We start from the raw sequence: 57,671 nt of genomic DNA on the forward strand, positions 1-57,671 counted from the left end.
GGTGCTGTTGACAAACCCTCGACATTGAGTGCTGAATATGGTATAATATAAGTGTCGAAAGTGAGGTAGCAGCGATGTTAAAAAGAGCTGAAAGCAAGCAAATGAAAATGTCATTTGTGACACTTGAAGAACTAATGCCACAGGAGCATTTTTTGCGAGATTTGGATAGACTTGTAGATTTTGATTTCATCTATGACAAGGTAGCTGACCTGTATTCAAATACAGGAAGACCTTCGATTGATCCTGTTGTAATGATAAAAATGCTATTAATTGGATATATCTACGGTATCGATTCTGAGCGTAAGCTTGAACAGGAGATCACCGTAAATATTGCTTACCGCTGGTTCTTAGGAATTGACTTTGATGAACGTGTTCCGGATCACTCAACTATCTCACAGCTCCGTCGCAGAAAATTTGATGGTACAACAATTTTTAGAGATGTCTTTGATGAGATCGTTCGTAAGTGTTTCGAGGCAGGTCTTATTGACGGAAAGCTCCTTCTGACTGACTCTACACACATCAGAGCGAATGCACGTAATGACCTGCGTGAAGTCATTGAAGTACCTGATACTCCAAGTGAATATATACAGAAGCTTGATCGTGAGGCATATGAACTCGGTCTTATCAAAGAGCCTGTTGAATACGATACTACTAAAACTAAAGAGATCACCAAAAGCGTTACAGATCCTGAATGCGGACTGATGAAGCGTCCGGGAAAGCCTACAGGATTTCACTATCTGAATCATCAGACCTGCGATTCAAAGCATGGAATGATTACTGATGTTTTTGTTACTGCTGGAAATATCAAGGATTCTGTTCCTCACGTTAAACGAATCGAGTACCAAATTGAAAAATTCGGTTTCAATCCTGATGCAATCTGTGCGGATGGCGGATATGACAGTCGAGAAGTATATGAAGCAATGATAAAAAAAGATATTGCAGCATATATACCGCAACGAGAGAAACCTACTCCTAACTGTAATTATACTGAAGAATACTCGCCAAATAACTTCATATATGATACCGACAATGATTGTTATCTTTGTCCCGCAGGGAGAATACTAAAGTATTCATCTTATTGCAAAGGTAAAGGCGTAAAACGTTATGCTGCCAAAAAATCAGAGTGTCAAAACTGTCCACATAAGGAAAAATGTATAGGTAAGTCGAAAATTGGAAGACGGATTGAACGTCATCTTCATGAAGAAGCCAAAGAAAAACAAATGCAACATGCCGGAACGCCTGAGTACTATGAAGCTATGCGGCTGCGAAAAATATGGTGCGAGGGAAATTTCTCTCATCAAAAAGAACGACATAATTTAAGACGCACCCGAAAGAGGGGCATTGAACGAGTTACTGAGCAATGCCTCTTATCGGCATGCGCATTAAACTTAAAAAGGCTTGTAGAGATACTATTTTTACTTCAATATTCAGCTATTATTCCAGTCCGAAAGCTATTCGGACTGTTTTTATTGAAAAAATACCAGTTTGTCAACAGCACCGTTGAGATACTCCATCGGTGAGTTGATACCGTTAGAGTACGCTGTGCAGTTGATAACGTTCAAATCTTTCATCTACATCTTCCTTTCGCGTTTCGAGTTTTTACTTGTGATGTCAAGAGTTGTCCGGACGTCTTAACTGTGTTCAGTATACACCAGACCTTGACAGAAGTCAATAGATGTTGTATAATAACTCTATCAGTTTCGATTTATTATCTATTAATTGTAAACTTTTTGTGAACATTCAAATTTGAAGACGGAATATAGACGCTTTATATTTTAATAAGTCCGAACGACTTCAATGACGACTGCGAACACAAATTCTGAAAGGAGAAGCTATGTTTGAGATAGAAGCGCACTACCACGACCGCAAGATTTATTTGTCAGACGGAAGGGAATATCCACTCGGAGAAATACTTCTGCGCTATTTTTCAGCAAATATAAAGGATCTGGAAGATATTTATGATGTTTGTAAACGTGCAAAACCGCAGCTGAACATCGGTTCTGAGTATCAACCGTATGCGATCGGTGAGCGAGCACAAAAGGTTGAAGACGCTTATGAGCGTATCTTTGATATCGCAAAGAAGCTTCCGCCGTATGACAAGCAACACTTCCGCAGAGGTGTTCTGCAAAACCTGTTTGCATATTATGATGACCTGTTTGTGAATTATTATAGAGGGCAAAAATACAATGAAGACGATGACGATTATTATTTTATAGACAGGTCAGAAGGAGTAGACGACGGATATATCAGCGAAAATCTCAACGAACTGAAACGACTTCCCGACTATCATCTTGATGATGAGAAAGCATTGAATGATTCTGAGAAAAAGCAGTATGCGATAGAATTCATTGCACATATCAGAAGGATAGCTGATGAATTTAAAACATTTGTTGCAGACCTGCTGCGAGTAAAAAATGTTTTTATGCCATTCGCTGACGAACTCTGTGACCACAACAGCTATCCTTCAACCGAAAAGGTCATCGAAGTATTCCAGAAGTTTACCGCAACACATAATCTCAGCAATTCGTATATGAATCTGGAGTCCAGCGGCAGTATGTGCATGGGACATACGGTTATCGAAACGAAAAAAGGTCCCATACTTTGTGAGACCTATCGTTTCACATCGCTGGGAGCCTTTCTGTATTTTGAGCTGTTCAAGTGTATTGAGGAGAAGTTTATGCCTGTCAAGTGCCGCAACTGCGGACGCTGGTTCATCATGAAGCATACCACCTTCTCCCACTACTGCAAGCGACTCATAAGCAGTAATCCGCCCAAGTCCTGCCGTGACATCTCAATGCGTCACACCTTTAAGGACAAGCTCAAGAATGATCCTGTGTGGGAGATATACAATCGTGCATACAAGCAGCACTACGCTCGTTTTATGAAAAAGAAGATGAGCAAGTCAGAGTTTGCTGAGTGGGGAGAGTATGCCATTGAGCTGCGGCAGAAGGCTGCTGATGGCGAGCTGGAGATGGAAGAGTATCAGAGGTTAATGAGAATATAGCATGACATGGCTCTTGATTAAATCGCTCTGTTGTGGTATAATAACTACATTAAACGAAAGGAGGCGGTAACATGGCATATGAACTGCGGCTCTTTGATACTCCGCTAATGAGGTTCACAGCGACTGAGGATACAAGCACGCCCGAGATAGAAATACTCTGGGTGAACGAAGAAAAGAAGGCGTTACTGCCTCTTGACATGAATATTGACGGCGACAGCGTTTCGCGTTGGCTGAGGCACAGGACTATTCCGAAGAATCGTGCATACGTCCACAGCTTTCTCAGCAAGTGCGGACTCAACCTCAACCGTCCTATGAGCATACTCAGCGTATCAAAGGGACTGTCGCTGAATGACTGCTACTGGGTGGTTGAGGAAGGCTTTAAGGGCAGCTTTGCCGAGTACAACCTTTATGATAACAGATTCAGCAGAGTGCTGGGACTTATCGCCTTCACAGGCTATGGCAGCTCTGTGAGAACATCTCTGGCGTCCTGTCCTGAGTTCACAACTAACGGTATGCTGCCTAAGTGCTGGCGCAGAGAGAACGGAGTTATCAGACTTTACAAAGGCGGAACAAGCGGAGCTTCAAATACAGGCAATGAGCCATATTCGGAATTTTACGCTGCTCAGATAGCAGACGCTCTGGGTATCAACGCTATCTCCTATGGGCTTTCAAAATGGCAGGGTGAACTGTGTTCCACCTGCGAACTGTTCACAAGCAAGGACTACTCCTTTATGCCGATAGGCAGACTTGTCAGCAAGGGCAGTATGAAAGCTGTCCGTGAATATTACGAGTCGCTGGGCGAGGAGTTCATAAATGCGCTTGATGATATGCTTGTGCTTGACGCAATAATCTGCAACGTAGACCGGCATTTCGGGAACTTCGGATTTCTGGTGGATAACCGTACAAACAAGATAGCTGCTCCTGCACCGCTGTTCGACCATGGTAACTCACTTTTCAATCTTGCAGGCAGGGACGACCTCGCCTCAGGTAAAGCACTCTGCGATTATGCGGATACGCTTGTACCGTGCGTTTATGACGACTTCATCGGCACTGCGAAAAAGGTGCTAAGCAACAGGCACAGAGACAGACTTCGCAGTCTGCTCGACTTCCGCTTCAAGCGCCATTCAAGATATAATCTTGATAGTAAGCGACTGAAACTCATCGAGGAGCAGATACACAAACGTGCACAGGAATTGCTGAAGTAAACAAGCTGTTCAAATCGTCTAATAGTATAATAGCCGCAGGGATTACCCTGCGGCTTAGTTATTATCAAATATTCAAGAATTATCATACCTTGTACACTGAAAGTGTACAAGCTTGTTATTGTACATTTTTAGTGTACACATTTTTGTGATTGCAATTTCCGAGTCAGCATTGTATAATGATGGTAGAAATTCAAAAGGAGGTTACAGCTATGTATGAGCTGAACGATAAGAAAATCGGCGAGCATCTTAAAGCACTGATAGATGAAAGGGGCTATAAGACAACCGCTGATTTTTGCAGAGATTACCTTAAACTGAAATATTCAAATCAGGAAATAACAGATACTATTCTGCAAAATGAAAGAAATCGTTTTGGTGCAATTCTCAAAGGCGATAAGAAAATACAGACTCACGACCTTCCGATACTCTCGGAGCTTCTCTGCGTTCCCTGTGAGGAGATACTCTCGGCAGGAAAATGTTATGCTCCAACAAGAAATCATGTCACAAATTATGAAATTGCTCAGTCACACGACAGAAAAGTCTGGGACGAGTATATGAAGCGTGAGGACACCATTTTCCTCAATTGTGATGAATACTGTAAAACAGTTATCGACTACGCTCTCGAATTCAAGAACTATGCTTTTATGAAATATCTTCTTGATGAAGGCTTTATCTGGTTTGTTGATCCAAATGCAGACGTTTGTGATATGTATGGTTATAGAGCAGGAACATCTATAAAACCTAAAGAGCTTGCCAAGAACTATCCGGAGAACCGCCTCCCTACAGAAATACGATTTCAAGACAGACTCAGAACTCAAACTATTGCACTGGCAATAGAAAACGAAGATTACGATATTTTAGAATCACTGTGTGCAAGAGAAATACCCGAAATGCATCAACTGACATGGAATGGAATTAATCCTGCTTTTATTTACAAAAATGAAGATTTGATCGAAGCGATTGCAAATTCCGAAAACGAAAAAGTCATTGATTATTTCTCAGATGAATTTACTATCGGAATTTACAATAATAAAAATATCACTGTTGTTTTTCCATTCCTTAGTGATGTGATTGAAAAAATGCTTGAAATAGGAAATGAAAAAGCAGCAGCTGTTGCTTTAAAGAAAGCCATAGCTCATAATAAAGATACATTCAATAAAATCGATGATATGATAAAAATGGCTTGTAAACTGCATCATGATTCTCAGACTGAACAAATGGAGAGGCTCATAAAAGTATGCACCGAAACAGGCTGCAGCGTTAATGATGCAAATATGATAAAGCGTTTTAAAGAAAATGCCGATAATTATGCGTATATATATTCAACGTTTAATGTTGACGAATGCAATTATATATCCTTTCATTATCGTAATAATGGACAGTATCACGATATCATCACCAATATCTGCAAAGTAACAAGTAAAAAAGGCTCAGCTGAAATTAAATCACTTGTAAAAGAACTCAACAAGTGTTATAACAGGATCATTTCACTGGGAGGTGAAAAGTATGCCAAAATACTGCTATAATTACGATTCCGGCGATTACGAATACATAGACAAAGATGGTTACAGTTGGGACAGGGGCGAATACGTCTACAACTGGGACGACAGCGAATACCGCCGTGAAGAAGAGGAAGAAGAACGCCGCCGCTTGGATGATGACGAAGACGATTGGTAAAACATAAGCCGCAGGTATTACCCTGCGGCTTGCTTTTTATGTTGCAAAAACTGTTTCCGTATGGGTATTACATGGAATTAGTCTGCTATAGATTTACATACATAAAAATCAGTTAGTTTCAAAAATTCCCAACACTTCATCGGTAGCCTTTTCGCATTCTTCACATGAGAGATAAGTTATTCTTTCATTTTATCATATTCCTGTTAACGTCATTCGATTGTGACTACCTCTCCGGTCCAGTCGATAATTCCGCCGAACTCGTAAATATGTGTATATCCCATATCAGCCAGCTTCTGCGAAGCTTCCTTGCTGCGCCGACCGCTTCGGCAGTATATGAGAATTACCTGATCAAGGTCGGGTAATTCCTTTGGCTGTTCCGTACCGATAGACTCGTTGGGAATAAGTATCGCACCGGGGATATGACCGCTGTCATATTCGTCCTGACGCCGCACATCGACGATAATGTGTCCGTCCTCAGCCTGCATCATTTCCCTAGCCTTTTCCTGCGTTATCTGCTGATAGTTTGCCGCCGCAGAAGCCGTTGCTGTCTGGACTTCCGACTGAACACCTTCCGACGAACTTGTCCCATTACCGCAGGCTGACAGCAGCATAAATAATACGGCGAAAACAGCAAGAACTGCTCCCCGTGATTTTGAGTTTCCCATAACAGGTGCCTTCTTTCTTATAGTTCTTTAAGCTTCCCGTCCACAAAGTAATAAATATTCTCTTTCTTATACCCATATTTCGAGCCATTGACGCTGATATGCGGCTCAAAAGTGAAATAGTCCACCGATGAGAGCAGTGCAGTGTTGCCATTTTCAATGTAAATACGGTCGTTTTTGTCCTTTACGATCGAGTGACCGAGATTGCCGAGAAAGTCAAGGTTGATAAATCCGCGATTAGTTATTAGCTGATTGATATGGAAATACAGTTCCTCAAATGTGGTCTGCGGAGTCGCAAAGCTGAGCATTTCAGCGTGAAGTTCCTCCTCCATAAGCAGACCGTTCCGCCACTCATCGCTGCGGATACTGCTTATATCGTCAACTACTTTGCCGCCCTCGAGAATTATCGTTCTTGCGTAGTCGCCCCATATATTGTCGTTCTGCGGGCTGAGGTCGATAGTTATGATGTCGTCAGCAGCGATAGGTCTGTCGGAGGTCACATACTCCCTGCCCGAGACTGATACTGTGGTCTCGTCACCTGAGAATACAAATGCACCAATGTCCCAGTACCAGAACGAATCTGCTCCTAAGGCAAGCATTTTATCCTCGCAGAGGCGACGCACCTCGGGCAGCTTCATACCTGTGTGTATCTCTTTTTTTATGTATTCTATCGTGTCTTTCGCTATTTTCTGCACTTCGTAGTATTTCATATGATTGCCCTCTTTCTGTTCCGGGATAATTCCTGATAACTACATTCTATCATTTTATCTGCAATAATGCAATGGTCAGTTGAAGAAATAATTGCTGATCCGGTGTTATAAATGAAGAATCCCGGTAATCAGGCATAAAAATGCTCTGGTCACAGGGATACTGTTATTTTATTTCTTGTTCAAGGTCATCAAACAGGTCAGAATCGAAGAAATGCCTAAGAGAAATATCGAGCCCGTCGCAGATTTTCTTAATGGATACTACTCCGGGATTCTGACTTTTTTCATTCAGCATACTATACACAGTTGAAGGCGAAACACCTGAACTGTTTGCAAGTGCGTTTATTGCAATGCCATGCTCTTCACACAGCTCTATTATTCGTTTTGCGACAGCTTCTTTAGCATTCATTACAATCACTCCAGCGTTTGGGATATATCGTATATTTAATATTACCAAACATTGGAATTAAATGTATGGGATATATCGCAAATCTGGTTGAAATGTGTTATAATATACGATATATCCCATATTATGAAAGAGTGATTTTTATGACTTGTACGATCATATCAACAGGCGAGGAACTGAAGCTTGTCTGTAAAAATGAAAATGAACCTCCATATCCCGAGATAAAAGCAAAACTTCGAGAGAAGATATGGGAGCTTTACTGCAAGGGGTATGACAGGTTCTGGATTAACTGTGAGTATGGAGTGCCGCTGTGGTGCGGAGAAATAATAACGGCATTGGCTATGTACAACGACATCGAGCTGAACATCGCCATGCCATATGAGGAGCAATCTACAAACTGGGTTGAGGAGCACCGTGACCGTTTCTTCAGACTTCACGCCGATTCAGATAATGTTGAGATCATTTCACATCACTACACCGATAACTGCTACAATCTTGCAGATGAGTATATGATAGATGATTCTGATCTGCTGCTTGTAGTCGGAACACACACTGATTGTTACGGAGCTTCCTACGCGAAAAATAACGGCATAAAAGTCGAGCGGTTATTATTCACGCTGCCATACCAACTGTAATACAAATATGTGTCGATACAGCAATTATTCGCTATGATTTTGCGCGAAATGGTTGATTAATGACTATAAAAATGTGCAAACTGCTTGACTTTTGGCTCTGTTTATTGTATCATAGAGAGGACAGGAGGTGCAGTGTATATGTATATACCGCGTAAAATAGACAAGTTTCTCGCAGATTGGAAATCCGAACAAAACAGGAAGCCGCTTATAGTCAAAGGCTCGCGTCAGGTCGGCAAGACTGAGTCCATAAGGCACTTTGCCGCTGACAATTATGACAGCTTTATTGAAATAAATTTTGTTGAAGAACCGAAATACACGATGATCACTTCCGACGGATACAAAACCGACGATATTATAAAAAACATCTCGCTCATCGATCCGTCCAAGAAATTTATCGACGGCAAAACCCTCATATTTTTTGACGAAATACAGAGCTTTCCCGATATTGCCACAAGTCTCAAATTCTTCAAGCAGGACGGCCGTTTCGATGTTATATGCAGCGGCTCCATGCTCGGTATCAATTACCGAAAAATCGAGAGCAACAGCGTAGGCTACAAAAAAGACTATATAATGCGTTCGCTTGATTTTGAGGAATTTCTTTGGGCGAAAGGTTATGACGATTCATTCCGCGAAAACCTGTTCAGCCACATGATTGATCAGAAGCCGTTCAGTGAGCTGGAGCTCTCGGTTTGCCGCTCTTTATTCCTGGACTTCTGTGTGCTTGGCGGTATGCCTGCGGTGGTTTCGCAGTATATAGAAAACGGCACATTTGAAGGCTCCCTTGATACGCAGAGACAGCTTCTCGCAGATTACAAGGAGGATATTCGCAAATACGCAGAAGGCGTTGACCAGACTCGTATTCTTAATGTTTTCAATCGGATCGCTCCGCAGCTTGCAAAGAAGAACAAGAAGTTTCAGATATCAAAGGTCGCTTCGGGAGCACGTTTCCGCGATTACCGCGGCTGTATAGACTGGCTAGTAGATGCTGGCATCGTCAATCCATGTTACTGTCTAAACTTTCCTGAGTTGCCACTAAAGGGTAACTATGATGAGGATAAGTTCAAGCTATATTTTGCAGACAGCGGTCTGCTGGTGGCAATGCTCGACGACGAAGCACAGGACGATCTTCGTGCAAATAAAAACCTTGGTGTATATAAAGGCGCTCTCTATGAAAACATCGTTGGCGAAGCTCTTGTTAAAAGCGGCTGCGACCTCTATTACTATCGCCGTGAGGACTCAACACTTGAACAGGATTTCTTCATGCGTACTAAGGATTCGCTTGTGCCTGTTGAAGTCAAGGCAGAAAATGGTAGAGCGAAGTCTCTGAAAACGCTGATAAACTCCGATAAATATGCTGATATTAAATTCGGAGTTAAGCTGTTCAACGGTAACGTCGGCTATTCGGATAATGTATATTCATTTCCGTATTTCTGTGCATTCCTGCTTAAAGAGTTCCTTCAAACTAAATAATGATTATTAATAAATAGATAGTAAAAGTCCTCCCGACAGCTCACGCTTATGTGAGATCTTCAGGAGGGCTTCGTTATTTCGATTTAATATTATGTGTGATTATATGTTGAAGTATAATAATACTTACACATGAATTTTAGGATTCCATTTTTTTATTTTTTCACTTAATTCTATGATCATTTCTTTCACACCTAAAACATTGCTTACATCATTATCAAGTATATATGGTGAAACATTTTTTGCAAACTCAATTTTTTTAGAAGAAAAATTCTTGCATACCCTTTCGATATACTCAGGAAAAAGCTCATATTGTTTGCAATTTGTTTCGAGTTTTGAAGAATATGCCGAATTAATAGCACCATATGGAAGATAGTTTTCAATTTCCTTTCCTTTTGTTATCCAGCAGAGCATTCCTTTTTCTTCAAATTCTTTCTGTATTCGTTTTTTGGTATCGTTGATATGTCCCTGTTTTGATCTTTTGTCACTATCAATTACAATAGCGGCATTTCTATTAGTCGACAGAATGTTTATCAGATCTTCTGTTTCTTTAGTAGTATAATGTGAAAGCAATCTTCCGCCATAGTATAAAAATTGATAATCTGAACCCTCAATGAGTTCTTTATCTCCCCATATTTCTAACCATCTTTTGATATATATTCTGTCCGATGGACCTTCAACCCAGATTATTCCATTTGATTGAAATAGATCACTTGCTCTAACATCCAGATCTTCTAATACATGAGTTTTTGAAATAAAGCTGTCTATTGTATCTATAGTAGAAATACCGTTTTCTTTTTTGACATGAAGTATCTGTGTATCAGGTTTATTGGCAAATGTATTTATCGCAATATGTGAATGCGTTGTTAAGAATATATATGCATTGGGATGATCTTTTCCGTATTGAAACAGATAGTCAAAAAGGCGCCTTTGTAATGCTGGATGAAGATTATTTTCAAGCTCTTCAAAGGCAAAGAAGTGTATCTGCTCATCATTGTATTTATTTATTTCAGGGATAATGAGCAGATTCAAAAGAACAAGGATTATTGTTTTTAATCCACTGCCCATTTTAGAGAGGGCATATCTGTCATCTCCTTCGTATAAATAGACTTCCCAATTATCACTTCCAGCTGTTTTCTGTACTGTTATACCATCAAATTTTGAATCTGGATACATTACTTCATTTAAAGCTTCAAGCAAGTTTTTATGTATCAGTTTTTCAGGTAATTGTTCTTTGGTGAGTATTTGATTGATCAGGTTACAAGCTCCATTGCCGTTTTCATCTAAATGATAGTCTGAATTATATGGTTCCGGAACAATATCACGATCTGCATTGAGCCTTCTAAAAGAAATACTTTGAAGGAAATTGCTAATGGGAGGCTCCGAATCAATATAGCTCGTTTGGTAATTACCTTCTATTAAATTACATCTAAAAGTATTATTCATAGGCTCAATTCTATATGTTTTATAGCCTATATATTCTTTATACCCTGAGAACGGTTCATTTCTCACCTTTTGTCCGTTAATATCAATTAGAATAGAACAACGGTGTTTATGGAAAAAAGAAGGGGATGTTATTGATTCAAATACATCTATTATACTCGACTTTCCGCAGTTGTTTCGCCCAATTAGAAGTGTGATTTTTTCTGGCTTTAGTGATATATAATCTCCTTTAAACGATTTATAATCCTTAAAACGTATTTCCTTAATTGTAAACTTCATACATATCACCTCTATAAAACAATGTGATTTTCAAGAAGCTGTTTACTCTCTCTCCAATCAGGCAGCATTACCTGTAAAAGGGAGTAGAACTGCTTTGAATGATTAGGATGAATAAAATGGCAGAACTCATGATACACCACATATTCAATGCAGTTTTTGGGAGCTTCGATCAATCGTTTATTAAGCGTTATTATACCTTTATTCGGCAGACAGCTGCCCCAACGTGAAGTCATATTGCGAAGTTTCAACTGCGGATAATCCACTCCATACGGAATGAATTTCTGATGAACTTCGTGCATTATTTCGCTGAAGATAATATTGCACTGCTCATTCAGCCAGTTATTAAGTAGGTTCTTTTTTCTGTTATAATAGTCGGGACGTCTTACGTGAATGTAAACATATATACCGTCGGTATTTACATATTCCTCTGCATCTTTGATAATGCTTATCCGCATATTCTTTCCGAGAAGTGTAACATTTTCTCCGCTGACATACTTCATTTCAGCCTTAGGTATCTCATTGCTTTCAAAAGTATCAACAGCATTTCTGATATACCTGCACTTGCTGATAACAAAAGAATCTGCTATACTCTCGGCAACATTCTCAGGCACTGAAACAAAAATACTTCCGTTATGGCGTATTCTGAGATTTATGTTTTTGATATTCTTGCGCTCAAAAATATATTCAATATCTCCGCACTCAGTTTTTACTTTTCTTGTTTCTGTTAACAGTACTTTCATTAAAACCTCCTGAGTGCAATGGTTTTAACGTTATCAATGATCTTATCCATAATCTCAAAGCTGAGATCCCAGTTATTATTGTCGCTGTAATCGTAGAGAAGATCGTCCAGTGCATGAGATATTTTCTTGTGAATGTCAATGTTTGAGGTCCAGTCAACTTTGCTGTATTCCTTTATGATGTCTGTTATATCCGCCGACAGATCAGCTACTATATCTCTGTTCTCTGAAAGAGGTATTACTTCATCAAGTATCGCTGAAACAACTCCATAGAACGCCTGAGCATGAACATTGTCTTTAATTCTTTCAGGATATTTGAGTTCAGTTTTTCCGCTGCGGTATTCCTCCATGATCTTAGTCATCTTTTCAAGATACTCTGCCTCGCTTATTACTTGTTTTTTGTACAGTTCGAGAGCTTCTTTTATTTTCTTTGAGAAATTATCATAATAAGCAGGGTTTTCATCATATTTTTCGGATATGCTTTTAGTCATTCTTGAACGAATGGCATCTGCCTTTGATCTTGCTGAACCAAGTTCGTTCAGTTCCTTTTCAAGTCCGTCTGAATCCAGAATATCAACGGGAGCTGTAACGATTTTCAAGCCTGTTACAGAAAGGTTCTGATCAAGTAAATTCTGCATTATAGGCTCATATTCCTTATTATCGATAGCATCAGCATAGCGGAGTTTTACAGACTTTCTGATCTTAGAGAACATGATGAATTCGGATTTATACTTATTTATCTCCTCACGGGGAACAGCTTCATAAGCCTTCTCGGAATTGACTACAATAGCAAGAGCTTTTCCGAATTTACAGAGAAGATTGTAGAAGTCATTTCGTAAATCTTCATCTTCCAGCTTGTCCTCATATTCATTTACATCATTTTTGTTTCTGATGCTTATGAAGAGTTCACAGAGCTGAGAATATGCCTCACGAAGTTCTCCTACAACGGTCATAACGTCCACTATCGCTCCTGAAAGATCGGTTCCTTCATAGTTTTCAAGACCTGCACCACTGTACATATTCATAGCAGTATCGAGTTTCTGAATAAGACCACGATAGTCAACAATAAGACCATAATCCTTGCCGTCATAAAGCCTGTTTGTACGGGCAATAGCCTGAAGCAAGCCATGTTCTTTCAGTTCTTTGTCGATATAAAGTACTTGACATACTGGTGCGTCAAACCCTGTAAGCAGCTTACTGCAAACAATAAGGATATCAATGTCACCGTCACAGAATTTATTCTTGATAGTTTCTTCGTATGTATCAGCATCGCCATACTGTTTCATCATCTTGTTCCAGAAAGCTATGACTTTGTTATCTGTCTCGGACAGTATATCGTCTTCACCCTCACGCATATCGGGAGCTGATATAACAACAGCGCAGTTAAGACTTCCAAGCTGCTCAAATACTTCAAGATAACGAACAGCATCACGCTTGAAATTGGTTGCAAGCATCGCTTTCATACCCGTATTCTTTACGCTGTCTGTAAAGTGTTCCTCAATATCAAGAGCTATCCTGCGGATTCTTGCATCGGTAGAAGTCAGGCGCTTGATGCTGCTCCACTTCTGCTTCAGATCCTCACGCTCACGCTCGTTAAGACGGCGAGTAGTTTTCTCAAACCACAGGTCTATATTATCTTCATCAACTTTCTGATCCACAAAACGTCCCTCATAAATAAGCGGAACTATCGCTTTATCATCAACTGCATCCTTGATAGTATACTTGTGAATATAGTCGCCGCCACCGAAACGTCCAACAGTGGATTTCTCCTTTTTCATCAGCGGAGTACCTGTAAAGCCTATGTAACATCCGCAAGGGAATACTATCCTCATTTTAGTCGCAAGAGTACCATAGTTACTGCGGTGGCTTTCGTCTACAAGTACAAATATATTGCGGTCATTTATCTTGATTTTCTGATTTTCGGCAGTATTGAATTTATTGATTATCGTTGTTACAACATCAGCTTTATCGCTCTGTATCAGTTCAACAAGATGCTTTCCTGATGTGGCTTTTGCCGGTGAAAGTCTGGTGTGTGCAAATGTCTTGGCTATTTGGTTATCAAGGTCTTTACGGTCGGTAACTATGATAACTTTCGGGTGACAGCTTGTAAGTTCCATGAGGATATACTTTGCAAGCATTACCATTGTTAGGGACTTTCCGCTGCCCTGAGTGTGCCATATAACACCACTCTGACGGTTGCCGTTCTCATCGTCGGTGTTGATAGTCTTTATTATCTTTCGGATAGCGAAAAACTGCTGATGTCGGCATATTTTCTTTATGTTCGCATCAAAGACAATGAAGTATTTTGTAAGCTCCATAAGCCTGTGCCTGTCAAAGAGCGACACGATATCCCTGTCCTGTTGAGTGATACTGCGGTCGGTGATATGCTGTGAAAGCAGTCCGTCAAGCCACTCGGTATCTTCTTCTCGCCATACGTTCCAGAACTTCTTTGCAGTTCCTGTGGTCGCATATTTGAAGAAGTTTTTATTAGTCGCAGCAACTACCTGAGCGAACTTGAAAAGCTGCGGAGTGTATTCCTGTTTCTGATTGCGTATAGTCTGCTCAACTGCCTGTTCTACGGAGATTGTCGGTGCTTTGCACTCTATCACTGCAAATGGAATACCGTTGACAAAGAGAACAATATCAGGACGGGTATCATGCTGACGGTCTGCGCTGTGAACGGTAAACTCCTCGGTAACATGAAAGACGTTATTCGTAATATCGTCCCAGTCTATGTATTTCAGATTGAAATTCATAGTTCTGTCGTCGGGGAGAGTTTCGGGATAGCTTCGTCCGAGCATAATGTCATTGTATGCCTTTTCACTGGACACAACAAGATTATCAGCCAGCGGCTCGTCTATCTCATCAACTGCTCGCTGTATGTTCTCATTTGAAAATTTATACTCCTTACCGCCGAAAGTATAGCTGTTCAGTTTTTCAAGCTGCGAGAGGAGGATATCTTTGAGAATGACATTGTACAGTCCGCCACGCTGAGCCTCACACTCTTCGGGGGAAAGATAGGTATAATCCAGCTTCTGCAATAATTCGAGGGCAGGATTTTTGCTTATGTTGTCTTCGAGGTATGCGTCATGATTCATATAGTCACCACCTACTTTAACTAAGTAACGTTTATTCAATATTTCCTGAGAGTAAATCTTTCATCTCTTTAATGGTGCTTTCCAAATCCCTTTTCATTTTTTTAGGCGTTTTTTCATTAGCCAAAGAGCTCATTCGCTCCATTGCTTTTATAGCTCCGAACAATGCTGCATCAACATTTAATATCATCTGCTCCGTCTTCATTTTCTCTTTAGCAGCAACTGTATCAACTATTTTCTTTACATACTGCATTAATTCGCTACGAGAAGAATAATCTGCAGGTGCATAGTAGTTTATTCTTCCGTCATTAAAAAGCTGATATACCTTTTGACGCATATCTTTTTCCAGATCATAAACACCTATTGAAAAACCACCCTTGCTTTTAACAAGACGCATACACGGAATATCGGTTGCACTATCGCCTATATAAACGATATTTTCATAAGGTATGTACAGATTGCTCTCCGGCATAGAATCATTTACTGTTTCATCATATTCCTCGAATATACCTTTAGCGATTCTGAAAATGAACTGTGTCTTGTTGGTATAGTTTACCGCCTGTGCTGGCCATACGGCTACCCCATCAGAAGAATAGTAATAGGAAGAAGCATATATACGCTTAAATTTATCAGCGATCATACTTCCCTCGATAATCTCTTTAAGTCCGGATGAGATAATGTAATGCTCAAGAATGATACCTTGTTTTTCGGCATAATCGTTTATTCTGTCGAACCACTTATCTACGCCTTTATAGAGCTTTACATCTTTTCCAATTGCCTGAAAATACTCCTTTTTTATAGATTTATCCCTAAATGTTGAATGCTTGATAAGCTGATACATCCATGCGAGGTTATTGTCCATAAGATTATCATGAGCCAGTTTTCCAGTTTCCTCCCAGAATGAATTCTTATCAATATTAAACGAAGGGATAAGCGTAAAAGTCTGCATATCATCGGGAGAGAGTGTTTTGTCGAAATCGTAGCAGATTGCCATGCGAGGCTTTCTGTTTCTTATAGTTTCAATCTCTTTTTCTTTTACTTCCTGAGCCATAATTGTTTTATCTTCCATTACATACACCTAACCTTTCCTGTAAGCAATAATCGCTTACTGACTTATAATTACATGTTATCTTTCGTTTTCTTGTAGCCTTCGGGGTAATGCCTTTATTTATGTTTTCTATTCTTTTTGTTACGCTTGGGCTCGTTATTATTCCTCTTTTCATATTTAGTTTCACGCTCTTTAATAAGATTATAGACAATTTTCCTGTGATGTGCATTTGTCTCATCGATATAAGAATGTAATGATAATATATTCTTGTATGACTGTATAAGCATAAAGAAAAATATCAGAATAATAATTAGTGCTAAAAAAATTATAGCTATAATATAAGCTATTAATTCTATTTTGGAATTACCAGTATATGGAATCTTTGTTTTGACTATTTCACAAATCCAAGTTGCTAATATACCTGAAATAATTCCTATTGATAACTCTTTAATGGCAGAAGGATTGTACATTTTGTTGTATACTTCAACAAGCACATTGTCCTCAATTTTATTTTTGTTTTTTTCATAGTAATCTGAAATGGCTTTTTTACGCAAATAGACTTTTTCAATTCTGCTATCATCTTTTTCAATCGGATATTTTTTGATTATCTCTTTAATATCCTTTTTAACTTTTCTTGCTGTAAATTCATTCGTTTTTTCTTTAGCCATTTATACCCCAAGCTCCTTCAACATTTCATCCATCTTCGCCTGCACCTCAGCGATTTCCTTTTCTGTTGCGGCAATGTCAGCCTTGACAGCGTCGATATCAATGGGAGCTTCCTCCTCGAAAGTATCAACGTAACGGGGGATATTAAGGTTGTAGTCGTTCTCGACGATCTCACTCTTTTCAGCAACATAGCTGTATTTGTCCACGGCTTCACGCTTGCGGTAAGTCTCCACTATACGCTCGATATCACTGTCACGGAGAATGTTCTGGTTCTTGCCTTTCTCGAAATTTCCGTCGCCGCTTGCGTCAATAAACAGCACATCGGATTTACTGCGGTTCTTCTTGAAAACAAGAATGCAGGCAGGAATGCCCGTACCGTAGAACAGATTTGCAGGCAGACCGATAACAGCGTCAAGCAGGTTAAACTCTATTATTTCCTTTCTGATCTTGCCCTCGCTTGCACCTCTGAAAAGTACACCGTGAGGCAGTACAACCGCCATACGTCCGCCGTTTTCGTCAAGGCTGTGGAGCATATGCAGGACAAAGGCATAGTCGCCCTTTGAAGTGGGAGGAACTCCCCATGCGAATCGTCCGAAGGGGTCAAGTGAAGCGTTCATCTTCTCTTTTTTCTTGTCCTCGCCGCTGAGTCCCGAAAGGAAACCGCTGTCCCACTTATCGAGAGAGAAAGGCGGATTTGCCACAACACACTGGAACTTCATCAGCTTGTCTTCCTTGATATTCTGAGGGTTAGCCAGTGTATCGCCCTGCCAGATTACAGCATCGTCAACACCGTGGAGGAACATATTCATCTTACACAGCGCCCATGTCTGGTTATTGACTTCCTGACCGTAAACGGCTGCTTTGTGGGACTGCACTTTATTGTACGCTTTAAGGAGCAGACCGCCGCTTCCGCAGGTAGGATCGTAAATTCTCTCATTCTCCTGCGGCGAAACAAGTTCTGCAACGAGCTTTGAGACCTGACTTGGGGTAAAGAATTCTCCGCCTTTTTTGCCTGCATCGGAAGCAAAGTTTGCTATCATGTACTCATAAGCGTCGCCGATAATATCAGCGCTGTCCAACTGCGTAGGACGGAGGTCAAGCTCATGGAAATCCTCAAGCAGATTGCGGAGGATAGCGTTCTTGTCCTTAGTCTCGCCGAAATCAACAGTGGAGTTGAAGTCGATAGCACGGAACACATTGCGGAGCTTCTCGCTGTTGTTATTTTCGATCTCGGCAAGGGCAACATTTATCTTCTGACCGATCTCGTTATCGGTGCGGTTGTCGTAGAGATAATCGAAGGTAGAAGTCTCGGTCAGAGTGAAACGCTCGTTGCGCATAGCACGTTCAACACGTCTTTCGTCGCCCTTGTATTCCTCGATATACTTAGCTTTTGTCTCGTTGTAAACGTCATTCAGATACTTGACAAAGAGCATGGCGAGTATGTAATCCTTGTAACGGGAGCTGTCTATCTTGTTTCTGAAGCTGTCGCAGGCACTCCAGAGCACCTTTTCTATATCGTTTTTAGTAGTCATTATTATTTACCTCACTGTATTTATTTCGTTCTTACTATGCCTGTAAGCAATAATTGCATAAGGGCTTTTTTCTTTTGTTTTTCCTGTTCTGACTTACGCTGATGAAGGGTGATAAGGTTGTCGAGAGCCTTGAAAAAGCAGCTTATTTGCTTTTGTTCAGCTATATTTGGTACTTTTGTAGTCAGTTGAATAATCTTATTTACAGCTAATCCGGGCTGTGCAGATTGACCTGAATATTGTCCTAAATTCATCAAATCTAAGAGGTAGTACAAGAACAATGTATCGTTGTCATTATTTCCGTGAACAGCAACGGCGTGTTCCGTAAAATAGGCTTTTCCAGAGGAAAAGTTCATGTTTCCACATAACGCACCTTGCCTGCCGATTAAGGCAAAATCACCATCATGATTGTATGTGTTCGTGTAACCTCTAAACCCATTTCCACCATAGACAGCATAGCGCCCCGAATCTGTTATTTCAGACGCTTTTATACTCTTGCCACTTTGGAACTCATCGCACATATCACCCAACTTACGCTGTTCCCAAGGATCAGTAAATCCTTTAAACCTTAGTTCGGGATATTTACTGCCTTTTTTCGGAAACATCTTTTGCAGATAGGCTTTTTTCAGTTCTTTCAACTGCTCTATCTTCTTTTCCTGCAATTCTATCAGCTTGTCCTGCGTGGAGAGTATCTCCGCTATCTTTTGCTGTTCGGGGAGTGGGGGAAAAGATAGTTGATACATTGAAAGATTTTTATAATATAATCTGGTTCTTGTACCGCCTAATTTTTGTGACCTACAAAAATATCTGAAACGTGGCATTTCATTCAAACATGAAATAATATAGTAAAGATTTGCATTTGACTTAGCATTAAAGACAGGATATTCACTGCTTACCAAGACAGATTTCCCTGTTGTGTTAAGATTAAAATGAAAAATATCATCGTCGCTCATATGCCGGTAGGTTACATATCCGACAGGAACTATTTTATAACCTAAATTAGTCTGTGTAGCTTCTTTTTGATCGTAATAATCTGACTGCGGAATCAAGCCTTTGCGTGACGAGGAGTAAACAGGATATTTTTCAATATCATTCGATAATTCTCGATATTCTTGTAAGTGTTCACCTATATGTTCAACTTCCCACTCCACAGGCACAATACCGACTTTCGTTTTCTTGTAGCCTTCGGGGATAATGCCGCTGTTTATGGCGGCTATGCGCTCTTTTATCTCTTTATCCATACTTCTCACATCCTGTTTACCTTATTTATCAGCGCCTTGTAATAGGCTTCTTTCTGCCTTATCTGCCTTTCCAGCAGAACTATTTCCTGTCGGGAAATATTATAAAGCTCAACCACCTGCCGCTGACGTTCAAGGGACGGCAGTTTTATCTCAGTCTCACCGACCATAGTGGGCTTTATCTGTTTCAGCATACCCGTACAGCTCATGCGGAAAGCCTTTTTTATGCGGTCTTTGTTCAGATACCACGCGATATACTGCGGCAGAGCCTTCGTTATATCTACTCTCACCACAACAAAATGCGACGGTATGACCAGTCCCGTGTATTCCTCTGTGATATATGCCGCCGTGTACGGCTCGGAGGTCTTGACAACTATGTCCCCCACCTGCGTGAGGTAGTTCGGCGAGAGCTCCTCCGAAGCGTAAAACGGTATCGTTTCATCTGTATTTATAGTACCGTCGTCATTGACAGCTTTCAGATTCAGCTGACGGTATTCCCAGCTTTTATCGGTAGTTTTGGCTTCTTTCCGCGACAGAACAAGGCCTGTTTTCACGGCAGCCAGTTTAGTAAGTTTCATAAAGCCTCCTAAATATTTCGTTATGTACATTATGTAACTCTTTGAGGATAGTATAGCATATATGTCAGAAGATGTCAAGGTTTTTGGAGAGTAATTTTTGTTATGTGTAAAATGTTACTCGCTGTGAGGATGAAAAAATCCCCCTGAACCATAGTAGTTCAGGGGGACTGTTATTAACATCAGTTATCCGAATACACGGGCGCAAATGTTAATCGTATGTGCAGATCAACTCTGATGAGTTATAATTACTTCTTGTCAGCGATAGCAGCCTGAGCAGCAGCCAGACGAGCGATCGGAACACGGAAAGGTGAGCAAGATACATAGTCGAGGCCGATCTTGTGGCAGAACTCAACAGATGTAGGATCGCCGCCGTGCTCGCCGCAGATACCGCAGTGGAGCTTAGGATTCTGGGGCTTGCCGAGCTTGATAGCCATTTCCATGAGCTTACCAACGCCTGCCTGATCGAGCTTAGCAAAAGGATCGTTCTCGAAGATCTTCTTGTCGTAGTAAGCGCCGAGGAACTTACCTGCGTCGTCTCTTGAGAAGCCGTATGTCATCTGAGTAAGGTCGTTTGTACCGAAGCAGAAGAAGTCAGCGTTCTTAGCGATCTCGTCAGCTGTAAGAGCAGCTCTGGGGATCTCGATCATTGTACCAACTTCGTACTCAAGGTTTGCGCCAGCCTCAGCGATAACAGCGTCAGCAGTCTCAACAACGACCTTCTTAACGAACTTGAGCTCCTTAACGTCGCCTACGAGAGGGATCATGATCTCGGGCTTAACGTTCCAGTCGGGGTGGTTCTTCTTAACATTGATAGCAGCCTTGATAACAGCCCTTGTCTGCATCTTAGCGATCTCAGGATATGTTACAGCAAGACGGCATCCTCTGTGACCCATCATGGGGTTGAACTCGTGGAGTGAAGCGATGATGTTCTTGATGTCCTGAACTGACTTGCCCTGTGCCTTAGCGAGAGCCTCGATGTCAGCTTCCTCTGTAGGAACGAACTCGTGGAGAGGAGGATCAAGGAATCTGATTGTAACAGGGTTGCCCTCGAGAGCCTCATAGAGAGCCTCGAAATCGCCCTGCTGCATAGGCTCGATCTTAGCGAGAGCAGCTTCTCTTCCTTCAACTGTATCTGAGCAGATCATCTCACGGAAAGCAGCGATTCTGTCAGCCTCGAAGAACATGTGCTCTGTACGGCAGAGACCGATACCCTCAGCGCCGAGCTCTCTTGCCTTCTTAGCGTCAGCAGGAGTATCAGCGTTTGTACGAACCTTGAGAGTTCTGTACTTGTCAGCCCAAGCCATGATTCTTCCGAACTCGCCTGCGATCTGAGCGTCAACTGTAGGAATGATACCGTCGTAGATGTTACCTGTTGTACCATCGATAGAGATGTAGTCGCCCTCGTTGAATGTCTTTCCGCCGAGCTCGAACTTCTTGTTAGCTTCATCCATCTTGATGTCGCCGCAGCCTGATACGCAGCACTCACCCATACCACGGGCAACAACAGCAGCGTGTGAAGTCATACCGCCGCGAACTGTCAGGATACCCTGAGCAGCCTTCATACCTGTGATATCCTCAGGTGATGTCTCGAGACGAACGAGAACTACCTTCTCGCCCTTTTCAGCCCACGCTACAGCGTCGTCAGCTGTGAATACGATCTTACCGCAAGCAGCTCCGGGTGAAGCGCCGAGGCCCTTGCCGATAGGAGTAGCAGCCTTGAGAGCCTTTGTATCGAACTGGGGGTGGAGAAGTGTATCGAGGTTTCTGGGGTCGATCATTGCAACAGCTTCCTGCTCTGTCTTCATGCCCTCATCAACGAGGTCACAAGCGATCTTGAGAGCAGCCTGTGCAGTTCTCTTACCGTTTCTTGTCTGGAGCATATAGAGCTTCTTGTTCTCAACAGTGAACTCCATATCCTGCATATCGTGATAGTGATTTTCGAGAGTCTGGCAAACTTCCTGGAACTGCTTGAAAGCCTCAGGGAATGTCTCAGCCATCTGCTGGATAGGCATAGGAGTACGAACGCCTGCAACAACGTCCTCGCCCTGAGCGTTTGTAAGGAACTCGCCCATGAGCTTCTTCTCACCTGTAGCAGGGTCTCTTGTGAAGGCAACACCTGTACCGCAGTCGTCGCCCATGTTACCGAATGCCATTGACTGTACGTTAACAGCAGTACCCCATGAGAAAGGAATATCGTTATCACGTCTGTAAACGTTAGCTCTGGGGTTGTCCCATGAACGGAATACAGCCTTGATAGCTCCCATGAGCTGCTCCTTAGGATCGTCAGGGAAGTCTACACCGATCTTAGCCTTGTACTCAGCCTTGAACTGGCCGGCGAGAGTCTTGAGGTCCTCAGCTGTGAGCTCAACGTCCTGTGTAACGCCCTTTTCTTCCTTCATCTTGTCGATAAGCTCTTCAAAGTACTTCTTACCAACTTCCATAACTACGTCAGAATACATCTGGATGAATCTTCTGTAGCAGTCCCAAGCCCATCTGGGGTTGTTGGACTTTTCAGCGATCGTGTTAACAACTGTCTCATTGAGACCGAGGTTAAGGATTGTATCCATCATACCGGGCATTGAAGCTCTTGCACCAGAACGTACAGAAACGAGGAGAGGATTCTCCTTGTCGCCGAACTTCTTGCCGGTGATTCCTTCCATCTTTGTGATGTACTCATTGATCTCTGCCTGGATCTCATCAGAGATACCGCCGTCCTCATAATACTGAGTACAAGCCTCTGTTGTGATCGTGAAGCCCTGAGGAACAGGGAGACCGATGTTTGTCATCTCAGCCAGGTTTGCGCCCTTACCGCCGAGAAGCTCTCTCATGTTGGCATTACCCTCTGAGAAAAGGTAACAATACTTATTTGCCATTGGTGTATACCTCCATTTTTAACATTACCGGACAAGAACCCTGGGGGCATTATCCGAGTTATACCTATTATAACACATCTCAGAAAAAAATACCATATATGTGATGACAAAAATTACCCCTTTATTTTATTGCAGTTTGTACAAAATTTAACAAACCACTTTGTTTTCTGCGAAAAAGGCTTGCATTTATTGTTAAAGTATGTAAAAATAAATACATGGCAGCGGATGGTAAAAGCTGCAAAATGGTTTATGAAATAAGGAGTTTATTATGAAAAAGATCACAGCGACTATACTTTCATGTATACTTATCGGCTGTACGGCAGTTTCCTGCGGCAGTAAGAAAGAAGAAAACACAGCGAGCAAGGTGCTTCCTGCGGAAGCAGATGCCTGCATAAAGGATTTCGTAAACAATGTTTTCGAGGGCGACGGCAACGGTATGCTGAACTGTATGTACCCTCATGCACTCATATCGGGACTTAAAAGCAGCGGACTTACAAAGCAGCTGTATTCCGCATTGGAAATGGGCGTGGACGGTTCGCTTGATAAGTGTACCACCTCAGACGAGGTCAAGATCAGCGAGAAGGCTATGAAGGGCGCCGGTGTGTATTTCGACTCATACACCAATATGCTCAAGGTCAGCGCTCCTCCTTATACCGTGTCGGACGGCTATAAGCTGAAGATGAATGTTACTGTCAAGAGCGGCAGCCAGAAAGACAGCACCTCGGAGGATATAATCGTTGTTGATGTTGACGGTGAGGGCTGGAAGATAATACCCATGGATGAGGAAACTCTTGAGTCGGCTGCCGACGGCGGTATCGGCTGATAAAGGGGAGCTACAAACGTGAAAAAGCTTTTATCAGTGTTTATGGTATGCGGCTTGCTGGCGGCTTCGGCGGTCTCCTGTGCAGGAAAAGGCGAGACCTCGTCTGCTACGGTGGAAACTACAGCTGCCGCGACAACTGCGGGAACTGCAACAGAGACGGAAACAGAGCCTGCAACGGAACCGACAACAAAAGTGACCGTTGAATACTACGATGGGCTTATCTGCTCGGATAATATGACCGAAAAGGAAAAGGAGAGATCAAGCTTCCGCGAATTTACGCTGCTTGATGTTGACAAATGCTTCGAGATAGGCGAAAACGGACGCAATTCCTACTATTTCTATCCCGCTGATATAACGAAGATAACCAAGATCAAGGATTATTTCCGCGAGCTGACCATATACGACGAACAGCTTGACCAGCAGTTCCTTGCGCACATAACACTTCCGCCGAATTATGACAAAGACAAGGAATACCCGGTGGTATTCATCACTGATTCGGCGTATCATCTGAAAAAAGTTCCCGACCTCTGGAAAGTCATAGACGAGGGCGAAGCCGCTCCCGTTATATTCGTAACTCTCGGCTACGATTACGACACACGTGAGGAAGAAGAGCGTTTTGATAAGTTTATCCTGCAGGAGGAAAAGCTCCTTGACTTTATCACCGATGACCTTATGAAAACCATTTCTCTCAATTACAAGGTGGACGCTTCACGTTCTGTATTTTTCGGGCATTCATTTGGCGGGGTGTTTTCACATTATGCCCTTTGCAATTCGGATAAGTATGATTATCAGCCCTTCGGGAGCTATATAATAGGAAGTCCCTCATTCTACGCATATTTCTATCCCGATATGGAGTATTTTGACAACAGTTCCATTAAGGATCCGTATGCTTTTCAGCGGGAGTTCGATTATTTTGACCGCAATGAGACAATGGACAAGAATGTGCTGATATGTGCAGGCGGCAGAGAGAATTACTATGATTTCAAGGCACCTGATGACCTCCCCACTATCCCCGAGGAGGCAAAGCTTCTCCATGAAAGGCTCGTCTCTCACGGTGCAAATGCTGAATTGAAGATATATGAGGATTGCTACCACAATAATTACCTTGCAGATATGCTCAAGGATTACCTGAAACAGAATTTTCCGCCTGAGAACTGACACTATTACGCTATGGAGAATACAATGAAGAACAAAGCACTGACACTTATGTTGTGCGGACTTATGGCGGTTTCTGCTGCTTCCTGCGCGGGAAAAGGCGAGACCTCGTCTGCTACGGTGGAAACTACAGCTGCCGCGACAACTGCGGAAGCTGCAACAGAGACGGAAACAGAGCCTGCAACGAAACCGACAACAAAAGTGACCGTTGAATACTACGATGGGCTTATCTGCTCGGATAATATGACCGACAAGGAAAAGGAGAAATCGAGCTTCCGTGAGTTTACACTCCTTGATCCTGAGAAGTGTTTCAGCCTGAGCAAAAACGGTCGTAATTTCTACCCCCTGCCTGATTCTACGGAACTTAAAGTGAAGAAATTCACTGATGATATCCGAGAGATAAAAATATACGATGAACAGCTTGACACAGACTTTCTCGTCCATGTCATACTTCCACCTGACTATGATGAAAACAAGAAATATCCTGTATTTCTGATGACCGATCCTGCGTATTGGTTCAAATTAATACCCGATCTTCGCCAACTTATCAGCGACGGTGAAGCAGCTCCTCTGATATTCGTTACACTCGGCTATGATTATGACAGGAATGGCGGCGGTGATGAAGAGCGGCTTGATAAATTTATAATTCGCCAGAATAAATTCCTCGATTTTATTACTGACGACCTCATGCGGACTGTTGCTCTGAACTATAAGATCGACGAGTCACGCTCCGTATTTTTCGGACATTCCTGCGGAGGAACGTTCTCTCACTATGCCCTATGTAATTCGGACAAATATGAATATCAGCCATTTGCAAGGTACATAATGGGAAGCATGGCATTCTGGAATTATTATCATTCTTTCGATGAGCAGCTTTATGATCCGAGTGTTATTACAGATCCCTATGCGTATACACGGGAATTTGACTATTTTGACCGCAATGAGACTATGGATAAGAACGTATTAATATGTGCAGGCGGCAGAGAAAATCCTTCTTTCGAGGATAACTATAACGGCAATAAAAATATGACTGAGGAAGCAACGGCGCTTTATGAAAGACTTACCTCACATGGTACAGATGCAGAACTTAAAATATATGAGGATTGCTATCACAACAATTATGTGGAAGATATGCTGAAGGACTATCTGAAGCAGAATTTCCCGCCAGAGGATAAAACTCAAAATTGACATATAGGAGGAACGAATATGAATAAAGCAGTAATTCTTGCAGGCGGACAGGGCAAGCGCATGAAGGCGGAAATGCCCAAGCCTCTTTTCAAGGTGCTGGGCGAGCCTATGCTCCGCTGGGTGATATCTGCCTGTGAAGCAGCAGACCTTACGGATATATGCGTGGTCAAGGGCTTCAAGGGCGAGATGATAGATGAGTATCTGGGCGGCGCTTACAAGACCGTTCTTCAGGAGGAGAGACTTGGTACGGGTCATGCAGTGAAGCAGGCTGTGCCCGTCCTTGAGGAGGATACGGAGGGCAATACCCTCGTGCTCTGCGGAGATGCTCCCTTTATCGACGCCGAGACTATAAAGGAGTCGCTTATCATACACAAGCAGCAGAAAAACGCTGTTACGGTAATTACTGCGGAGCTGGAGAACCCCTTCGGCTACGGCAGGATAATCCGCTCGGCAGGCGGCATCAGCGGCATAGTTGAGCAGAAGGACGCTACCGAGGAGCAGCGCCGGATAAAGGAAGTAAATTCGGGCACATACTGGTTCAGGACTGCCGACCTCATAGAGCTTCTCGGCAAGCTCAGCAATGACAATGTGCAGAATGAGTACTACCTCACCGACACCATCGCCATCGCTCTTGCAGAAGGCAAGAACGCAGGCGCATACAAGTCCGAGAATGCGGATATCATCAGGGGCGCCAACGACAGAAAGGACCTCCTCGAGCTGAACACCTATGCAAGAATGGCTGTTATTGAGAAGCACCTTGCCAACGGCGTTGAGTTCACCTGCACAGACGGCGTTGTCATCGAGCGCGGCGTTGAGATAGGCGTGGGCACGGAGATACTTCCCAATACTATAATAAGAAAAAATACCACCATCGGCAAGAACTGCAAGATAGGTCCCAATACCGTGGTGGAGAACTGTAAGATAGGCGATGATGTAAACCTCCACACAGTGCAGGCTTACGAGTCGGAGATAGAGGCAGGTGTAAAGATAGGTCCCTACGTTCATATACGTCCCGACAGCGTTGTGAAGTCGGGCGCCAAGATAGGCGATTTCGTGGAGATAAAGAACTCCACTATCGGCGAAAAGACCGCCATTGCACATCTTGCCTACGTCGGCGACAGCGACATCGGAAAGCGCGTGAACATCGGCTGCGGGACTGTTACCGTAAACTACGACGGTATCGCCAAGAGCCGCTGCGTTATCGGTGACAACTGCTTCATCGGCTGCAACACCAATCTCATCGCTCCCGTAAAGCTGGGCAAGGCTGTATACACAGCCGCAGGAACCACCGTAACAAGGGACGTTCCCGACTATGCGCTGGCTATCGACAGAGGAGTCATGAAGATAAACGAGGGCTATACTCTCAGAAAGCTCAAGAGCAAGCTTGGAAAGTGAAAATTAAAGTAAAAAAGGCTGTCCTGAGACAGCCTTTTTTATATAGGTATAGAACCGGAACTGGCAAAATAATAACGACCTTCATTGACACCCTCTCAAAAGCCAATCAAGGTCGCTATCGAGTTGGCGGCTGCGCACCCTCTATACGCAGATGCCGTACGGCAGGCACAAATTCCGTAGTGCCATATATCCCTTTGCATTGTTATCACTACTGTTGTAACGTTTTAAGCGATCTGAAAAACTGCCTTAGGCGATTAAACATATTATAGGCATTAATGTTTAATAACAGTTGTGAATAAGTAAAATGTCTTTTGGAACTGGTTGATGTGGCTTTGATACGGCGGAGTTTAAAACCGTATCGAGCAAAACAGGATATAATTGCCGATTTTGTTACAGGACACATAATATATCTTGATGTAATTATGTGGTGGATGGAGACCGATTTTTCGGTCTCTGTTCTTCCAACAATTGTATTATAGCCCATAGGGGGAGAAAGTTCAATTGATTATATTGCCTGAAATTAGCACTATATTGCTAAATAAAATTCAATTATTTATATTAAGTGTTTATGAACAAAACTGAATATTTTATGCGTTCATACAATATTCATATATGCAGATTTTGATGTATTTTACGTCTTTCGGCAGCAGTTTTTTATCTCTGAAAACAACGCAGATGCGTTGTTTTCGGCACTTGCACAAATTGTGCTTCAAAAAACCGAGTTTTTAACAATCTGTAATATTCGGTCGCGATTATACAGATGAAATTTGTTGGTTAAATCATACACAATAATACCTCGGAAGAAAATTCATAAAAAATACGGAAAATCTTCATATATTTTTTTGTTTTAACGATTTTTGTGCTACAAAAAAGCTCCGAAGTCTGTCTCCGGAGCCTTATGTCATAATATTCCGTTGGCTGCATCCTCGATACGCCTGCGGTAGTAGGAAGCCTGCCACGGGAAGTCGAACTGTTTGAACAGTCTCAGGCAGCTCTCTGCGTTCTGAAGCGCTCCGTCCAGTCCCTCGTCGTCCCCCGCCTTGGCGAAGATATACACAACCGTAATGAATATCTCAAGGAGAGTGAGGTCCTTGGCACCCTGCGGCTTATAGCCGAATTTCAGCAGCTTCAGCGCCTGCTGGTAGTTCTTTGCGGCGCAGTCAGCCAGCGCAAGGGCAATGTAAAGATCAGCCTCTCTCTGCGGCGAGACCTTTATCGTATGCTTCTGGAGAAAGCTTATGTTCCTCGTGCGGAAGTCCTCAGCATCGCGCCAGTTGCCTATTTTGCTGACAGTGGAGAGAGTCTCGATGCAGTAGGCGAACCTCTCGTCGCCGCTGAGCTTCTTGTCTTCAAGCTTTTCAAGATAAAAGGCGGATGTCTTGTAGTCGTGTATCCTGCCATAGAGCGCTGCAAGCTGGATTATATCAAAGGGCGAGGGCTTTTTTGCGTTGTCGATGAAGGCGTCCGCATAGGCTTCGCACAGATCCTTGGTATATCCCTTTTCAATGTATAAAGCATACACGTCAACGTACTTTTTCATCTCGGCGCTGTGAGATGTCAGCAGCGAAAATCCTATTTTTTTACGTTCTGACGGTGATATCATATTATCAGCCCCCTGTCCTGTGGGTATTCGTAACATTGCAAAATGAGTAAAAACAGTAAATTATTCTTGCTTGTTTGCATATTCAATTCTAACACAAATTTATTACTTAGTCAACATTTGTCGGCAGCTAAAATATAAAACTGTTGATATGCACAAAAACCGTGCGGATTTTTTTCCTAATCAACATATTGAACTAATGCATCTTTTAAGCTTATTTCAATAATTTGTGATATAATAATAGTAGAGTGGAGTGGTGTACTCTCGGAGTGGCTGCTCCCGTGCTATGACATACCCTCTGCCGCAGGGGCAGAGCAGTTCCAAGGGGGAATTTATATGAGAGTTCTCGTAGTTGAAGACGAGATGCAGCTTGCGGATGCTCTTTCGGAGATCCTTAAAAGAAATATGTATAATGTTGACACCGCTTACAACGGTATAGACGGTCTTGATAATGCCATGACAGGTGTGTACGACTGTATCATCCTTGACATCATGCTTCCCGGCATGAACGGTCTGGAGGTGCTGAGGAAGCTGAGACAGGAGAGGATAAGCACTCCCGTCCTGCTGCTCACCGCGCGAAGCGAGATCGAGGACAAGATCAACGGTCTTGACGGCGGTGCGGACGACTACCTGACAAAGCCCTTCGTTACGGGAGAGCTGCTGGCGAGAGTCCGCGCCCTCACCAGAAGAAAGGGCGAGATCGTCGATGAGAACAGGCTGGATTACAACGGTCTTGAGCTCAACAAGAACACCTGCTCTGTGATGTGGCAGGGAAATGACGTAAAATTGTCACTGAAGGAGTATCAGATCATGGAGCTGCTTATCTCCAATCCCCATCAGATACTCCCCAAGGAGCGCATAATCGAAAAGATATGGGGATATGAGAGCGATGTTGAGTACAACAACATCGAGGTGTACATATCGTTCCTGAGAAAGAAGCTCTCTGTCATATCCGCTCCTGTTCAGATCAAAACCGCCCGAGGCATAGGCTATTCGCTTGAGTAAGGAGGAATGCTGCTATGTTCAGGAAAAATAACGATCAGATGTTCAGAAAAGCGCAGATGAAGCTGTTCACCATGATAGTGAGCATACTGCTTGCAGTGTTCATCGCGCTCATAAGCTCCATAAATGTTATCACCAAGGCTGTCATGAGAGGACAGTCAAAGGAAGTCCTCATGCAGATAGCTGCGGGCACGGAGTATAACGACAAGGAGCTGAAGTTCATGTTCACTCCGCCCGATAACGGCGAGCCTAAGAACGGCAAGCCCTCGGAGCCTGCAAAAAAGCCTTCGGAAGCGCCTGTGACTACCGCGCAGGCGACCACTGCCGTTATCACTACGGAGACCTCGGCGACTACTACAAAGGCGACAGAGACTACCACTTCGGCTGTGACCTCCGAGGAGGAGACCACGAATACCGAGAACTACGAGGAGAACGAGTACGAGCAGCAGGAGCAGCCTGAGGCTCAGCCAAGTCCCAATGATGATCAGGGCAATCAGAACGAGGTGCCCTTCAAACAGCCCGAAACTCAGCCAAGACAGCCCGAGACCCAGCCCAGAAGGTCCGAAAGTCAGGAGAGCCAGCAGGAATGGACGGCTCCCACTCTGCCCAATAACGACAACAACAATAACGGCGGTCAGGGCAGCTGGGGCGACTGGGGAAGCTGGGGCGGCGGTGACGGTCAGAACGGCGGCTGGGGCGGTGACGGCGGTCAGAATGGCTGGGGAAACGGTCAGTACGACCCCAACTGGAATCCCTATGACCCGTGGAACCCTTGGAACCCTTGGAATCCGTGGAGTCCTTGGAATCCGTGGAACCAGCAGCAGTGGGGACAGGCTCCCAAGGCATACAGCAATGAAAATGACGACTTCGACTATGAGAGCTACCACCGTGAGCACGGCGGCGAGGCTGAAAGATATGATGACAGCGAGCCCCGTCTCATGCAGACCGTTTACAGCGGCGAGGACGTTCTCGACGGTTTTACCGTGCTGGCAAACAGGGACGGCGGCGACGAGGTGACTTACGCTGACAAGAACGATAAGAGCAGAAAGGCTGCACCTAATCCCGAGGCCAACCCTATGGGCGCCTCAAAAGTAGAGCCTATCCCGAAGAGCCTCGGTTCCATAGACTTCTTCGTGCTCATGTCCGACAAGGACGGTCATTACCTTGCAAAGCTCTATAACGAGGACCTGAAAGCCGATGACGCTCAGGAGTGCATAACCGATATCCTTGACAAGAACACCGACACTGGTATGTACCACTCCTATCAGTACTATCAGGCTGACAAGTCCAACGGAAACCTCATAGTGCTGACAGACAAGAGCTATGAGATGGATATGCTCAGACAGCTCAAGCGCACCACTATCATCATCGGCTCCATCGCGCTGATAATACTGTCCATACTGGCGTATTTCCTCAGCAAAAAGAGCATCCAGCCTATCAAGATAGCCTTCAACAAGCAGAAGCAGTTCGTATCGGACGCAAGTCACGAGCTCAAGACTCCTCTTACGGTAATATCTGCAAATACGGACGTTCTTCAGGGCGAGATAGGCGAGAACAAGTGGCTCAACTACATAAAGTCTCAGACAGACCGCATGAACGTGCTGGTAAATGACCTGCTGAACCTTACAAGGCTCGAAAACAACACCGTTGAGCTGGAGTACAAGTACTTCAACATGAGCAAGGCGATAGTAAATACAGCCCTGCCATTTGAGTGTCAGGCGTTTGAGAGCAACAAGCAGTTCGAGGTGGATGTGGACGACAATATCATGCTCTGCGGAAGCGAAAAGCACGTTAAGCAGATGGCTGCCATATTCATCGACAATGCGCTGAAATACTCAAACGACGGCGGTACGGTAAGAGTTTCGCTGAAGAAGGTGGGCGGCAGAAAGGTGCTGTCCGTATTCAATACGGGCGAGGGCATCAAGGTGGAGGATCAGGACAAGATCTTTGAACGCTTCTTCCGCAGCGACGAGTCGAGAAACCGTGCAACAGGCGGCTACGGACTGGGTCTTGCCATAGCAAAGTCCATCATCGACAAGCACAAGTTCAAGCTGAATATCATCAATCAGCCCGGTGAGAGCGTATGCTTCGCCGTGACTATGGATTGACATTCATACAGCAGTTTTGCCCCTGAGTGCTGCAAAGCACCCAGGGGCATTTGTTTATCCGGATAAATCATAATTTAGCGCAAGCGCTAATAGTGATTAGTGCATAGTGGTTAGTGATTAGTTAATGTGTTCGCTGCGCTCACATTATTTAAAACGTCGCCGAAGGCGACACCACAACTATTCACTATTCACTAATCACTATTCACTCAAATCATAATTTTGCGAAGCAAAATTATGATTTGACATCATCTTCAAGGTATATTATAATAATAAGGTACCGTGTATGCGGTCCGATACAGAAATCATAATGGAGATATTGCTATGAAAACTTCCGTTGTTATTGTGTGCGCAGGAAATTCTACAAGAATGGGCGGCGTCAATAAGATACTCCTCCCGCTGGGAGACAGAAAGGTCATAGGCGTTACCATGCAGGCTTTCCAGTCCTGCGAAAGCGTTTGCGAAATAATCATCGTTGCCCGTGAAGACGATATCCCCGCCATTCAGGCTGAGGCGGAAGCCGCAGGCATAACCAAGCTTGCCGCCTGCACTACGGGAGGCGCTACCCGTCAGGAGAGCGTTATCAACGGCATCAGAAAAATATCCAAGGAGACCGAGCTTGTGGCTGTCCACGACGGCGCCCGTCCCCTTGTAAAGCCCGAGCATATCGAAAAGGTCATCAAGGACGCTTCCGTGTTCGGCGGCGCGACTCTGGGCGTTCCCGTAAAGGACACCATCAAGACCGTGGACGGAGGTCTCATTATCGATACTCCTCCGAGAAGCTCACTGTATATCACCCAGACTCCGCAGATTTTCAAGCGAAACCTCTATTTTGAGGGCATTGATTTCGCTCTGGAGCACGGTCTGGACTTCACCGATGACTGCCAGCTGGTAGAAGCTATCGGCGGCAAGGTCGCCATGACGGTGGGTGACTACACCAATATAAAGATAACTACCCCCGAGGATATAGACATCGCGGAGGTGCTCCTCAGACGCAGATAAGTCGGGAGCGAAAGGAGAATAGGATTTGTTTGCGAATTACCATACCCACACCGCCCGCTGCGGTCATGCAAGAGGCACGGACAGGGAGTTCGTGGAGAGCGCCATCGCTCACGGCATGAAGGTGCTGGGATTTGCCGACCACTGCCCGTGGGTGTTCGGCGACGGTTACAGGTCGGGCATAAGAATGACCGATAAAGAGGCAGAAGGCTATTTCAGGTCCCTTACCGACCTCAGGGATGAGTATGCCGATGATATTACCATATACATAGGCTTTGAAGCGGAGTACATACCCCAGCTCATCGAGGCGCAGGATAAGCTCCTTGCGGACTATCCGCTGGACTATATGATAATGGGTCAGCACTTCAATGACCCCGAGTACTGTCAGGTATATATGGGAGTCCCCACAGGTGACGAGACGGTGCTGAACAAGTATGTTGACCGCATAATCGAGGGCATGGAATCGGGCAGATACCGCTATCTTGCTCACCCCGACCTGCTGGACTTCACAGGCGGTCAGGAGATATACGAAAAGCACTTCACAAGGCTGTGCGAGTACCTGAAAACAAAGGATATACCCGTGGAGATAAATATGCTTGGCATGACAGGCGGCAGGCACTACCCTTCGGACAGGTTCTTCCGCATAGCTCAGCGTGTGGGGAATACCGCCATTATCGGCTGCGACGCCCATTTCCCCGAAGCTCTCCGTGACAGCGAGGCTATGGAAAAGTGCAGGGCATTCGCCGGAAAGTACGGGCTGACAGTCCTTGAGACCCTCCCGGGACTCGGTGCAAAGAAGTAAGATTTCAGAGTTGAAAGTTGAGATTGGAAGGATAATATGAGTATTTTTGATGTGTTCGACAGGATTTCCGCAAATTCTTCCTCGGCAAGAGGTAAAATAGAATATGTTATCGCAGGTCTGGGCAACCCCGGACTTGAATACGAAAACACACGCCATAACGCCGGCTTCATGGTCATGGACGAGCTGGCAAAGCAGCTGGGCGAGGACATAAGCCGCCTGCGCTTCAAGGGCAAGACCGCTGAGGTCACTGTTGAGGGCAAGCGCTGCCTGCTTCTCAAGCCCACCACATTCATGAACAACAGCGGTGAAGCCATAGTGCAGGCGCTGGAGTTCTACAAGATAGACGTTTCAAACCTCATCGTGGTCTGCGATGATATCTCCCTTGACTGCGGAAAGCTCCGCATACGCCGCAAGGGCAGCCACGGCGGTCACAACGGCCTCCGCAGCATATGCGAGCTCACAGGCAGGGACGACTTCCCACGCATAAAAATGGGCGTTGGCAAAAAGCCTCACCCCGACTATGACCTTGCAAAATGGGTGCTGGGAAAGTTCGGCAAGGAGGACTCGGAGAAAATGGCAGAGTCGGTGAAGAATGCCTGCGAGTGCATAAAGCTCATGGTGCAGGACAAGACCGATGAAGCCATGAATAAGTATAATTCCTGATAACGGAGATGTACAATGGATCTGTTTAAAGAACTTTTCGGCGAGCTTTCAGGCTTCAAAAGCCTCAGGGAAGCCGTCGATAAAAATATCTCACCCGTCTCTGTGACGGGCCTTTCCCATATACACAGGGCACAGCTCATACACGCCCTCAGCGGCAAAAAAATAAATCTTGTCATCACAGGCTCCGAGGCAGAGGCGAAAAAGCTCTGCGACGACATAAACATGATGGCAGGTGCGGAGGAGGCTGTGCTTTTCCCCTCAAAGGAGCTGGTCTTCACTCCCGTTGACAGCACCAACCACGAATACGAGCATATGCGCATAGCCGCCCTCATAAAGGCGGCTAAAAGCCGTTGTTCCGTAATATGCGCCAGCATCGAGGCTGTAATGCAGCCCGTTATCCCCGTGGGAGTCCTTATCGCTTCGGGTATCGAGCTCTCTCAGGGACAGGAGATAGACCTGAAGGAGACCGCCGTTACCCTCGCAAAGTGCGGCTATCAGCGCTGCGAAAAGGTAGAGGGCGCGTCACAGTTCTCCATAAGAGGCTCTATCCTCGATATCTTCCCCGTACAGGCGGACAAGCCCGTCCGTATAGAGCTCTGGGGCGACGAGATAGACTCCATATCGGAGTTCGAGACCGACACTCAGCGCCGCACGGAGCCCCTCGAAAAAATGGAGATATATCCCTCGGGAGAGGTGCTTTATGACAACGAGGAGCTAGCCGACAGGATAGAGGAGCTGTGCAAAAAGGTCCGCGGAAAGCACATGGAGCAGGTACGCGAGCACCTCGGCGCAGACGTTCACAGGCTGAGAGCAGGGGAGATACTCGCTCACAGCGTCAAGTACTACCCTCTGGTCTACGGAGAGCCCTCCACCGTGTTCGACTACATCGACGGAGCGGTGCTTTTCAGCGACTATTCCGACATTATGGATAATGCCGCAGGTGTGCTCACAAGGCACAACGAGGACGTAAAGATACTCATTGAGGACGGTCAGCTCTGCAAGGGGCTGGACGGCTATATCCTTGAGCTGGCGGATATACAGCACAGGGCTGAGAAGCGCGTCTGCCTCTATATGAGCAGCTTCATGCAGGGCGGCGAGCGTATAGACTACCGCAGGCTGGTCAGCTTCGAGGCTATGCAGACCGCTCCGTGGAGCGGTGAGATGAAACAGCTCATCGAGGACCTTGAGGACTACCACCGCCGCGGCTACCGCATGATACTTGCGGCAGGCAGCGATAAGACACTTCCCATCATACAGCAGGACCTCTGCGACAAGGGCATTCCCTGCGACCTGCTCTCACAGGGCATCGAGCCCGCGGCAGGCAGAGTGCTGCTCATGTCGGGCAGCTTCGGCGGCGGCTTTGAGTACCCCGAGAACAAGACCGTTCTCATCACTCAGGGACGCTCTATGGACGCGGTCCGCAGGAAGCGCCGCAAAAAGAAGAACAAGGCGGAGGAGATACGCTCACTTGCGGACATCACCGAGGGTGACCTCGTTGTACATTCGGGTCACGGTATCGGCAGGTTCATCGGTATAAGAAAGCTGGAAATGGACGGCGTTACCAAGGACTATATCACCATACAGTACGCAGGTACCGACAAGCTCTATATCCCCGTAACTCAGCTGGATATGGTGTCGAAGTACATCGGTCCCAGAGACGACAGCGGCGTAAAGCTCAACAAGCTCAGCTCGGGTGAGTGGCAGAAGACCAGAAGCAACGTAAAACGCGCAGTAAAGGATATGGCGCATGAGCTCATAGCACTCTATGCAAAGCGCGAAAAGAGCGTGGGCTTCGCGTTCTATCCCGATGACGAGATACAGCACGATTTCGAGGAGCGCTTCCCCTATGTGGAGACCGACGACCAGCTCCAGTCAATCGCCGAGATAAAGGCGGATATGGAACGCGCCCGTCCTATGGAGAGACTGCTCTGCGGAGACGTGGGCTTCGGCAAGACCGAGGTGGCACTGAGAGCCGCCATGAAGTGTGTTCTCTCGGGTAAGCAGTGCGCTATACTGGCACCTACTACGGTGCTTGCCTATCAGCACTATCAGACCGCACTTCGCAGATTTGAGCACTTCCCCGTGAATATAGAGCTGCTCAGCCGTTACCGCACTCCAAAGCAGCAGGAGGAGATAATCAAGAAGCTGAAGCAGGGACGCATAGACCTTATCATCGGCACTCACAAGATAATCCAGAAGTCCGTGGTATTCAAGGACTTGGGACTGGCTATAATAGACGAGGAGCAGCGCTTCGGCGTTGCCCACAAGGAAAAGTTCAAGGAGAGCTTTGCGGGCGTGGACGTGCTCATGCTGTCCGCTACACCTATTCCCCGTACACTGAATATGGCTATGAGCGGTATCAGGGATATGTCCGTCATCGAGGAGCCTCCTCAGGACAGATACCCCGTTCAGACCTATGTCATCGAGTACAACATGGGCACTATAATACAGGCTATCGTCAGGGAGCTCCGCCGCGGCGGTCAGGTGTACTATATCCATAACCGCGTGGAGACTATCCACGCCTGCGCTTCACGGCTCAAGGAGCTGCTTCCCGAGGCGCGTATCGCCGTTGCACACGGTCAGATGAACGAGGATGAAATGTCAGATATATGGGAGCAGCTGGTGGAGCATGAGGTGGATATCCTCGTCTGCACCACTATCATCGAAACAGGCGTTGACGTTCCCAATGTCAATACCCTTATCATTGAGGACTCCGACCGCTTCGGTCTCTCGCAGCTCTATCAGCTCCGCGGCCGTGTGGGACGCTCCAACCGCAGGGGCTATGCATACTTCACCTATCAGCGGGACAAGGTGCTGACGGAGATAGCTACAAAGCGACTCAACGCCATGAGGGAGTTCACACAGTTCGGAAGCGGCTTCAGGATAGCTCTCCGCGACCTTGAGATAAGAGGCGCGGGAAGCATACTGGGCGGCAGACAGCACGGTCATATGGAAGCCGTGGGCTACGATATGTATTTGCAGCTTCTCTCCGAAGCTATCGCCGAGGAAAAGGGCATTCAGCCCGAAAAGGTGCCCGAGTGCCTTGTGGATATACAGATAGACGCCCATATTCCCGAGAAGTACATATCCAGCCTAAATCAGCGTATAGATATGTACCGCAAGATAATGCTGGTCAACGAGGACAGCGACAAGTCCGACCTCATAGACGAGCTCATAGACCGCTACGGCGACCCGCCGAAATCGGTTGTGGGACTCATAGACGTTTCCCTGCTGAGAAATAAGGCGGCACACATGGGTATCACCGAGATATCCCAGAAGAACGGCGCTATGTACTTCTATACCGAGTACCTTGTGCCCGAGCAGATAGCCGCTCTCCAGCAGGCTTACAAGGGCAGGATAACCTTCAACGGCGTGGGCAAGTCCTATGTTTCCGTGAAGATATCCCCGAAAATACGTCCTTTCGACATGATGAGGGAGACCGTGGAGCTGCTGTATCAGAACAGGGAGAAGAAATAATACTTGTCGCAATATTTGGTCAAGTTTTTATGATAATCGCAATTTTTGTGTATTATGTATTAAAAAATGTGTAGGAATTTGTATGATATGTTACTTTACACGCTTTGGTTTTTGTGCTACAATGAGGGTGTAAAAACAGAACATTCACACCGTGACGTACAAAGGAGATACAGATATGGACTATAAAAGAATAATGGCAGGAGCCGCAGCTTTTGCACTTGCTGTGTGCGCTGTTGGCTGCGCCAAAAAGGATTCGGGCAAGAAGTCCGAGGATAAAGAGCCAACCACCGTGGGAACTACCGCAGAGATTACCACCGAGGAGGAAACTACCGAGGAGAAACAGCCCCCTACACCCGTAGAGGCTGACGACCCCAATGCCATCACATTTGATGACGGCGTTTTCGATTTCGCCGAGGTCAAGACCGATGACCCCGACTGCGCTTCGGGAGAGCTCTCCGTTGAGGAGCTCATGGGCAATAAGATGCTGAAATTTACCGATGACAATACAGTTCCCCTAAAGGGAAAGGTGCAGAAGATAGACATTCGTGTGCTTCCGCTCCTTGGCGCTGAGGGCGCCGCAAAGGTCCGCAGGATAGAGTTCGACCTTTACGCGCAGGCTACCGCAGATGGTCTCAAGACCAATGACGCCGAGAACGTAAGAGCTCCCGGCTGGATAGGCGGAGGCGGCGGTACTGTAACTGCTGCAAATGACAAGTGGTACGATTTTCAGGAGTTCGACGGCGGCGAGTATGACTTCGAGACCTCGGGACCCGTTCACGTCAAGTTCAAGTTCCTTCTGGCTGACAGCGGCCAGTGCTGGAGCGAGGAAATGGAGGACCCCAACTTCCTCATCATGCGCTGGGGCATCGCCAATGAGTCTGACCTCTATATCGACAACCTTGTGTTCTTCGACGAGGACGGAAACTCCATACCCGTTCAGTCAGGCGGCTCCAAGATAGAGGAGAAGCTGGAAGAAGCAGGGGACAAGATAAAGGACGAGGCTCAGAAGGCAAAGGAGGAGCTTCAGGCTGAGTACGAAAAGGCTGTCGAGGATATGAAGAACTCCGAGGACTATGAGGCGGCAAAGGCTAAGATCGACGAGATCAAGCAGAAGCTCGAGGACTTCAAGTCAGACGAGAATATGGCTGAGCTGGAGGAGAAGATCTCACAGGCTGAGGCAGAGATAAAGGAAAAGACCTCACAGGCTCAGGCTGCTATCGAGGAAGCCTCAAAAATGATCGAAGAAGCTAAGAATAACTAAAGAAGATCAAAAGGATACCAGTATAGAAATTTTGCCCCTGAACGTTTTATAGCGCTCAGGGGCATTTTTGTTTTATTCGGGTAAATCATAATTTAGCGGAGCTAAATTATGATTTGAGCCCTTAGCCGTTAGCTAATGTAGGGGACGCCGCCCTCGGCGTCCCGCGAGATATATTACACTCCCAACGGAACGCCGAGGGCGGCGTTCCCTACAAATATAAATTTTGATTTACATTTGCAGGACTCCAATGGGGCGTCTGATTTTTAGTCAAAGTAAAATATGTCCTCGAACTTCTTGTCGAGAGCTATGCACAGTATCAGCGCCAGCTTTGCTGTGGGGCTGAACTGTCCCGTCTCTATGGAGCTAATGGTGTTTCTCGACACGCCCACCATCTTTGCCAGCTCATCCTGTGAGAGCCGCTGCTCCTTGCGTATCTCTTTCAGGCGGTTGCGGAGTACAAGTGAATCGTCTATCATGCTTTCACCGCCTTATGGTTTTAAGCCGAAAAGCTCGCAGACAGCCATAAAGGCGAACATAGCGAATACTAAGCCGTTAAGGGCTGCCACGGCAATATCCGCAGAAGTCCTGCTTTTTATCGCCTTATGCAGGTTCATTGCAAAGATCATACAGAATTCCGTTGCGATCATTCCGTAGTTCACGCGGCTTGTAGCAAAAAGCGACAGCATAGTGTATATTACGATAAAGCATAAACTGAAGAGCATAGCGAAGCGTGAAGCACTTCTTGCTCTGTCTATCTCCGCGATATCGCGGTTTTTATTTTCTTGTCTGCTTTTAGCCAGTATTTCTTCCCTGTTCATAATGATCTCCTCCTATATCATGCAAAGTTTTGTTGCCAGTTTTTGATAAGTTTAATTGGTATGGCTCTATTATAGCATCGGCAAGTAACTTGTCGGAATTGCCTTATGGCATGGAGCCAAAGTTCTCCGGACAGCTACGAAAGCCGATACTGCAAATGCAGTGATTTATGCACCGTGTCCCGTAAAGTGGAGTATAAGCGAAACTGCGGTCACAAAGCCCATAAGTCCTGCGGCTATGCCTATTCTTGTTTCTTTTGTGCGTGAAGCCTTATAGCCCCAGAACGCTGTGAGAAAAGCTGCAAACAAACTGTAGTATCCATAGTTGCGTTCATCAAAGAATGCCATGTCGGCAAAGTAGAGGATGAATGCCATTGTTATGCCTATCTTTGCACCTAACTGAAGCCCTTTAGCCTTGATGTCAACTGCTACTGGATCATTACCTTTGTTTTCCTGTCTGCTTTTTGCGAGTATCTCTTCCTTGTTCATAATGATTTCCTCCTATATCATGCAAAGTTTTGTTGCCAGTTTTTGACAAGTTTACTTGTCATGTCTGTATTATAGCACCGCCAAGTATACTTGTCAAGGCTTTGCAAAGAAAACTTGTCAGATTTGTATGACTGCACAATTCCAACGTGCTGATACGGATGGTTTATAGTTGGATATAAACAAAAGGCGAACCATTCGGTTCGCCTTTAATTAAGCATTATGCATTATGAATTATGCATTGAATATCAGCCAAGTACTACCTTTATCTCGTTAACATCAGCAAGCTTGTCCGCGGGAACATAGTTGCCCTCCAGCTTTGTGCCGTTGAGGTAGAGCTCCTTGACACCGCTCTGAACGTGTGCGGAGTTGTCGATGTCGATGTTCAGCTTCTTGCCGCGGAAGTTCTTGTGTATCTTGAAGCCGTCCCACTTTGCAGGGATAGAAGGTGCGATGGCAAGACCGTTAAGGTCGGGCCTCATACCGCAGATACCCTCTACGCAGCCTACCATTACTGTGGAAGCTGTACCTGTGAGCCAGTGTACATGAGCGCGTCCCTCATAGGGTGAAGCCTTTGATTCGGTGAACTGTCCGTGTACATAGGGCTCCATAACTCTTATCTCAGCCTTGTCGTTCATTGCGGCAGGCGAGCTCTCGAGGAAGTACTCGAATGCGCGGTCGCCGTGACCGAGAAGTGACTCGGCAAGTATGAGCCAGCCCTGTGACTGCGAGAAGATACCGCCGTTTTCCTTTGTGTCAAGGTTGAATACCTGCATGAGTGCGCCCTCGAAGTGGTGGTACTTGTAGGGCGGATCAAGAAGCTTTGCGCCGTAGGGAGTGTTGAGTATGCTGTGGACGCTTTCCATAGCCTTGTCAGCCTGCTCTGCATTGGCAAACTGTGAGATAACGCTCCAGCTCTGGGGATTGAGCCACATATTTGCCTCGGGGTCCTTCTTTGCGCCGACGATAACGCCGTCCTCGCGGATACCGCGGATAAATCTGTCCTCGTCCCAGCACTTTTCGAGTGCTGCTGCAAGCTTTGCTCTTGCGCCGTCGATGTACTCAACGTATGCTGTATCGTTTCTGTCCTCAGCCATGCCGCGGATAACGTTCATAGCGTAGTAGAGCTGGAATGCAACGAATGTTGACTCGCCCTGTGCTCCCAGACGGAGACAGTCGTTCCAGTCTGCATGGAGACCTGCGGGCATATCGTGGCTTCCGAGGCGCTCCATTGAGAAGCGGATAGCGTTCTTCAGATGGTCGTAAACGGTAGCCTCTCCGCCGCCTTCCTCTGCGTAGGTGATGACCTCGTCAAGGAAGCCCTTGTTTCCGCTCTCGCCAAGGTACTTGACAATAGTGGGGAAGAGCCAGAGCGCGTCATCGGCACGGTAGGAGGGATGTCCTGTCTCCTTTGCGTAAACGCTGTGCTCGTCGTTCTCGTCGGGGCAGGTCTCGTGACCTGCGTTGTGGTCGAACTTTACAAGGGGAAGTCCGCCGCCGTTGCTTACCTGTGCGGACAGCATGAAGCGTATCTTCTCGGCAGCCATTTCGGGATCGAGGTGGATGATACCCTGAATGTCCTGTACCGTATCACGGTAGCCGTAGCCGTTTCTCAGACCGCAGTATATGAATGAAGCCGCTCTTGACCAGATGAATGTGATGAAGCACTGGTAAGCGTTCCATACGTTTATCATGTTGTTGAACTCGTCGGAGGGAGTCTCTACGCGGAAGTTCTCCAGCTGGCTGTGCCAGTGGTCTTTGAGCTGCTTTATCTCGGCATCTACCTTGCCTGCTTCCTTGTATTCCTCAAGGATAGCGGCAGCCTCTGAGTCGGTGCGCTGACCCAGTACGAAGATGAACTCCTTTGTCTCGCCTGCTGCAAGAGTGATATCGCTCTGGAGAGCACCGCAGGAGTTGGAGTTGAAGTTCATTACGTTGTTGCACTTGCCGTTTTCAACGGCGATGGGGTTCGAGAATGTTCTGTATGGACCGATGAAGTCGCTGAGGCTTCCGTTGCAGGCTGTGACGGGCTGTCCCACCATACCGAAGAAGCGCTCCTTGCCGTTGTAGCCGTTCTCATCGAAGCCTGTGTTCTCGTTCATGTGCTGGATTATCCTGTTTCCGCCCTCAAAGCTTGTGCGTGTGATAAAGAGGGTGTACTGGAGGTTTACCTGATCCTGCTCATAGTTGGGCTCGTTGGTGAACTCTATAAGTCCGAATACGGACAGCTTTCTCTCCTTGTCGGAGTTGTTTGTGATCTTTGCACGCCATACCTCATAGGTCTTGCCGAAGGGAACATAGTATGAAGTCTCTGATTTTATGCCCTCGTACTCGGCAGAAATGATGGTGTAGGCTGTACCGTGGCGGCATTCGCTCTTGTACTTGTCAAGGGGCTTGCCCACAGGCTGCCATGAAGCCGACCAGTAATCGGCGGTGTCGTTGTCTCTTATATAGATGTAACGTCCGGGGAGAGCCATATCGGAATTGAAGCGGAAGCGTGAAAGTCTTCCGTTAGCTCCTGATTTAACGAAGCTGTATCCTGCGGCGTTGTTTGAGATCATAGCGCCGTACTCGGGGTCTCCGAGATAGTTTGCCCACGGTGCGGGAGTTGCGGGGTTAGTGATGACATATTCTTTGTTTTCCAGATCAAAATGTCCGTACTGCATAATACCAATCTCCTTCTCAGCTGCCGTTGGACAGTGCTCTCCGCGGGCAGAAAATATCATTCTAATTAATGTCTGCTCAACAACTAAAAAATGGCTTTATATAGCTTGCAAAAGCCATTTTTTAGTTGCCAAAGTGCAGGAAAAACTTTTCCGCAATTTGTTTTGCCCGACAGGGCAAAATGAGCATGACATAAAGGAATGTGATGCGCAAATTCCAAATTTTATAAAGAATTTGCGCTCCCGAACGTCGTTCGGGGCAATAACCGCCATAAGGCGGTTATTGCGGACACATTAATTATAGCATTTAGCAGGGAGTTTGACAAGGGGGTAAAGATGAACATATCGTTAACAACTGACCAGAAATTGCGATTTATCGATACTTATAGTAATATCGGACAAGGATTGTGCGGAGAGTTTATAATAAACTGCTGTCAGACCGCCTGTATTTTGCAGTTTTTGCGTCGGGCAAGCCGAGGGAAGAAGTGCGTTGCAGCCGTGTGACATTGCTTCGCTCGTCACACTGTTTCTCAGGAAGGGCGCTGCCCTTCCCCATGCCGATCACAAAACAAGCCTGAAGCTTAACGTAAATGAGTTTGGTCAGGTAAGTATAGTCGAATAAAAGAAAGCAAACAGGCGGCTGTTTTAAGCCGCTTGTGCTGTTTGTGCAGATAGTGACAAATGTCACTGACAAAATGACAATACTCATCTTCACATTTTTCCTTATCCGAGTATAATAAAAGCATAGGGTTGCGCAACACCTTGAACAAAGAAATGAACATATACACCGTACATCTGTATTACAATTATTTTATTTATAAGGAGAATTATTATGAAGGTTAATTTTAAGAAGATCATTACAGCGATCGCAGCGACAGCTATGTGTGCAGTTCCCATGGCAGGTTCACTTTCCGCAAATGCAGCATCTTCCGATACATTAATACTTGCAGAGCAGGCAACATTCAAAAAGGCAGCAGTACAGAATATCGCGGAGTTTAAGAGTGAAGCAAAACTTGCCAAGGGCTGGCAGCATAGCAGTGAATATGTTGGCATTCTGGACAGTGCTTCCTTTAGCAGGATTACAGACGGAGAGGAAGGATGGTGCGGCAACGAGCCGAAACCTTTTCCCGTTCCCGATGATGATCCATGGATCATTGTCATAATCCCCCGTCCCAGACCGTCAGGTCCTGCCGGTCCCTGCTTTTACAAAGAGCTCGGCGAATTCCGCAGAGCAAATTGATACAATGATGCTTTTTGCATGATAAATGATATATAGGGATAGAACAGGGACTCAATAATATATGAAAGCTCCTCTCAGAGCCGCCGCATGGCTGCTGAGAGGAGCTTTTCCGCGTCCGCAGCACCCTTTCCCACCGCAGAAAATCATTGACAACTCGGAAAGGCGGTGATATAATTAAAAAGATGTATACACAGGCGGTCTCCGCCTTTTTTGATCTTATGATATATTGAAAGGAGCAGGCTTTAAATGAGCAGTATGTTTGATCCCGAATTAAAAATGAGAGAGGTCGCCGAGCGAATAAAGCTCACAAGAGAGTCGGTAGGTCTGTCTCCCAAGGAAATGGCTGACAAGATAGGCGTTTCATCCTATGAGTACCTCGCCTATGAGGGCGGCGCAAAGGACTTCAGCTTCAGCTTCATATACAAGTTCGCAAATGCCTGCGGTGTCGAGATAACCGACCTTATGGAGGGCGAGTCCCCCCATATCAGGAGCTTCGACATCACAAGGGCAGGCGAGGGACTTCCCATCGCCAGAAGAAAGGGACTGAGCTACATGAGACTGGCTCCCAAGTTCCGCAACAAGATAGCAGAGCCTTTCCTCGTTACCATTCCCTATGTTGACGAGGAGTACAGAGTTCCTCACCCACATACCCATGAGGGTCAGGAAATGGATATTGTCATCAGCGGTCAGCTGAAAGTGCAGGTGGGCGACAATGTTGAGATACTCAACGAGGGCGACTCCATCTACTACGACAGCTCCGAGCCCCATGACGAGTGGGCTGTGGGCGGCAGGGAGTGCAAGTTCTACGCCATCGTATGCGGTGAGAAGCAGCCTCAGCACGCTATCTCAAACCTTGACCCCGTTATACTTCCCGGAGTTACCAACTTCGACCTTGCTCATATTCAGGATCCCGTTGCCGATAACTTCATAAAGCTTGAGACCGACACCATGGGCTCACTTACGGGCATTAGCTTCATCAACGAGGAGAAGTTCAACTTCGGCTTCGATGTGGTGGACGCTCTTGCGGCTAAATGTCCCGACAAGGAGGCTCTCATCTATGTGGGCAACGATATGTCCGAGAGAAGATTTACCTTCGCCGACATGAAGAAGTACTCCAACATGACCGCGAATTATTTCCTGTCAAAGGGCATAAAGAAGGGCGACAGAGTTATGCTGGTGCTCAAAAGACACTATCAGTTCTGGTTCTCTATCCTTGCTCTCCACAAGATAGGTGCAATAGTTATCCCTGCTACAAATCAGCTGGTGCAGCATGACTTCACATACCGCTTCAAGGCGGCAGGCGTAAAGGCTATCGTATGTACGGGCGACGGTGACGTTGCTCATCAGGTGGACCTTGCCGAGGAGGAGCTGGGTATCAGCCTCATAAAGATGATGGCTCACGGCGAGCGCGAGGGCTGGGCTGATTTCGACAAGGAGATGTCGGGATTCAGCGACGTTTTCGACCGTCCCACAGACCCCGAAAAGCTCTCCTGCGGAAGCGAGCCAAATCTCATGTTCTTCACATCGGGTACTACGGGATACCCAAAGATAGCTACACACAGCCACAAGTACGCTCTCGGTCACTTCATCACCGCCCGCTACTGGCATAACGTAGACCCCAACGGTCTCCACTTCACCATTTCAGACACCGGCTGGGGAAAAGCTCTCTGGGGCAAGCTCTACGGACAGTGGCTCAGCGAGACCTGCGTATTCGTTTATGACTTCGACCGCTTTGACGCCCACAAGATACTTCCCATGTTCAAGAAGTACAATATAACCACATTCTGCGCACCTCCCACAATGTACCGCTTCTTCATCAAGGAGGACCTGTCCAAGTACGACCTGAGCTCTATCAAGTATGCGACCGTTGCAGGCGAGGCTCTCAATCCCGAGGTATACAATCAGTTCCTCAAGGCTACGGGAGTAAAGCTCATGGAGGGCTTCGGTCAGACCGAGACCACCCTTTCCATCGGAAACTTCGTGGGCATGACCTGCCGTCCCGGCTCTATGGGCAAGCCCAGCGTCCTCTATGATGTGGACATCGTTGACCCCGACGGCAAGCCCGTCAAGACAGGTGAGACAGGCGAGATAGTTATCCGCACGGACAAGAACACTCCCTGCGGACTCTTCCTTGGATACTTCAATGACGATGAGAAGACAAAGGAAGTATGGCACGACGGTCTCTACCACACAGGCGATACCGCGTGGAAGGACGAGGACGGCTACTTCTGGTACGTCGGCAGAGTTGACGACGTTATCAAGTCATCGGGCTACCGTATCGGCCCCTTTGAAATTGAGAGCGTTATCATGGAGCTTCCCTATGTTCTGGAGTGCGGCGTAAGTGCGGCTCCCGACCCCGTAAGAGGTCAGGTGGTAAAGGCTTCCATCGTGCTTGTCAAGGGCACAGAGGGTACGGACGAGCTGAAAAAGGAGATACAGGACTATGTCAAGAAGCACACCGCTCCTTACAAGTATCCCCGTATCGTTGAATTCAGGGACGAGCTCCCCAAGACCATCAGCGGCAAGATAAGACGAGTTGAGCTCAGGGGCTGAGAATAAAGAAAAAAGACGTTTCTGCGGAAACGTCTTTTTTAGTGGTTAGTTATTAGTGATCAGTGCTTAGTTGCAGGGACGCCCATCGGGCGTCCGCTGTATATGTTGGCGCTTATTTTTCGCTGACTGTGAAATCCCATGAAGCACTGCTGTCGCGGCGGGGCCATATCCTGCCGCTCCTGTCGGTGAGGTCGTACACCACTGACCACTGGAGCCTGTCGGATTTGTCCCTGTTGTAGAGTCCCACAGAGTTGAGAAGCTCCTGACAGGTCTGCATATCAAGCCTGTTGCCGCTGTCCGTGATGACCTGCTCTACGGCTTCCTGCCTTGTGAGAGAATCGGGAGACTCAAATATATTCTCGTTATTGTAGGCGATGTGGTTGGCGGCTATCTGATAGTCCTCAGTGGAGGTAACAGCCTGCAGTGCTCCGTCGTAGTACTCCGCGATAACGGAATTGCCCTCTGCGTCGCCTATGAGTATGTGGGACTTCAGATTATTGCTGAAGTAGACGTTGTACTGTCCCAGAAGCTCCACCGCTTCGTCAACGGTTGCCGCCTTGTCAAGTATGAGCCTTATGGCGACAGTCTGGTTCATTGAGACCTTGTTCTCATCGTATACTGTGGATACTACGGGGACTACCAGCAGAGCAGCGGAAACGCCCTTTTCGTTCATGCCGTCACAGGCAAAATAAGGAACTGCCAGCAGCGGAATGTTCTCCTTGGATAAGCCGTCTGCGGGGGAGTGCCGCTTGTCGAAGCCAACGGCAAGCAGCGGCACGGTGGATACCGAGGCATAGCCGTCCTTGGGATGTGTGTATACCTGCATGAATGGAGAGGCGTCAAAGTCGAAATTTCTGCCGAATATCACATTGCCCTTGTCGTTTCGCGCCACAAAGGCGGTGCAGGCGGCATCGGGAGTGTCCTCGTCGGGAGCGAAGCCGTGCATCAGCTCCTTCTGAATGAAAGAGTAGAGCTCCTCATCGTTCTCGGCGCCTGTTTTCAGAAACTTGTCCAGCTTGTAGTCACTGTCGTAGTCCATGGTATAGGCTCCGTTGCCCTCGTTTTTCAGGCTGCGGAGAGTCTTTATGTCCCTGCGGAGATACAGAAACAGTGCCAGTGCGGCAATAACTGCCAGCAGAAGTATCACAAGGACTATGCTGCGTATTATCTTCAGAGCTTTCATGGTAAGCACCTCGTTTATCTTAAAATAGTTATATAAACTATATCACAGGGGGACGGGATTGTCAATAGACTCTGCGGAATACCGCCTGTAAAGGGACTTTTTACGGCGCACGGGGACTGCCGTGGGCAGCTGCGCGATTACTGTCAGTAAAAAATCGGGAAATTTTGAAAAAAATTCCGAAAAACACTTGATTTTTGCGAAAAACCGTGATATAATAGTTGATGATGATAGTAAACCCAAAGACCGGAAGCCTTCCGGTCTTTAGTATTTATATTGGGACTATTACTTTACAGAGAAAGGAGAAACCCGATATATCGGGAAAAACTGCCTATGAAATTCAAGAAATTCGGCGGTACCGAGCAGAAGGTCTACGACCTTATCAAGCCCATCACCGATGAGCTTGGCTACTACCTCTGGGACGTCTGCTACGAAAAGGAAGGCGCTATGTGGTATCTCCGCGTGTTCATCGATCAGGACGAGGGTATCACCATTGCGGACTGTGAACGCGCCAACGCTCCCATAAGCGATATCCTCGACGAGAAGGACCCCATCCCCCAGAGCTATATGCTTGAGGTGGGCTCGGCAGGTCTGGAGCGCGAGCTGGTCAAGGAGGAACACTTCGAGGTCTGCTGCGGCGACAAGGTGAAGATACGCTTCATAAGAGCTGTTGACGGTGAGAAAGAAATAGTCGCACAGCTTGCAGGTGCTGACAAGGAGGGCGTTACAGTCATCCTCGACAGCGGAGATGAAAAGAAATTCCCGTTATCGGATATCGCTTTCGTAAAGCTCTATCTCGATTTCTGAAATGTAAAAAAACAAAATATAATATATTGGAGGAATTTACAGACATGAACATGAATAAGGACTTTTTCAAGGCGCTCGAGGCTCTTGGAGAGGAAAACAGCGTTGAGACCGAGCTTCTCATCGATAAGGTAAAGTCGGCTATGCTCAAGGCGGCAAGAAGAGCCTATCCTCACAGCGAGGAAAGGATATCCGTCGAGATCGACCCCAAGACAAAGAAGTTTGAAATGTATATCCGTCAGGATATCATCGACGACGAGCCTATCGATGTCAACGAGGTGAATATCGACGTTGCGAAGACAATGGACCCCAATGCTGTTGTCGGCGGCACTATCCTCAAGGAGCTGGATATATCCAAGCTGGGCAGAATGGCGGCTCTTTCCGCCAAGCAGTCCATCAAGGGCGACCTGAGAGAGATCAACCGCGAGCAGATGCTCAGCAAGTTCGAGCAGAAGGAGCATGAGTGCATCACCGCCAAGGTTTCTCAGGTAGAACCCGGCAGAGGTACTGTTACCGTTGTTTACGACGGAACAGAGCTCTATCTCTTCCGCAACGAGCAGATCCCCGGTGAGAACCTCGAGGAAGGAAAGTCCGTAAAGGTGTACATCACAGGCATCATCGGAAAGAACAAGAAGCCTGTCGTAAAGATCTCCCGTACACACAAGGACCTTGTAAAGCGACTCTTTGAGCAGGAAGTTCCCGAGATATATGACGGCACTGTTGAGGTAAAGTCCATCTCCCGTGAGGCAGGCTCAAGAACAAAGATCGCTGTATGGTCAAAGGATGAGAACGTTGACGCGGTCGGCGCCTGCATAGGTCCCAAGCGTTCAAGAATAACCGCTGTCGTAAACGAGCTCAGCGGCGAGAAGATAGACATTATCCCGTGGAGCGAGGTGCCCGAGGAATTCATCGCAAGAGCACTTGCTCCTGCCGAGGTGCTCAAGACAGTCATCACCTCTATGGAAGAAAAGGCCTGCACAGTTATCGTTCCCAACAATCAGCTCTCACTTGCTATCGGCAACAAGGGTCAGAACGCGAAGCTGGCTGCAAAGCTCACAGGCTTCAAGATCGACATCAAGCCCCAGTTCGATAACCTCACAGGCGAGGAGGCTCCCGAGATGAGCCCCGACTTCGTGGCTCCCGTATTCGAGACAGCTCCTGCTGAGGATGAGGAGAGCACAGAGGCTCCCGCAGAGGAAACAGCCGATGTGGAGACCGCTCCCGAGGAGAATACCGAGGAGGCTAAGGCTGAGGAAGCTGCTCCCGAGACTGAGGAATAATTATGAAGCCGAGAAAAATACCAATGAGAATGTGCCTCGGCTGCGGAGAGATGAAGCCCAAGATGGAGCTCATCCGCGTGGTAAAGTCCCCCGAGGGAGACATAAGCCTTGATTTCAAGGGCAAGGCAGCAGGCAGAGGTGCTTATATCTGCCGCAGCACGGAATGCCTTGAGAAGGCAAGAAAGGCAAGGCGCTTCGAGAAATCGTTCTCATGCAGGATAGAAGAAAGCGTATACGAGGTGATGTTGAGTGAACTCAGTGAAGGCTCGCAGGACAGCTGATCTGCTCAGTATCTGCATAAAGGCAGGCAGGACCGTCAAGGGCTTCGACAGCGCAGTGGAAACACTGAAAAACGGCACTGCACACTGCATACTTACAGCCTCCGACGCTTCGGAGAAGACCGTCAAGGAAGTGGATTTTCACTGCGGAAAATACGGCGTGAGACACTTCTGCACAGAGCTTACCAAAGCCGATATCGGTAGGCTCTGCGGCAAGGAGACCGCTGTCATGGCAGTGACCGACAAGGGATTCGCAGACGGATTCGGGAAAATATTATCCGATGGATCGCAGTAATGCGTTGATATAGATGGTTATATGAGAACATTCTGATACTGCTGCCGCCATTGCGGCAGACAAAACTGGAGGTAATAAAGCCTATGGCAAAAAAGATAAAGTTAAGCGACGCTGCAAAGGATTTCAACGTTCCCTCACAGGAACTTATAGACTTCTTCGCAGAAAAGGGCGATAACAAGAAGAAAACAGGTTCTTCGCTCAGCGAGGAGGAAATGAATTCCCTTCTGGAACACTATACTAAAGACCGCTATTCCGTAAAAAGTCTGGATGAATACTTCAATTCCAAGAACGATCCCCGTCCCGTAAAGGAGGAGGCTCCCAAGGAGGAGAAGAAGCCTGCGGTAAAGAAGTCCGCAGAGAAGAAAGAGGATAAAAAAGAGGAGAAGAAGGCTGCTCCCGCTAAGAAGGCTGAGCCCGAGAAGAAGCAGGAGGCTGCTCCCGCTAAGAAGGCAGAGCCCGAGAAGAAGCAGGAGGCCGCTCCCGCGAAGAAGGCAGAGCCCGAGAAGAAGCAGGAGGCCGCTCCCGCGAAGAAGGCAGAGCCCGAGAAGAAGCAGGAGGCCGCTCCCGCAAAGAAGGCTGAGCCCGAGAAGAAGCAGGAAGCTGCTCCCGTGAAGAAGGCAGAGCCCGAGAAGAAGCAGGAAGCCGCTCCCGTAAAGGCTGAGGAAAAGCCTGCCGGGGAAAAGGCTCAGGAGCCCAAGAAGCAGGATAAGAAAAAGGACAAGAAGAAGGAGCAGGCAAAGGCTCAGGACAGAGGCGAGAGAACAAAGTTCAACGCAACTATCAGCTCAGAGACCGCTCAGACTTCAACTCAGCGCAGAACAGTTGACACAAGAGGAAGCTACGTTGACCTCGACAAGTACAACGAGAGATACGACCAGATGGCTACCTCAAACAAGCATAAGAACGACAACTATTCCTCAAAGAAGCAGAAGATCAATCAGAAGTCCGCTCAGAGGAACCGCCAGCAGTTCTCCAAGAAGGAGTCGGAGGCTGAGAAGCTCAAGAGACTGGAGCTGGAGAGAGCAAGAAAGCAGCAGCTGAAGGTGCTCATCCCCGATACCATCACAGTCGGCGAGCTGGCTACCCGTCTGAAGGCTGCTGCTACCGAGGTCATCAAGCAGCTGATGAAGCTGGGCGTAATGGCTTCCATCAATCAGGAGATCGACTTCGATACAGCTTCTCTCGTAGCTGAGGAAATGGGTGCAAAGGTAGAGAAGGAAGTTATCGTTACCATTGAGGAGCGTCTTATCGACGATACCGACGATGACGATACAAACCTCCAGCCCCGCTGCCCTGTTGTAGTCGTTATGGGTCACGTTGACCACGGTAAGACCTCTATCCTCGACCGCATCAGAAATGCTCACGTTGCCGCAGGCGAGGCAGGCGGCATCACACAGCATATCGGTGCTTATCAGGTAAACATCAACGGTCAGGACATCACATTCCTCGATACCCCCGGACATGAGGCATTCACTGCAATGCGTGCAAGAGGTGCGAATATCACCGATATCGCTATCCTCGTTGTTGCCGCAGACGACGGTATCATGCCCCAGACAGTTGAGTCCATCAACCACGCCAAGGCTGCCGGAGTTTCCATCATCGTTGCCATCAACAAGATGGATAAGGAGGGCGCTAACCCCGACCGTATCAAGGAAGAGCTCACAAAGTACGACCTCGTTTGCGAGGACTGGGGCGGCGACGTTATCTGCGTTCCCGTATCCGCAAAGACAGGTGAGGGCATTGACGACCTCCTCGAGAACGTTCTCCTCGTTGCCGAGGTTAAGGAGCTCAAGGCTAATCCCGACAGACTTGCAAAGGGTACTGTCATAGAGGCTCGTCTCGACAAGGGCAGAGGTCCTATCGCTACGCTCCTCGTTCAGAACGGTACTCTCAAACAGGGCGATGTGCTCATCGCAGGTACTGCTGTGGGCAGAGTCCGCGTAATGACCAACGACAAGGGCAGAACTGTCAAGTCCGCAGGTCCTTCCGTTCCTGTTGAGATCACAGGTCTTGCAGAGGTGCCCAGTGCAGGCGATACCTTCAACGCTGTTGAGGACGAGAGACTGGCAAGAGAGCTTGTTGAGCAGAGAAAGCACGAGCAGAAGCAGGAGCAGTTCAACGCTTACCGCAAGGTTACTCTTGACAACCTGTTCAGCCAGATCGCAGAGGGCGAGATCAAGGAGCTCCCCATCGTTGTCAAGGCTGATGTTCAGGGCTCTGTTGAGGCTGTAAAGCAGTCTCTGGAGAAGCTCTCCAACAACGAGGTAAGAGTAAGGGTCATCCACGGTGCTGTCGGTGCCGTTAAGGAGAGCGACGTTATGCTTGCAAGCGCTTCAAATGCGATCATCGTCGGCTTCAACGTAAGACCCGATCCCGTTGCAGCCGAGAATGCAGAGCGCGACGGCGTTGACATCAGACTCTATCGTATCATCTATGACGCTATCGAGGAGATCGGCACCGCTATGAAGGGTATGCTGGCTCCCAAGCTCCGTGAGGTCGAGCAGGGCCGTGTTGAGGTACGTCAGGTATACAAGATATCCAACGTTGGCATGGTAGCAGGAAGCTACGTTCTCAGCGGCAAGGTGACAAGGGGCAGCAAGGTCCGCGTTGTAAGAGACGGAATAATCATTGCAGATGACGAGATAGCAGGTCTCAAGCGTTTCAAGGACGATGTCAAGGAGGTCGCAGACGGCTACGAGTGCGGTATCAGCCTTGAGAAGTTCAGTGACGTCAAGGAAGGCGATATCTTCGAGACCTACATCGTTGAGGAATACCGTGAAGATTAACTACTGAATAATTTTTATCAATGATAAAGGGGGAATTTCTTATGGATAACAGCAGAATGAGTACTGCGGATATGCTGCAGTACTGCAACGAGGCACTGGCATGGGACGACTTCGGACCTATCGACATCTTCTTCTTTGAATCGGTAAAGAAGATACTTCTCGGTCAGTGCAGCGCAATGGAGGAGCCCGAGGAATACGCAGACGACCTTATGGGCATCGAGCGCCCTGTCCGCGACGTCGAGCTTGAGCCTGAGTACGGCAACTATGCCGATATCTACTACGGTGAAGAAGGCGACGAGGATATTCCCGACTACAGCCGAAGCGCCGAGGACGAGGCTTTCTCGGCAGAGATGTTCGGCGCAGGCTTCTTCGAGGAGGAGACAGCACCTGAGGAGGCTAAGCCCGAGACTGCCGAGCCCAAGGCGGAGAAAACAGCAGAGCCCGAAAAGAAGGCTCCTGCCAAGAAGAGCACAAAAAAGACCGCTTCAAAAAAGTCGGGCAGCAAGGCTTCCGCGAAAAAAGGAAAAGCTGCCGAGTCCGATAAGCATGAAGAAACAGCAGGAAGCGGCTTTACAGTAAATCTCTGACGACAGAAAGGAATATAATGCCTAATTTCAAGAACAGCCGTATGGCTGAAGATATAAAACGGGAAATGACCGCTATACTCCGCGAACTGAAGGACCCGAGGATAGACAAGATGCTCACTATCGTGAGAGCCGACCTCTCGGGAGATATGTCCAGCTGTAAGATATACGTTTCCAGCTTTGAGGGCATGGAGCGGTCAAAGGAGTCTGTTGAGGGGCTGAAAAGCGCCGCAGGCTTCATAAAGAGGGAACTTTTCCACAGGCTGAAAATGCGCAAGGCTCCCGAACTGAGCTTTATCGCCGACAACTCCATCGAGAGAAGTGCGGAGATAAGCAGGAAGCTCCATGAGCTTCTGTAAGGAGGGCGGAGTATGTTCATCGGTTTCAGTGAGGCTGAGCTGTTCCTCAGAAACTGCGAGGACGCGGTGATAATCACTCACCGCAACCCCGACGGCGACTGTATCGGAGCAGGCTTCGGTCTGAAGGATATACTTGCCCAGATGGGCATAAGGAGCAGAGTGGTCTGCCACGACGGCTTCCCTGCACGTTACGGCTTCCTCACAAGCGAGGGAGCAGGGGAGGACTTCGAGCCAAAGGCCATCATAGCTGTTGATATCGCCGACGAGAACCTTATGGGCGACTATAAGGACATCTACGGCGGCAGGGTACAGCTCTGCATCGACCATCATATCTCAAACAAGAACTACGCGGAGAAAACTCTCCTGCGCGGCGACGCCACTGCTGCCTGCGAGATAATCTATGACCTTGCACAGTACATGGGCGTAAAGATAACAAAGCACTGCGCTATGTGCCTTTATACGGGAATATCCACGGATTCAGGCTGCTTCAAGTACGGCTGCACCACTCCCCGCGCTCACGAGATAGCGGCGGAGATGATGCGCAGCTATGATATCAATTTCGCAAGGATAAACCGCTATATGTTCGATGTCAAGTCAATGGGCAGACTGAAGCTTGAGGCAAAGGTCAACGAGCTCATGGAGTACTGCCTCGGCGGAAAGCTGGCTATCGCTGCCATAACGCAGGATATGATGAAGGACATGGGCGTATCTATGGAGGAGCTGGAGGGCTTTGCGCCCCTGACCATACAGCTGGAAAACACAGAGGTGGGCATTCTCATGCGCGAGCGTGAGGACGGAGTGTTCAAATGCTCATTCCGCTCTGCCAACGATGTGAATGTTTCGGCTATCTGTCAGCTCATCGGCGGCGGCGGTCATGCCAAGGCTGCGGGCTGTACCATAGACGGTCCCCTCGAGGACGCGAAAAAACAGCTCATCGCAGCTGTTGAAAGGGCACTGGGCTGATGAACGGTATCCTTTGCGTCAATAAGCCGCAGGACTTCACCTCATTTGACGTTGTGGCGAAGCTCCGCGGCATACTACGGATAAAAAGACTGGGTCACGGCGGCACTCTCGACCCTATGGCGACGGGAGTACTGCCTGTCTTTGTGGGAACTGCCACAAAGGCGTGTGATATCATGCCCGACAATACCAAGAGCTACCGTGCAGGCTTCCGTCTGGGAGCTGTCTCGGATACTCAGGACGTATGGGGGCAGGTGCAGACCACCTCTGACATGGCGGTCAGTCAGGCGGATATTGAGGCTGTTATCCCCGATTTCACGGGGAAGATAATGCAGCTTCCGCCTATGTATTCGGCTGTTCAGGTAAACGGAAAGCGGCTCTACGACCTTGCGAGACAGGGCGTTGAGGTGGAGCGTCAGCCCCGTGAGATAGAGGTATCTCAGCTTGTGCTGGAGAGCTACGACAGCAGCACCCGTGAGGGAGTGCTGTCCATTTCCTGCGGCAAGGGCACCTATATAAGAACTATCATCAGCGACATCGGCGACAGGCTTGGCTGCGGAGGCATCATGACCTCTCTGGTCAGGACATCGTCGGGAGGCTTCACCCTTGATGACTGCCACACTCTTGAGGAGATACAGCAGGCAAGGGACGAGGACAGGCTGGAGGAGCTCATACTCCCCATTGAGCGCGTCTTTGAGAAGCTGCCGAAGCTGAGACTGGGCGAGGCTCAGACAAGAATGTACAGAAACGGCGTAAAGCTGGACTTGGAAAGAGTCCGCGGCATAAGGGACGGCATCAGCGAATATGCGGTGTACGGCTCCGACGGAGGCTTTATCGGCACCGCCTTTGCAGACCGTGAGAGCGGACTGCTGAGAGTGGGAAAGAATCTGGGGTGACGGCATGGAGAAAAAGTATTCCGCTGTTGCTCTGGGGCTTTTCGACGGCGTCCACCTCGGACACAGAGCTGTGCTGAAGGCGGCTGCGGTACAGAAGCAGCAGGGACTTATGCCCTGCGCCTTTACCTTTCCGTCGGAAAGTGCAGCTAAAAAGGGCACAGGCGGCTTTATTTACGGCGACAGCGAAAAGGCTGACATTCTCACGGAGGAGTGCGGCATCGAGCGCATATACTCACCGCCGTTCGCGGATATATGCGGCATGGAAGGCGCTGAATTTGCGGAGGAGATACTCCGCGGAGAGCTGAACGCTGCTTTTGTGTGCTGCGGAAATGACTTCCGCTTCGGAAAGGGCGCTTCCTGCGGCACAGCCGAGCTGAGAAGCTTCGGCGAGAGACTGGGCTTCCGCGTTGAGACCGTTGAGGACGTCCTCTGCGGCGGCGAGAGAGTCTCATCCACCCTTATCCGCAGACTTCTTGCGGAGGGGGATACGGAAAGGGCGAATACCCTTTTAGGCAGCCCATATACCATTATGAAAACTGTCAGCCGCGGAGCTCAGCTGGGACGCACTATCGGCTTCCCTACGGCTAATCAGCTCTTTGACGCGGGACAGCTGGTGCCGAGATACGGCGTTTACGCATCATCGACCGTCATAGACGGGAAAAGCTACCTATCAATGACAGATATCGGCATGAAGCCCACCGTGGATTACGGCGGAGCTCCCCTTGCCGAAACCTATATACACGGATTTTCGGGAGACCTTTACGGAAGTCCGCTGA

Annotated in this window: 48 protein-coding genes (1 of these 48 running past the window's edge); 30 read left to right on the forward strand and 18 right to left on the reverse strand. The window is 47.0% G+C overall.

Translation table 11 applies throughout. The features are described from left to right. Positions 1–74: 74 nt before the first annotated feature. The 5 genes from DSZ37_RS15845 to DSZ37_RS17820 all read left to right on the forward strand — a co-directional run bounded on the left by DSZ37_RS15845 (position 75) and on the right by DSZ37_RS17820 (position 5,883). Positions 75–1,520 (forward strand): transposase, encoded by a 1,446-nt coding sequence (locus DSZ37_RS15845; RefSeq protein WP_109727837.1) that lies wholly within the window; start codon positions 75–77, stop codon positions 1,518–1,520. 314 nt (positions 1,521–1,834) lie between these two features. Beyond that, positions 1,835–3,004 (forward strand): DUF6076 domain-containing protein, encoded by a 1,170-nt coding sequence (locus DSZ37_RS15850; RefSeq protein WP_109727838.1) that lies wholly within the window; start codon positions 1,835–1,837, stop codon positions 3,002–3,004. Positions 3,005–3,075: 71 nt separating this feature from the next. Continuing rightward, on the forward strand, positions 3,076–4,209 hold the full coding sequence (locus DSZ37_RS15855) for a protein kinase (protein WP_109727839.1): 1,134 nt from the start codon (positions 3,076–3,078) through the stop codon (positions 4,207–4,209). A gap of 209 nt (positions 4,210–4,418) precedes the next feature. Continuing rightward, positions 4,419–5,732 carry a hypothetical protein gene (locus DSZ37_RS15860; RefSeq protein WP_109727840.1) on the forward strand — a complete coding sequence of 438 codons (1,314 nt, stop codon included), beginning with the start codon at positions 4,419–4,421 and terminating at the stop codon, positions 5,730–5,732. Then, entirely contained in the window at positions 5,713–5,883 is a 171-nt protein-coding gene (locus DSZ37_RS17820) for a hypothetical protein (RefSeq protein ID WP_181380344.1), read from the forward strand. The genes DSZ37_RS15860 and DSZ37_RS17820 overlap by 20 nt, the downstream gene beginning before the upstream one ends. A 209-nt stretch (positions 5,884–6,092) precedes the next feature. Here DSZ37_RS17820 and DSZ37_RS15865 read toward each other — a convergent pair whose 3' ends face one another. From DSZ37_RS15865 to DSZ37_RS15875, 3 genes are all read right to left on the reverse strand, one after another. After that, complete coding sequence (locus tag DSZ37_RS15865; protein ID WP_181380345.1) at positions 6,093–6,548, reverse strand: rhodanese-like domain-containing protein; 456 nt, start codon at positions 6,546–6,548, stop codon at positions 6,093–6,095. A gap of 17 nt (positions 6,549–6,565) precedes the next feature. Next, positions 6,566–7,255, reverse strand: a complete 690-nt coding sequence (locus tag DSZ37_RS15870) for a M24 family metallopeptidase (RefSeq protein ID WP_109727841.1) — start codon at positions 7,253–7,255, stop codon at positions 6,566–6,568. A 163-nt stretch (positions 7,256–7,418) separates the two neighbouring features. Next, the gene (locus DSZ37_RS15875; RefSeq protein ID WP_109727842.1) at positions 7,419–7,661 is read right to left on the reverse strand and encodes a helix-turn-helix domain-containing protein; all 243 of its coding nucleotides are present in this window, start codon (positions 7,659–7,661) and stop codon (positions 7,419–7,421) included. 140 nt (positions 7,662–7,801) lie between these two features. Between DSZ37_RS15875 and DSZ37_RS15880 the strand changes: the two genes are divergently transcribed. Both DSZ37_RS15880 and DSZ37_RS15885 read left to right on the forward strand, forming a co-directional pair. Beyond that, complete coding sequence (locus DSZ37_RS15880; protein ID WP_109727843.1) at positions 7,802–8,293, forward strand: SLOG family protein; 492 nt, start codon at positions 7,802–7,804, stop codon at positions 8,291–8,293. 138 nt (positions 8,294–8,431) lie between these two features. Further along, positions 8,432–9,763, forward strand: a complete 1,332-nt coding sequence (locus DSZ37_RS15885) for an ATP-binding protein (protein ID WP_109727844.1) — start codon at positions 8,432–8,434, stop codon at positions 9,761–9,763. Positions 9,764–9,886: 123 nt separating this feature from the next. Here the strand turns inward: DSZ37_RS15885 and DSZ37_RS15890 are convergent, their stop codons facing one another. The 9 genes from DSZ37_RS15890 to ppdK all read right to left on the reverse strand — a co-directional run bounded on the left by DSZ37_RS15890 (position 9,887) and on the right by ppdK (position 23,246). Beyond that, a complete protein-coding gene (locus DSZ37_RS15890) occupies positions 9,887–11,482 on the reverse strand; it encodes an ATP-dependent nuclease (protein ID WP_109727845.1) in 1,596 nt (531 codons plus the stop codon). An 11-nt stretch (positions 11,483–11,493) separates the two neighbouring features. Further along, the gene (locus DSZ37_RS15895; RefSeq protein WP_109727846.1) at positions 11,494–12,222 is read right to left on the reverse strand and encodes a M48 family metallopeptidase; all 729 of its coding nucleotides are present in this window, start codon (positions 12,220–12,222) and stop codon (positions 11,494–11,496) included. Next, positions 12,222–15,317 carry a type I restriction endonuclease subunit R gene (locus DSZ37_RS15900; RefSeq protein ID WP_109727847.1) on the reverse strand — a complete coding sequence of 1,032 codons (3,096 nt, stop codon included), beginning with the start codon at positions 15,315–15,317 and terminating at the stop codon, positions 12,222–12,224. The genes DSZ37_RS15895 and DSZ37_RS15900 overlap by 1 nt, the downstream gene beginning before the upstream one ends. 31 nt (positions 15,318–15,348) lie before the next feature. Continuing rightward, positions 15,349–16,383, reverse strand: a complete 1,035-nt coding sequence (locus DSZ37_RS15905; RefSeq protein WP_242978648.1) for an HAD family hydrolase — start codon at positions 16,381–16,383, stop codon at positions 15,349–15,351. A gap of 95 nt (positions 16,384–16,478) precedes the next feature. After that, complete coding sequence (locus tag DSZ37_RS15910) at positions 16,479–17,030, reverse strand: hypothetical protein (protein ID WP_109727848.1); 552 nt, start codon at positions 17,028–17,030, stop codon at positions 16,479–16,481. Next, entirely contained in the window at positions 17,031–18,560 is a 1,530-nt protein-coding gene (locus tag DSZ37_RS15915) for a type I restriction-modification system subunit M (RefSeq protein WP_109727849.1), read from the reverse strand. Between the two features lie 20 nt (positions 18,561–18,580). After that, a complete protein-coding gene (locus DSZ37_RS15920; RefSeq protein ID WP_109727850.1) occupies positions 18,581–19,798 on the reverse strand; it encodes a restriction endonuclease subunit S in 1,218 nt (405 codons plus the stop codon). A 5-nt stretch (positions 19,799–19,803) separates the two neighbouring features. Beyond that, positions 19,804–20,373 carry a restriction endonuclease subunit S gene (locus DSZ37_RS15925; protein ID WP_109727851.1) on the reverse strand — a complete coding sequence of 190 codons (570 nt, stop codon included), beginning with the start codon at positions 20,371–20,373 and terminating at the stop codon, positions 19,804–19,806. 245 nt (positions 20,374–20,618) lie between these two features. After that, complete coding sequence (gene ppdK, locus DSZ37_RS15930) at positions 20,619–23,246, reverse strand: pyruvate, phosphate dikinase (RefSeq protein WP_109727852.1); 2,628 nt, start codon at positions 23,244–23,246, stop codon at positions 20,619–20,621. A gap of 268 nt (positions 23,247–23,514) precedes the next feature. Here ppdK and DSZ37_RS15935 point away from each other — a divergent pair, with 268 nt between their 5' ends. Genes DSZ37_RS15935 through glmU form a run of 4 tightly spaced genes read left to right on the forward strand, consistent with a single transcriptional unit; the run spans position 23,515 to position 27,807 of the window. After that, positions 23,515–24,069, forward strand: coding sequence for a hypothetical protein (locus DSZ37_RS15935; protein ID WP_109727853.1), 555 nt, complete (start codon positions 23,515–23,517; stop codon positions 24,067–24,069). Between the two features lie 18 nt (positions 24,070–24,087). Continuing rightward, positions 24,088–25,227 (forward strand): alpha/beta hydrolase, encoded by a 1,140-nt coding sequence (locus tag DSZ37_RS15940; RefSeq protein ID WP_146198209.1) that lies wholly within the window; start codon positions 24,088–24,090, stop codon positions 25,225–25,227. A gap of 24 nt (positions 25,228–25,251) precedes the next feature. Next, positions 25,252–26,412, forward strand: a complete 1,161-nt coding sequence (locus tag DSZ37_RS15945; protein WP_181380346.1) for an alpha/beta hydrolase — start codon at positions 25,252–25,254, stop codon at positions 26,410–26,412. An 18-nt stretch (positions 26,413–26,430) separates the two neighbouring features. Beyond that, on the forward strand, positions 26,431–27,807 hold the full coding sequence (glmU, locus tag DSZ37_RS15950; RefSeq protein WP_109727856.1) for a bifunctional UDP-N-acetylglucosamine diphosphorylase/glucosamine-1-phosphate N-acetyltransferase GlmU: 1,377 nt from the start codon (positions 26,431–26,433) through the stop codon (positions 27,805–27,807). A 901-nt stretch (positions 27,808–28,708) separates the two neighbouring features. On the opposite strand, the gene DSZ37_RS15955 is transcribed toward glmU, so the two are convergent. After that, positions 28,709–29,410 carry a hypothetical protein gene (locus DSZ37_RS15955; RefSeq protein WP_109727857.1) on the reverse strand — a complete coding sequence of 234 codons (702 nt, stop codon included), beginning with the start codon at positions 29,408–29,410 and terminating at the stop codon, positions 28,709–28,711. Positions 29,411–29,743: 333 nt separating this feature from the next. On the opposite strand from DSZ37_RS15955, the gene DSZ37_RS15960 reads away from it, so the two are divergent. From DSZ37_RS15960 to DSZ37_RS15990, 7 genes are all read left to right on the forward strand, one after another. Further along, positions 29,744–30,412: a response regulator transcription factor gene (locus tag DSZ37_RS15960; RefSeq protein WP_109727858.1), complete on the forward strand. Its 669-nt coding sequence runs from the start codon at positions 29,744–29,746 to the stop codon at positions 30,410–30,412. 14 nt (positions 30,413–30,426) lie between these two features. Further along, entirely contained in the window at positions 30,427–32,517 is a 2,091-nt protein-coding gene (locus DSZ37_RS15965) for a sensor histidine kinase (protein WP_109727859.1), read from the forward strand. A 321-nt stretch (positions 32,518–32,838) separates the two neighbouring features. Beyond that, on the forward strand, positions 32,839–33,516 hold the full coding sequence (ispD, locus tag DSZ37_RS15970; RefSeq protein ID WP_109727860.1) for a 2-C-methyl-D-erythritol 4-phosphate cytidylyltransferase: 678 nt from the start codon (positions 32,839–32,841) through the stop codon (positions 33,514–33,516). A 25-nt stretch (positions 33,517–33,541) separates the two neighbouring features. Then, positions 33,542–34,315, forward strand: coding sequence for a histidinol-phosphatase (locus DSZ37_RS15975; protein ID WP_109727861.1), 774 nt, complete (start codon positions 33,542–33,544; stop codon positions 34,313–34,315). A 36-nt stretch (positions 34,316–34,351) separates the two neighbouring features. Then, the gene (gene pth, locus DSZ37_RS15980) at positions 34,352–34,978 is read left to right on the forward strand and encodes an aminoacyl-tRNA hydrolase (RefSeq protein ID WP_109727862.1); all 627 of its coding nucleotides are present in this window, start codon (positions 34,352–34,354) and stop codon (positions 34,976–34,978) included. Positions 34,979–34,993: 15 nt separating this feature from the next. Then, positions 34,994–38,455, forward strand: coding sequence for a transcription-repair coupling factor (gene mfd / locus DSZ37_RS15985; RefSeq protein ID WP_109727863.1), 3,462 nt, complete (start codon positions 34,994–34,996; stop codon positions 38,453–38,455). 175 nt (positions 38,456–38,630) lie between these two features. Further along, positions 38,631–39,716 (forward strand): hypothetical protein, encoded by a 1,086-nt coding sequence (locus DSZ37_RS15990; RefSeq protein ID WP_109727864.1) that lies wholly within the window; start codon positions 38,631–38,633, stop codon positions 39,714–39,716. A gap of 263 nt (positions 39,717–39,979) precedes the next feature. Here the strand turns inward: DSZ37_RS15990 and DSZ37_RS15995 are convergent, their stop codons facing one another. The 4 genes from DSZ37_RS15995 to DSZ37_RS16010 all read right to left on the reverse strand — a co-directional run bounded on the left by DSZ37_RS15995 (position 39,980) and on the right by DSZ37_RS16010 (position 43,683). Next, complete coding sequence (locus tag DSZ37_RS15995; RefSeq protein WP_019680327.1) at positions 39,980–40,192, reverse strand: helix-turn-helix transcriptional regulator; 213 nt, start codon at positions 40,190–40,192, stop codon at positions 39,980–39,982. A gap of 12 nt (positions 40,193–40,204) precedes the next feature. Next, positions 40,205–40,534: a DUF6442 family protein gene (locus tag DSZ37_RS16000; RefSeq protein ID WP_109727865.1), complete on the reverse strand. Its 330-nt coding sequence runs from the start codon at positions 40,532–40,534 to the stop codon at positions 40,205–40,207. Between the two features lie 165 nt (positions 40,535–40,699). Next, entirely contained in the window at positions 40,700–41,020 is a 321-nt protein-coding gene (locus DSZ37_RS16005; protein ID WP_109727866.1) for a DUF6442 family protein, read from the reverse strand. Positions 41,021–41,265: 245 nt separating this feature from the next. Continuing rightward, the gene (locus DSZ37_RS16010) at positions 41,266–43,683 is read right to left on the reverse strand and encodes a GH36-type glycosyl hydrolase domain-containing protein (protein WP_109727867.1); all 2,418 of its coding nucleotides are present in this window, start codon (positions 43,681–43,683) and stop codon (positions 41,266–41,268) included. An 829-nt stretch (positions 43,684–44,512) separates the two neighbouring features. On the opposite strand from DSZ37_RS16010, the gene DSZ37_RS16020 reads away from it, so the two are divergent. Both DSZ37_RS16020 and DSZ37_RS16025 read left to right on the forward strand, forming a co-directional pair. Next, positions 44,513–44,920, forward strand: a complete 408-nt coding sequence (locus DSZ37_RS16020; RefSeq protein ID WP_109727869.1) for a hypothetical protein — start codon at positions 44,513–44,515, stop codon at positions 44,918–44,920. A 246-nt stretch (positions 44,921–45,166) separates the two neighbouring features. Next, on the forward strand, positions 45,167–47,473 hold the full coding sequence (locus tag DSZ37_RS16025; protein WP_109727870.1) for an AMP-binding protein: 2,307 nt from the start codon (positions 45,167–45,169) through the stop codon (positions 47,471–47,473). 112 nt (positions 47,474–47,585) lie between these two features. Here the strand turns inward: DSZ37_RS16025 and DSZ37_RS16030 are convergent, their stop codons facing one another. Next, on the reverse strand, positions 47,586–48,656 hold the full coding sequence (locus DSZ37_RS16030; protein ID WP_109727871.1) for a linear amide C-N hydrolase: 1,071 nt from the start codon (positions 48,654–48,656) through the stop codon (positions 47,586–47,588). A gap of 330 nt (positions 48,657–48,986) precedes the next feature. Between DSZ37_RS16030 and rimP the strand changes: the two genes are divergently transcribed. From rimP to ribF, 10 genes are all read left to right on the forward strand, one after another. Next, positions 48,987–49,460 carry a ribosome maturation factor RimP gene (gene rimP, locus DSZ37_RS16035; protein WP_109727872.1) on the forward strand — a complete coding sequence of 158 codons (474 nt, stop codon included), beginning with the start codon at positions 48,987–48,989 and terminating at the stop codon, positions 49,458–49,460. Between the two features lie 44 nt (positions 49,461–49,504). After that, on the forward strand, positions 49,505–50,737 hold the full coding sequence (nusA, locus tag DSZ37_RS16040) for a transcription termination factor NusA (protein WP_109727873.1): 1,233 nt from the start codon (positions 49,505–49,507) through the stop codon (positions 50,735–50,737). Between the two features lie 2 nt (positions 50,738–50,739). After that, positions 50,740–51,018: an RNase P modulator RnpM gene (gene rnpM / locus DSZ37_RS16045; protein WP_109727874.1), complete on the forward strand. Its 279-nt coding sequence runs from the start codon at positions 50,740–50,742 to the stop codon at positions 51,016–51,018. Continuing rightward, on the forward strand, positions 50,987–51,310 hold the full coding sequence (locus DSZ37_RS16050; protein WP_109727875.1) for a L7Ae/L30e/S12e/Gadd45 family ribosomal protein: 324 nt from the start codon (positions 50,987–50,989) through the stop codon (positions 51,308–51,310). Before rnpM ends, DSZ37_RS16050 begins: the two co-directional genes overlap by 32 nt. Positions 51,311–51,393: 83 nt before the next feature. After that, entirely contained in the window at positions 51,394–54,096 is a 2,703-nt protein-coding gene (infB, locus tag DSZ37_RS16055) for a translation initiation factor IF-2 (protein ID WP_109727876.1), read from the forward strand. A 41-nt stretch (positions 54,097–54,137) separates the two neighbouring features. Further along, the gene (locus DSZ37_RS16060; protein ID WP_109727877.1) at positions 54,138–54,683 is read left to right on the forward strand and encodes a hypothetical protein; all 546 of its coding nucleotides are present in this window, start codon (positions 54,138–54,140) and stop codon (positions 54,681–54,683) included. 17 nt (positions 54,684–54,700) lie between these two features. Beyond that, a complete protein-coding gene (rbfA, locus tag DSZ37_RS16065) occupies positions 54,701–55,039 on the forward strand; it encodes a 30S ribosome-binding factor RbfA (RefSeq protein WP_109727878.1) in 339 nt (112 codons plus the stop codon). A 12-nt stretch (positions 55,040–55,051) separates the two neighbouring features. Next, positions 55,052–56,002, forward strand: a complete 951-nt coding sequence (locus DSZ37_RS16070) for a DHH family phosphoesterase (RefSeq protein ID WP_109727879.1) — start codon at positions 55,052–55,054, stop codon at positions 56,000–56,002. Further along, positions 56,002–56,895, forward strand: coding sequence for a tRNA pseudouridine(55) synthase TruB (truB, locus tag DSZ37_RS16075; RefSeq protein WP_109727880.1), 894 nt, complete (start codon positions 56,002–56,004; stop codon positions 56,893–56,895). Before DSZ37_RS16070 ends, truB begins: the two co-directional genes overlap by 1 nt. 4 nt (positions 56,896–56,899) lie before the next feature. Continuing rightward, a protein-coding gene (gene ribF, locus DSZ37_RS16080; protein WP_109727881.1) for a riboflavin biosynthesis protein RibF crosses the window boundary here: on the forward strand, positions 56,900–57,671 show its 5' portion. 107 nt of this gene lie beyond the right edge of the window; only the first 772 of its 879 coding nucleotides appear in the window; the start codon lies at positions 56,900–56,902; the stop codon falls past the right edge of the window.

Origin of the sequence: Ruminococcus flavefaciens (genome assembly GCF_900116855.1) — a bacterium.
GTDB classification, from domain to species: domain Bacteria; phylum Bacillota; class Clostridia; order Oscillospirales; family Ruminococcaceae; genus Ruminococcus; species Ruminococcus flavefaciens_R.

Coding starts and splice junctions, on each gene's coding strand:
- DSZ37_RS15845 (WP_109727837.1), top strand. CDS start 75: ATGTTAAAAAGAGCTGAAAGCAAGCAAATGAAAATGTCATTTGTGACA.
- DSZ37_RS15850 (WP_109727838.1), top strand. CDS start 1,835: ATGTTTGAGATAGAAGCGCACTACCACGACCGCAAGATTTATTTGTCA.
- DSZ37_RS15855 (WP_109727839.1), top strand. CDS start 3,076: ATGGCATATGAACTGCGGCTCTTTGATACTCCGCTAATGAGGTTCACA.
- DSZ37_RS15860 (WP_109727840.1), top strand. CDS start 4,419: ATGTATGAGCTGAACGATAAGAAAATCGGCGAGCATCTTAAAGCACTG.
- DSZ37_RS17820 (WP_181380344.1), top strand. CDS start 5,713: ATGCCAAAATACTGCTATAATTACGATTCCGGCGATTACGAATACATA.
- DSZ37_RS15865 (WP_181380345.1), bottom strand. CDS start 6,548: ATGGGAAACTCAAAATCACGGGGAGCAGTTCTTGCTGTTTTCGCCGTA.
- DSZ37_RS15870 (WP_109727841.1), bottom strand. CDS start 7,255: ATGAAATACTACGAAGTGCAGAAAATAGCGAAAGACACGATAGAATAC.
- DSZ37_RS15875 (WP_109727842.1), bottom strand. CDS start 7,661: ATGAATGCTAAAGAAGCTGTCGCAAAACGAATAATAGAGCTGTGTGAA.
- DSZ37_RS15880 (WP_109727843.1), top strand. CDS start 7,802: ATGACTTGTACGATCATATCAACAGGCGAGGAACTGAAGCTTGTCTGT.
- DSZ37_RS15885 (WP_109727844.1), top strand. CDS start 8,432: ATGTATATACCGCGTAAAATAGACAAGTTTCTCGCAGATTGGAAATCC.
- DSZ37_RS15890 (WP_109727845.1), bottom strand. CDS start 11,482: ATGAAGTTTACAATTAAGGAAATACGTTTTAAGGATTATAAATCGTTT.
- DSZ37_RS15895 (WP_109727846.1), bottom strand. CDS start 12,222: ATGAAAGTACTGTTAACAGAAACAAGAAAAGTAAAAACTGAGTGCGGA.
- DSZ37_RS15900 (WP_109727847.1), bottom strand. CDS start 15,317: ATGAATCATGACGCATACCTCGAAGACAACATAAGCAAAAATCCTGCC.
- DSZ37_RS15905 (WP_242978648.1), bottom strand. CDS start 16,383: ATGGAAGATAAAACAATTATGGCTCAGGAAGTAAAAGAAAAAGAGATT.
- DSZ37_RS15910 (WP_109727848.1), bottom strand. CDS start 17,030: ATGGCTAAAGAAAAAACGAATGAATTTACAGCAAGAAAAGTTAAAAAG.
- DSZ37_RS15915 (WP_109727849.1), bottom strand. CDS start 18,560: ATGACTACTAAAAACGATATAGAAAAGGTGCTCTGGAGTGCCTGCGAC.
- DSZ37_RS15920 (WP_109727850.1), bottom strand. CDS start 19,798: ATGGATAAAGAGATAAAAGAGCGCATAGCCGCCATAAACAGCGGCATT.
- DSZ37_RS15925 (WP_109727851.1), bottom strand. CDS start 20,373: ATGAAACTTACTAAACTGGCTGCCGTGAAAACAGGCCTTGTTCTGTCG.
- ppdK (WP_109727852.1), bottom strand. CDS start 23,246: ATGGCAAATAAGTATTGTTACCTTTTCTCAGAGGGTAATGCCAACATG.
- DSZ37_RS15935 (WP_109727853.1), top strand. CDS start 23,515: ATGAAAAAGATCACAGCGACTATACTTTCATGTATACTTATCGGCTGT.
- DSZ37_RS15945 (WP_181380346.1), top strand. CDS start 25,252: ATGAAGAACAAAGCACTGACACTTATGTTGTGCGGACTTATGGCGGTT.
- glmU (WP_109727856.1), top strand. CDS start 26,431: ATGAATAAAGCAGTAATTCTTGCAGGCGGACAGGGCAAGCGCATGAAG.
- DSZ37_RS15955 (WP_109727857.1), bottom strand. CDS start 29,410: ATGATATCACCGTCAGAACGTAAAAAAATAGGATTTTCGCTGCTGACA.
- DSZ37_RS15960 (WP_109727858.1), top strand. CDS start 29,744: ATGAGAGTTCTCGTAGTTGAAGACGAGATGCAGCTTGCGGATGCTCTT.
- DSZ37_RS15965 (WP_109727859.1), top strand. CDS start 30,427: ATGTTCAGGAAAAATAACGATCAGATGTTCAGAAAAGCGCAGATGAAG.
- ispD (WP_109727860.1), top strand. CDS start 32,839: ATGAAAACTTCCGTTGTTATTGTGTGCGCAGGAAATTCTACAAGAATG.
- pth (WP_109727862.1), top strand. CDS start 34,352: ATGAGTATTTTTGATGTGTTCGACAGGATTTCCGCAAATTCTTCCTCG.
- mfd (WP_109727863.1), top strand. CDS start 34,994: ATGGATCTGTTTAAAGAACTTTTCGGCGAGCTTTCAGGCTTCAAAAGC.
- DSZ37_RS15990 (WP_109727864.1), top strand. CDS start 38,631: ATGGACTATAAAAGAATAATGGCAGGAGCCGCAGCTTTTGCACTTGCT.
- DSZ37_RS15995 (WP_019680327.1), bottom strand. CDS start 40,192: ATGATAGACGATTCACTTGTACTCCGCAACCGCCTGAAAGAGATACGC.
- DSZ37_RS16000 (WP_109727865.1), bottom strand. CDS start 40,534: ATGAACAGGGAAGAAATACTGGCTAAAAGCAGACAAGAAAATAAAAAC.
- DSZ37_RS16005 (WP_109727866.1), bottom strand. CDS start 41,020: ATGAACAAGGAAGAGATACTCGCAAAAAGCAGACAGGAAAACAAAGGT.
- DSZ37_RS16010 (WP_109727867.1), bottom strand. CDS start 43,683: ATGCAGTACGGACATTTTGATCTGGAAAACAAAGAATATGTCATCACT.
- DSZ37_RS16020 (WP_109727869.1), top strand. CDS start 44,513: ATGAAGGTTAATTTTAAGAAGATCATTACAGCGATCGCAGCGACAGCT.
- DSZ37_RS16025 (WP_109727870.1), top strand. CDS start 45,167: ATGAGCAGTATGTTTGATCCCGAATTAAAAATGAGAGAGGTCGCCGAG.
- DSZ37_RS16030 (WP_109727871.1), bottom strand. CDS start 48,656: ATGAAAGCTCTGAAGATAATACGCAGCATAGTCCTTGTGATACTTCTG.
- rimP (WP_109727872.1), top strand. CDS start 48,987: ATGAAATTCAAGAAATTCGGCGGTACCGAGCAGAAGGTCTACGACCTT.
- nusA (WP_109727873.1), top strand. CDS start 49,505: ATGAACATGAATAAGGACTTTTTCAAGGCGCTCGAGGCTCTTGGAGAG.
- rnpM (WP_109727874.1), top strand. CDS start 50,740: ATGAAGCCGAGAAAAATACCAATGAGAATGTGCCTCGGCTGCGGAGAG.
- infB (WP_109727876.1), top strand. CDS start 51,394: ATGGCAAAAAAGATAAAGTTAAGCGACGCTGCAAAGGATTTCAACGTT.
- DSZ37_RS16060 (WP_109727877.1), top strand. CDS start 54,138: ATGGATAACAGCAGAATGAGTACTGCGGATATGCTGCAGTACTGCAAC.
- rbfA (WP_109727878.1), top strand. CDS start 54,701: ATGCCTAATTTCAAGAACAGCCGTATGGCTGAAGATATAAAACGGGAA.
- DSZ37_RS16070 (WP_109727879.1), top strand. CDS start 55,052: ATGTTCATCGGTTTCAGTGAGGCTGAGCTGTTCCTCAGAAACTGCGAG.
- truB (WP_109727880.1), top strand. CDS start 56,002: ATGAACGGTATCCTTTGCGTCAATAAGCCGCAGGACTTCACCTCATTT.